The sequence below is a fragment of the Streptomyces sp. NPDC030893 genome, from assembly GCF_055571535.1.
Genome location: NZ_JBVIFC010000001.1, coordinates 739,706 through 794,806 on the forward strand (window position 1 = coordinate 739,706; position 55,101 = coordinate 794,806).

The following is a 55,101-nucleotide window of genomic DNA, read 5'->3' on the forward strand; positions in this document are numbered from 1 at the left end:
CGGTCGCCGCCCCGTGCTGCGCCCGGCACTTTCGTGCTGCGGGCACCCCTTCGCGCGGCCAGCGTCTTCGCGCCGCGGGCACCGCCTCGCGCTCCCGGGCGTCCCTCACGGCCGGGGAGCGCGGGGGAGGGCCCCCGGCAGCGCGCCGGGGGCCCTCCGTTGTCCCTCCGTCCACCAGAGGTGCCTGCGGGCTCCGCTCGTGCTCCCAGGCGTGATCACGGCCGTGGAGCGTGGAGAGGGCGGACCCCCGACTGCGGGCCGGAGGTCCTCGTCGTCCGTCCGTCGGAGGCGCCTGGCGGGTACCGCCTCGGGCTCTCGCGTGTCCAGCGCGGCCGGGGAGCGCGGGGGAGGGCCTCCGGCTGCGCGCCGGGGGGCCTCCCCGCGTTGTTCGGCTGTCCGCCGGAGGCGTTACGCGTCGCCGCCCGCCGCCCCCGGGTCCGCCGCGGCGACGTCCAGCAGCTGGTACCGGTCGATCGCCTGCTTCAGTACCGAGCGGTCGAGGTGACCCTCGCGGGCCAGCTCCGTCAGGACCGCCACCACGATCGACTGCGCGTCGATGTGGAAGAACCGCCGGGCCGCCCCGCGCGTGTCCGCGAAGCCGAAACCGTCCGCGCCCAGCGACTGGTACGTCCCCGGCACCCAGCGCGCGATCTGGTCCGGCACCGACCGCATCCAGTCGGACACCGCCACCACCGGCCCCCGCGCCGCCGCGAGCTTGCGCGTCACGTACGGGGTCCGCTGCTCCTCCTCCGGGTGCAGCAGGTTGTGCCGCTCGCAGTCCACGGCCTCGCGCCGCAGCTCGTTCCAGGAGGTCGCCGACCAGACGTCCGCCTTGACGTCCCACTCCTCGGCGAGGATCTTCTGCGCCTCGATCGCCCACGGCAGCGCGACCCCGGACGCCAGGATCTGCGCCGGAAGCGAGCCCGCCGGGCCCTCGCTGAAGCGGTAGAGGCCCTTGACGATGCCTTCCGCGTCGACGTTCTCCGGCTCGGCGGGGTGCTGGATCGGCTCGTTGTAGACGGTCAGGTAGTAGAAGACGTCCTCGCCGTGCGGATGCCGCTCGTCCGAGCCGTACATCCGGCGCAGCCCGTCCCGCACGATGTGCGCGATCTCGTAGCCGAACGCCGGGTCGTACGCGACGCACGCGGGGTTGGTGGAGGCCAGCAGCTGCGAGTGGCCGTCCGCGTGCTGGAGACCCTCACCGGTCAGCGTCGTACGGCCCGCGGTCGCGCCCAGGACGAAACCGCGCGACAACTGGTCGGCCATCTGCCAGAACTGGTCGCCGGTGCGCTGGAAACCGAACATCGAGTAGAAGACGTACACCGGGATGAGCGGCTCGCCGTGCGTCGCGTACGCCGACCCCGCGGCGATCAGCGAGGCCGTACAGCCCGCCTCGGAGATGCCGTCGTGCAGCATCTGCCCGTTCGGCGCCTCCTTGTAGGCGAGCAGCAGCTCCCGGTCCACGGACTCGTACTGCTGCCCGAGCGGGTTGTAGATCTTCGCACTCGGGAAGAACGAGTCCATGCCGAAGGTGCGGTACTCGTCCGGCGCGATCAGGACGAACCGCTTGCCGATCTCCTTGTCCCGCATGAGGTCCTTCAGGAGCCGGACGAAGGCCATGGTCGTCGCGATGGACTGCTGACCGGAGCCCTTCTTCACGGTCGCGTACGTCTTGTCCCCGGGCAGTTCGAGCGGCTTCGACCGCACCACGCGCGTCGGCACGTAGCCGCCGAGCGATCTGCGGCGGTCGTGCATGTACTGCATCTCCTCCGTGTCCGGCCCCGGGTGGTAGTAGGGCGGCAGACCGGACTCCAGGTCCTTGTCGGCGATCGGCAGGTGCAGCCGGTCCCGGAAGTGCTTGAGGTCGTCGACCGTCAGCTTCTTCATCTGGTGCGTGGCGTTGCGCCCCTCGAAGTTCGGGCCCAGCGTCCAGCCCTTGACCGTCTTCGCGAGGATCACCGTCGGCTGGCCCTTGTGCTCCAGGGCCGCCTTGTACGCGGCGTAGATCTTGCGGTGGTCGTGCCCGCCGCGCCCCAGGTGCAGGATCTGGTCGTCGGTCATGCCCTCGACCATCGCGCGCAGCCGGTGGTCGTCGCCGAAGAAGTGGTCGCGGATGTAGGCGCCCGACTCGGTGGCGTACGTCTGGTACTGGCCGTCCGGCGTGGTGTTCATCCGGTTGACCAGCACACCGTCGCGGTCCTGGGCGAGCAGCGGGTCCCAGGTGCGGTCCCACACCAGCTTGATCACGTTCCAGCCGGCGCCGCGGAAGACCGACTCCAGCTCCTGGATGATCTTGCCGTTGCCGCGCACCGGGCCGTCGAGCCGCTGGAGGTTGCAGTTGACGACGAAGGTGAGGTTGTCGAGCCCCTCACGCGCGGCGATGGTCAGCTGGCCCAGCGACTCCGGCTCGTCCATCTCGCCGTCGCCGAGGAACGCCCACACGTGCGACTTGGAGGTGTCCGCGATCCCGCGCGCGTGCATGTAGCGGTTCATCCGCGCCTGGTAGATCGCGCCGATCGGGCCGAGCCCCATCGACACCGTCGGGAACTCCCAGAAGTCCGGCATCGAGCGCGGGTGCGGATACGACGACAGCGCGTAGGGAGCCGCGGACTTCTCCTGCCGGAACCCGTCCAGGTGCCGCTCGCTCAGCCGGTCCAGCAGATACGCGCGGGCGTAGATCCCGGGGGAGGCGTGCCCCTGGAAGAAGACCTGGTCGCCGCCGTCGCCCTCGTCCTTGCCGCGGAAGAAATGGTTGAAGCCCACGTCGTAGAGCGACGCGGAAGACGCGAACGTGGCGATGTGACCGCCCACCCCGATGCCGGGCCGCTGCGCGCGCGAGACCATCACGGCCGCGTTCCACCGGGTCGCGTTGAGGATCTTGCGCTCGATCTCCTCGTTGCCCGGGAAGAACGGCTCGGCACGGGTCGGGATCGTGTTGACGTAGTCCGTACTGCGCATCTCGGGGACGGCCACGCGCTTGGCGCGGGCACGCTCGATCAGCCGCAGCATCAGATAGCGGGCCCGCTCCCGGCCGCGCTCGTCGACGGCGGCGTCGAGGGAGTCGAGCCACTCCTGGGTTTCCTCGGGATCGAAGTCAGGAACCTGACTCGGAAGGCCGCCAATGATGATCGGGTTGCGATCGGATGCGGAAGCCACGCTGTTCCTTACCTGTCAGAGGGCCGTGAAAGGGCCGCCGTTTCGCTGCTGCGGCCCGGTGTGCGCCGCTCCCCATGGTCCACCTCGGGGCCGCCGGCGTCATCTCTACCGGGAGGTAATCCGCGGGCGCGGCCAGTACGGTGTGCATGGGGCTCGTCCCATCGAGTCTTCGTACACATAGACGGTTCCCAAAGGGCCAAACGGGGCACATGGGTGTGGTGCGTGTCACAACGGGCCATGATGGTGTGCCTGGAGTTGCGGTGACCCGGCCCGGATCGTCACCGTTTTGGCGGTCTGTACGGCCGGGTACTTGCGCGATCCGTCCCGCCCGTGTGGACTACGGCCAATGCTTCGCGCACGCGCGTGGCTGAGATATTCCCAAGACATGATCAGGAGGCAACCCGTGAGCGCGACCGCGGACCACGCGGAGGAGCGGACGAACCCTGCCGCCAGGCTGGGGTTCCAGCCCGGGCAGGTGGTCCAGGAGATCGGCTACGACGACGACGTCGACCAGGAGCTCCGCGAGGCCATCGAGGGCGTCATCGAGAGCGACCTTGTCGACGAGGACTACGACGACGTGGCCGACGCCGTTGTGTTGTGGTTCCGCGACGACGACGGCGACCTGACGGATGCGCTGGTGGATGCCACCACGTACATCGAAGAGGGCGGCGCGATCCTGCTCCTCACGCCGAAGACCGGCCGTTCGGGCTACGTCGAGCCGAGCGACATCTCGGAGGCCGCCACCACGGCCGGCCTGACGGCGTCGAAGAGCGTCAGTGTCGGCAAGGACTGGAGCGGCAGCCGGCTGGCCACCCCGAAGGCCGCCAAGTCGAAGCGGTGAATCGTCCCCGGACGGGCCGGCCGCGTCACGCGGCGGCCCGTCCGTCGGCCTGTCGTACTCCCTGCGTAGGGTGGTCGGAGCGAACCACCCCGAAGGGATGATCCAGACGATGGCGATCCAGGTCGGCGACAAGGCCCCCGATTTCGAACTCAAGGACAACCACGGGGCCACCGTGCGGCTGTCCGACTTCCGGGGCGAGAAGAACGTGGTGGTGCTCTTCTACCCGTTCGCCTTCACCGGTGTGTGCACCGGCGAGCTGTGCGAGGTCCGGGACAATCTGCCGCGGTTCTCCGACCGCGACACCGCGGTGCTCGCCGTCTCCAACGACTCCATCCACACCCTGCGCGTCTTCGGCGAGCAGGAGGGCCTGGAGTACCCCCTGCTCAGCGACTTCTGGCCGCACGGCGACGTCTCGCGCGCCTACGGCGTCTTCGACGAGGACAAGGGGTGCGCGGTGCGCGGCACCTTCATCATCGACAAGGAGGGCGTCGTGCGCTGGACCGTCGTCAACGGCCTGCCGGACGCCCGGGACCTGAGCGAGTACCTGAAAGCGCTCGACACCCTGTGATCGTTCCTCATCAGGGCCTGCGAGCCCCGGGAACCCCTCACTAGGATCGACTCGTTGATCCGACATCCGACGCACGACGGGGCACCCCGCCCCTGGACATCAATGGAGGACTCGTGGGAGTCAGCCTCAGCAAGGGCGGCAACGTATCGCTGAGCAAGGAGGCGCCGGGCCTGACCGCGGTCATCATCGGACTGGGGTGGGACGTCCGTACGACGACCGGCACCGACTTCGACCTGGACGCCAGCGCCCTGCTGCTGAACAACTCGGGCAAGGTCGGCACCGACGCCAACTTCGTCTTCTTCAACAACCTCAAGAGCCCGGACGGCTCGGTCGAGCACACCGGTGACAACCTCACCGGTGAGGGCGAGGGCGACGACGAGCAGATCAAGGTCAACCTGGCCGGCGTCCCGGCGGACATCGAGAAGATCGTCTTCCCGGTCTCCATCTACGACGCCGAGAACCGCCAGCAGTCCTTCGGCCAGGTGCGCAACGCGTTCATCCGCGTCGTCAACCAGGCCGGCGGCGCCGAGATCGCCCGCTACGACCTGTCGGAGGACGCCTCCACCGAGACCGCCATGGTCTTCGGTGAGCTGTACCGGCACGGCGCGGAGTGGAAGTTCCGCGCCATCGGCCAGGGCTACGCCTCGGGCCTGCGCGGCATCGCGCAGGACTTCGGGGTCAACGTCTGACACGAACCGCCCCGGGCGGGAACGCCCGGGGCGCGTCCGCCCGGCGCCGCGCGGTCGGCGTGCGGCGTTTGGCGGTGTCCCCCGCGGGGGAGCGCAGGACCATCTGAGGAACACCGACCGGAGGGGGACCAGCATCATGGGCGTCACGCTTGCCAAGGGAGGGAACGTCTCCCTGTCCAAGGCCGCACCGAACCTCACCCAGGTGATGATCGGACTCGGCTGGGACGCGCGCTCCACCACCGGAGCCGACTTCGACCTCGACGCCAGCGCGCTGATCTGCAGCGACGGCCGGATCATGGGCGACGAGTGGTTCGTCTTCTACAACCAGCTCACCAGCCCGGACGGCTCGGTGGAGCACACCGGTGACAACCTCACCGGTGAGGGCGACGGCGACGACGAGTCGCTGCTGGTCGACCTCTCCCGGGTGCCGGTCCGGTGCGACAAGATCATCTTTCCGGTCTCCATCCACATGGCCGACGAGCGCGGCCAGACCTTCGGCCAGGTCAGCAACGCCTTCATCCGCGTGGTGAACCAGGCCGACGGCCAGGAACTGGCCCGCTACGACCTGAGCGAGGACGCCTCCACCGAAACCGCGATGATCTTCGGCGAGCTCTACCGCTATCAGGGGGAGTGGAAGTTCCGCGCAGTCGGACAGGGGTACGCGTCGGGGCTTCGCGGCATCGCTCTAGACTTCGGCGTCAACGTTTCGTAAAGCCGGCACGGCGCGGGGGAGACCCGTACACACATTCTGGGGTAGCCAGTGGTTCTGAAAACCTTCGGCTGGTCGTTCGCGGTCACCGCGCTCGGTCTGGTCGCGGCGTTCCTCTTCGGGGGGTGGACCGCCTTCGGCATCGTGGCGATCCTCTCCATCCTGGAGATTTCGCTGTCCTTCGACAACGCGGTGGTCAACGCCGGAATCCTGAAGAAGATGAATGCCTTCTGGCAGAAGATCTTCCTCACCATCGGCATCCTGATCGCCGTCTTCGGCATGCGGCTGGTCTTCCCCGTCGTCATTGTCGCCGTCAGCGCCCAGCTCGGCCCGATCGAGGCCGTCGACCTCGCGCTCAGCGACAAGGACCGTTACCAGGAACTCGTCACCGACGCCCACCCGGCGATCGCCGCGTTCGGTGGCATGTTCCTCCTCATGATCTTCCTGGACTTCATCTTCGAGGAGCGGGAGATCAAGTGGCTCGGCTGGCTGGAGCGCCCGCTGGCCAAGCTCGGCAAGGTCGACATGCTGTCGGTCTGCATCGCGCTGATCATCCTGATGATCTCGGCCCTGGCCTTCGCCGGCCAGGCCCACCAGCACGGCGGCACACACATCGACAAGACGGACACGGTCCTTCTCTCCGGTGTGGCCGGCCTGATCACCTACCTGATCGTGGGCGGTCTCTCCGGCTTCTTCGAGGGCAAGCTCGAAGAGGAGGAGGAACGCGAACACGAGGCGGAGGAGCGGGCCGCGCGGGAGGGCAAGCCGCGTACGGCCCTCGCCGTCGGCGGCAAGGCCGCGTTCTTCATGTTCCTCTACCTCGAGGTGCTGGACGCGTCCTTCTCCTTCGACGGTGTGATCGGCGCCTTCGCCATCACCAACGACATCGTCCTGATGGCGCTCGGCCTCGGCATCGGCGCCATGTACGTCCGTTCGCTCACGGTCTACCTGGTCCGCCAGGGCACCCTGGACGACTACGTGTACCTGGAGCACGGCGCGCACTACGCGATCGGCGCCCTGGCGATGATCCTGCTCGTCACCATCAGGTTCGAGATCAACGAGATCATCACCGGCCTCGTCGGGGTGGTCCTGATCGGCGCCTCCTTCTGGTCGTCGGTGCGCCGCAACCAGGCGATCGCGGCGGCCGCGGCGAAGGAACCCGTGAAGACCGAGGTCACCTCCGGGGTGTGACAGCCTCCCGGACGAGGAACGCTCTCGACGACGGGGCGGCCACCGAGGACCAGTCCTCGAGGCCGCCCCGTCGGCCGTCGGCACAGGAGGGTGCCCGGCGGCGGGCGGCGGGGGTTCGACAAGCGGAATGGGGGCGGGAATGGGTTTACTGGACGGACTGTGGGGCGGACGCGAGAGCGCCTTCGACTCGGGCAACGCGGCCACCAACGCCATCGAGCTGACCAAGCGGCACGGTCAGGTGTCGCTCACCAAGCAGGGCGCGGCCACCGGCCATCTGCGGATCAACCTGAGCTGGCGGATGCGCACCTCCGACTTCGGCGGCCCCCAGCGGGAGAGCCTGCTGCGCCATCCCTTCAAGGCGCTCAAACCGCCGGAGGTCATCGGCCACAGCCAGTCCATGGTCAACGTCGACCTCGACCTGGGCTGTCTCTACGAACTCCAGGACGGCACCAAGGGCGTCGTCCAGCCCCTCGGCGGCTTCCTCGGCGAGATCAACGCGCCGCCGTACGTCAAGCTCAGCGGCGACGACCGGTTCGGCTCCGCCTCCGGCGAGACGATCTACGTCAACCTCGACCACCGCGAGAACATCAAGCGCCTGCTGGTCTTCGCCTACATCTACGACCAGACCCCCGCCTTCGACCGCACCCAGGCCGTCGTCACGCTGTTCCCCAGCAACGGCCCGCGGGTCGAGATCAGCCTCGACGAACGCCATCCGCAGGCCCGCTCCTGCGCGGTGGTGATGATCGAGAACGTCAAGGACGAGATCATCGTCCGCCGCGAGGTGCGGTTCGTCTACGGCTTCCAGGCGGAGCTGGACCGGCTCTACGGATGGGGACTGCAGTGGGGCAGGGGCTTCAAAACGAAGGCCGAGCGGTGACCGGACGGTGATTCCCGTGGCGCCCGTCGCCGGCTAACGCCCGATGAACTGAGGCCCCTGCGGCGGCAGCCGGAAGTCCGGGTCCGGGGAGACGGGGACCGGCGGCGGGAAACCGTACCCGGCCGGCGCACCGGCGGCGGCCGTGGCGGGCGCGGGCGGGTAGCCGTAGGCGGGCGGGTTCGCCGGGTGCGGATAGCCGTAGGCCGGCTGGGTGGCCGGGGGCTGCTGCGGCGGATAGCCGTACGAGGGCTGCGCGGGCACGCCCGCCGGCCGCTCCGGCGGCAGCGGCCGGGAGACCTCGGGGGCCGGGGGCACGAGCGGGGCCTGCGGCTGGGTCAGCGCCTCGGACGAGGGCCGGTCGGGGGGCCCGTCCGGCAGCTGCGTCGTGGCGGGCGGCTGCTGGACGGCGTCGTCCGCGCCGGGCTCCGGCGCTTCCTCCGACTCCTCCACCGAGATGCCGAAGTCGGTCGCCAGGCCCTCCAGCCCGTTGGAATAGCCCTCACCGAGCGCCCGGAACTTCCAGCCGTCCCCGCGCCGGTACAGCTCACCGCAGATCAGCGCGGTCTCCTGGCCGGTCTCCGGCTTGACGTCGAAATACGCCAGTGCCTCCCCCTCGGCGGCCTGGGCGTCGTACAGCAGGATGCGCAGCGCGCTCACCCGGTCGAAGGGGACGCCGTCCGCCGAGGCGACGAGCAGGATGCGGCCCACGCCGGGCTCGACGCCGGCGAGGTCTGTCTGGATCGTGTCGGTCAGACCCTCGGCGACGCGCTTCTTGCCGAGCCGCCACACCTTCCCGGAGGGGTGCCGGGGCTGGTTGTAGAAGACGAAGTCCTCGTCGGAGCGCACACGGTCGTCGAGGCCCAGGAGCAGCGCCGAGGCGTCGACGTCCGGTACCCCCTGCCCGGGCGACCAGCGCAGCACGGCGCGTACGGTGGTGACCTCGAGAGGGACGTTCGACCCCTTCAGCATCGCGTGCGTCATGTGGTCATCCTGCCCTCTACGTCCTGGTCACGACAATGCGGGGGGTTGGGCTCGACACTGCCGGGTTACCTGAAGTTCATGCCCGGCGGGAACCGTCGACATGGATATCTACGTACTATTACCGGCCACCTTCCGACATTCCACTGATTCCACGGACACCACGGGGGAGTTCAATGCGTCATTTCGGGCACATCGCCCCTGCGGTGCGGAAACGTCTCTTCTACCGGGAGCCCGGCGAGTTCACCCCCGAGTCCCCGGCCCGCACGCTCTCCGCCGCCCTCGGGGCCACGCTCTACAGCCCGGCGACCAGGCCCCGGCTCGCCGACGACATCGTCAAGCAGGGCGCCGGGGGAGTGGTCTCCATGGTGCTGTGCCTGGAGGACTCCATCGACGACGCCGACGTACCCGCCGGTGAGGAGAACCTCGTACGCCACCTCGCCGACCTGGCCGGACGGCCCGGGACCGATCTGCCGCTGCTGTTCATCCGCGTCCGCGCCCCCGAGCAGATCCCCGACCTCACCCGCAGGCTCGGCGCCTCCGTCCGGCTGCTGTCCGGATTCGTCCTGCCCAAGTTCACCGCCGAACGCGGCCTGCCGTTCCTCGAGGCGCTCACCTCCGCCGAGGCGGAGAGCGGCCACCGGCTGTTCGCCATGCCCGTCCTGGAATCCCCCGAGCTGCTCTACCGCGAGTCCCGCGTGGAGACCCTGGAGGGCATCTTCCGCGCGATCGACAAGTACCGCGACCGCGTGCTGGCCCTGCGCCTCGGCGTGACCGACTTCTGCTCCTCCTACGGGCTGCGCCGTGGCCCCGACATGACGGCGTACGACATCCAGGTCGTCGCCTCCGTCATCTCCGACGTGGTCAACATGCTGGGCCGCGCCGACGGCACCGGATTCACCGTGACCGGCCCCGTCTGGGAGTACTTCCGCGTCCAGGAACGCATGTTCAAACCGCTGCTGCGGCAGAGCCCCTTCCACGAGGTCCAGGCCGTCGCACTGCGGCAGAAGCTCATCGAGCACGCCATGGACGGCCTGCTCCGCGAGATCTCCCTCGACCGGGCCAACGGCCTCCTCGGCAAGACCTGCATCCACCCCTCCCACGTGCTGCCCGTCCACGCGCTGTCCGTCGTCAGCCACGAGGAGTACAGCGACGCCCGGGACATCCTCCGGCCGGAACGCGGCGGCGGGGGTGTGCTCAGGTCGGCCTACACCAACAAGATGAACGAAGTGAAACCGCACCGCGCCTGGGCCGAGCGGACCCTGCTGCGCGCCGAGGTCTTCGGCGTGGCGAACGAGGACATCGGCTTCGTGGAACTGCTCGCGGCGGGACTGGCGGACTGACGGGGATGGAGAAGGCAGTGAACACATGGTCCGGCAGCTGGGTCACACGCCGGCTCGGGGTCGAGCTGACCGGCGACGACGCCCTGCCCGGCCTGGTGGGCCTGGCCCTGCGCCGCAACCCCAAGCGGGCCCACCTGCTCGTGTCCAACGTCCTCGGCAAGCACGTACCCCAGTCGCCGTCCGTCGTGTACGGCCACGGTGTCGCGCTCGGGCGCAGGGTGCGGGAGCTGCTGGGCGAGTCGGCGTCGGACGCGGTCGTGCTGGGTTACGCCGAGACCGCCACCGGGCTGGGGCACTCCGTCGCCGACGGCCTGGGCGTGGCCCCCTACCTGCACTCCACGCGCCGGCCGGTCGCGGGGACGGCCACGGCGGGGGGCTTCGAGGAGTCCCACTCCCACGCCACGTCCCACCTGCTGCTCCCGGAGGACCCCGCCCTGCTGGCCGGGGACGGGCCGCTGGTCCTCGTGGACGACGAGTTCTCCACGGGCAACACGGTGCTGAACACCGTCCGGGACCTGCACGCGCGGTATCCGCGGACGCGGTACGTCGTCGTCGCCCTGGTGGACATGCGGTCGCCCGCGGACGCCGGACGGCTGGAGGAGTTCGCCCGCGAGATCGGTGCGCGGGTGGACCTGGTGACGACCGCGTCGGGCACGGTGCGGTTGCCCGACGGCGTCCTGGAGAAGGGACAGGCACTGGTGGCGCGGTACGAGGCCGCCGCGGCCGGCGGGGGCGATCGGCCGGCTGCGGCGCCGTCGGGGCCGGTCGCGCAGTTCCCCGCGCCCCTGGGGGCAGATGCGGGTGCCGCTCGTTTGGAAGGTGAGGGTGTTGTGGGGGCGGCCGGCGGGGATGATCGGCCGGGTGCGCAGTTCCCCGCGCCCCTGGAGGGGGATGCGGGTACCGCTCGCTTGGAAGGTGACGCTCGGGCTCACACCCTAGGGGCGCGGGGAACTGCGCGATCAGCCACCGGCGGCCCGCAGCCGAACGACAAGCCGACGCCCGTCACCCGCGTGGACCTCCGTTGGCCGTCCCGCCTCCCCGACGGGGGACGTCACGGCTTCACCCCCTCGCACCGAGCCCGCCTCGAACACGCACTCCCCGACATGGCGGCCCGCCTCGCCGAGGCCCTCCCCGCCACAGCGCACCGCGTCCTGATCCTCGGCTTCGAAGAACTGATGTACGCCCCCCTGCGCCTCGCCGGCGAGCTGGAGCGGACCACCGGCACCGACGTGCGCTTCTCCACCACCACCCGCTCCCCCGTCCTCGCCGTCGACGACCCCGGCTACGCCATACGCACCCGCCTGGTCTTCCCCGCCCACGACGACCCCGCCGACGGCCCCGGCGACCGCTACGCCTACAACGTCGCCGGCGCCGGCTTCGACGCCGTCGTCGCCGTGGTCGACTCGGCCGCCGACACCCCCGCCCTGCACGCGCCCGACGGCCTGCTCGCCCGGCTCGCCGCGCACACCCCGCACGTCCTCCTCGCGGTCGTACCGTCGTACGTACCCGCTGCCCAGGACAGACCCCAGGACGCCCGACCGGACGCCCGACCGGACGCCCCCGAAAGGCCCGCAACCATGCTGCCCGAGCCCCTCAGAGGCCCCGCCTTCTCCTCGTACGCGCCCGAGGAGGTCGGCTGGCTGCTCCAGGACCTCTCGGACGTGACGCTGGAGGCGCCGACCGAGGAGCGCGAGGAGGCCATCCAGAGCGGCGGCGCCCACTACGCGGAGTCGCTGCCCGTGGAGTACCAGCCCAGCGAGCAGTACCAGGAGCTGTTCCACGCGGCCCTGGAGGAGTCGGCGGCCCGCCTCGCCCACGCGGTCGGCGTGGTCACCGAGACCGTCCTCGCCGAGCGGTCACCCCGACCCGTGCTGGTCTCCCTGGCCCGCGCCGGCACCCCCGTCGGCATCCTGATGCGCCGCTGGGCGCAGCACCGCCACCAGCTCGACCTGCCGCACTACGCCGTCTCCATCGTGCGCGGCCGGGGCATCGACGCCAACGCGCTGCGCTGGCTGGCCGCCCACCACGACCCCCGGGACGTCGTGTTCGTCGACGGCTGGACCGGCAAGGGCGCCATCACCCGCGAACTCGCCCAGGCGATCGAGGAGTTCGAGAAGGCCGAGGGGGTCACCGGATTCGACCCGGAGATCGCGGTCCTCGCCGACCCCGGCTCCTGCGTCCGTACCTACGGCACCCGCGAGGACTACCTGATCCCCTCCGCCTGCCTCAACTCGACCGTCTCCGGCCTGATCTCACGCACCGTGCTCCGCGCCGACCTGGTCGGCCCGGACGACTTCCACGGCGCCAAGTTCTACCGCGAACTCGCCGCCGCGGACCTGTCGGTGACCTTCCTGGACGCCGTCTCCGCCCGCTTCCCCGAGGTCACGGACGCGGCCTGCGCGCAGGCCAAGGAACTGCTCGCCGCCGACCGCACCCCCACCTGGGAGGGCTGGGCCGCGGTCGAGCGGATCAGCGAGGAGTACGGCATCCACGACGTCAACCTCGTCAAGCCCGGCGTCGGCGAGACCACCCGGGTGCTGCTGCGCCGGGTGCCCTGGAAGATACTGGCCCGGGCGGGAGCGGGCAGCGACCTCGACCACGTCCGCCTGCTCGCCGAACAGCGGGGCGTCCCCGTCGAGGAGGTCGACCGACTCCCGTACACCTGCGTGGGGTTGATCCACCCCCGCTACACCCGGGGCGCGACCGGCGCCGACGGCAGGGCGGTGACCCGCTGATGTCCGTCCTCGTCGCCAGCGACCTCGACCGCACCCTCATCTACTCCGCCGCCGCCCTCGCCCTCACCATGCCCGACGCCCGGGCGCCCCGCCTGCTGTGCGTGGAGGTCCACGAGAGCAAGCCGCTGTCGTACATGACGGAGACGGCGGCCCAACTCCTCACCGACCTCGGCGACGAGGCCGTGTTCGTCCCGACCACGACCCGCACGCGCAAGCAGTACCAGCGCATCAACCTCCCCGGCCCGCAGCCCACTTACGCGATCTGCACCAACGGCGGCCACATCCTCGTCGACGGTGAGCCGGACCGGGACTGGCACGCCCGGGTGCTCGCCCGGCTGGCCGACGAGTGCGCCCCGCTGGCCGAGGTGCAGGAGCACCTGCTGCGGACCGCCGACCCGGTGTGGGTGCGCAAGCACCGCGTCGCGGAGGACCTGTTCGCCTACCTGGTCGTCGAGCGTGAGCTGCTGCGCGAGGAGTGGGTGAAGGAACTCGCGGTGTGGGCGGAGAACCGCGGCTGGACGGTGTCCCTCCAAGGCCGCAAGATCTACGCCGTGCCGAAGCCGCTCACCAAGAGCGCCGCCGTGCGCGAGGTCGCCCGCCGCACCGGCGCCGACCTCACCCTCGCCGCCGGCGACTCCCTCCTCGACGCCGACCTGCTCCTCGCCGCCGACCGGGGCTGGCGCCCCGGCCACGGCGAACTCGCCGACGCCGACTGGACGGCCCCCGCGATCAGGTCCCTGCCCGAGCGCGGCGTCCTGGCCGGTGAACGCATCCTCCGAGAGTTCCTCCAAACGGTCCGCACCCCGAGGTGACCCGACAGCCCCGGGGCGCGGGGAGCCACCCGCGCGGCAGGGCATCCCGCCTCCGGTGACACCTCCCGCCGTGCAGCGCGGCGTCCCGCTCGTGCGGTGGCCGGTGCTGTCCGTGCGGTGGGGCGCCCCCTGCGTGCGGTGGGGCGTCCCGTCTGTGCGGTGCGTGTCCACCCTTGTCGTGACGGTCCAACCGTGCGGTGGCGGGTGCTGCCCGTGTGACGAGGAGCCCCCGTGCGGTGGCGGGTGCTGCCTGCGCGATGGCGCGTCCCGCGCGAGTGCTGCCCGCGCGGCGAGGCGCCCGTGCGGTGGGGCGCGCTCCGTGGTGGGGGGTTTTGCCCGCGTGGGTGCCGGTGCTCAGCCGTCGCGGCGGTGGCCCGTGAGTTCGTGCGGGTCCGGGATGCGGAGGCGGCGGGTGGGGTGGTCCACCTCCGCGGGGGGTGAGGGGGGTGTCGGCCCTGTGTCGTCCTGCCCGGCGCGCCGCCGGCGTCCCGCGCCCGGTCGCCGCATCCGCAGGACCACGAACACCAGCACTGCCAGCGCGGCCGCTCCCAGGGCCACCTTCGAGTACGCCGAGGCCACGGCCGTGACCTGCTCCCAGTTGTCGCCCAGCACATAGCCCGCGAGCACGAACGCGGTGTTCCAGATCGCGCTGCCCAGCGTGGTCAGGCCGAGGAACACCGGGAGCCGCATGCGTTCCACACCGGCCGGTACGGAGATGAGGCTGCGGAAGATCGGGATCATCCGGCCGAAGAACACGGCCTTGGTCCCGTGCCGCAGGAACCACGCCTCCGTCTTCTCGATGTCGGAGACCTTCACCAGCGGCAGCTTGCCCGCTATCGCCACGGTCCGCTCCCGGCCCAGCAGCGCGCCCACCCCGTACAGGGCGAGCGCGCCGACGACGGAGCCGAGGGTGGTCCACAGCAGCACCTCGAACAGGCCCATCCGCCCGCCGCTCGCGGCGAACCCCGCCAGCGGCAGGATCACCTCGCTGGGCAGGGGCGGGAAGAGGTTCTCCAGCGCGATAGCGAGGCCCGCTCCGGGGGCGCCCATGGCGTCCATGAGGTCGTTGACCCACTGCGGTCCGGCACCCGGGTCCCCGGCCGCCGTGGTGATGAGCGCTGCGCTGGCTGTCATGCATCCACGCTAGGAACGCGAAGCTGAAGGGAGCCTGAAGGCGGCCCGTCAGCCGCAGCAGCCACCGCCGCAGCAGCCGCCACCGCCGCCTCCCGCGGGAGGGGCGGGCGCTCCGGCGGAGGCGGTACCGCCCACCGCGACCGTGGAGAGGAGCTTCACCGTGTCGTCGTGGCCCGCGGGGCAGTCCGCGGGGGCGGAGGACTCCGCCATGGGGCGGCTCAGTTCGAAGGTGTCGCCGCAGGTCCGGCAGCGGTACTCGTAGCGAGGCATGGGCACAGGTTAACCGGGCCGGCCGCCGCCGTGCCGGTCAGTGGGCGCCGCCGCCCCGCTCCTCGCGGATCTGCGCCACCACGCGGCTCACCGTCGCCCGTACCGTCTCCGTCTCCGTGAGGAAGTGCCAGTAGTCGGGGTGGCGCCCCTCCAGACCGGTGATCGCCCGCTCCAGCCGGGCCACGGCGTCGTCGAGGGGGCGGGCGTGGCGCGGATCGGGGGTGTTGCGGCCGGCCATGGCGAGCCGCTGGGCGTCCCGGATGGCGAAGCGGGTGCGTTCGATCTCCTGCTCGGGGTCCTTCTGCACGGCGTTCAGCCGGTGCAGGCGGTCACCGGCGGCCGACACGGCCTCGTCGGTGGTGTTCAGCAGCGCCCGCGCGGTCGACAGCAGCGCCGTCGCGTCCGCCCACCGCTGCTGCTCGCGGGCGGTCCTGGCCTCGGCGAGCCTGCTCTCCGCCTGCGCCACGTTCTCCGCGGCGACCTCGGGGACCTGCTGCAGGTCCTGCCAGCAGGCGGCGGTGAAGCGGCGGCGCAGCTCGCTGAGTACCGGCTCGACCTGCTCGGAGCGGGTGGTGAGAGCCTGGGCGCGGGTGCGCAGGGAGACCAGCCGGCGGTCGATCTCGGCGGCCCGTTCCGGCAGCCGTTCGGCTTCCACGCGGACGGCCTCGGCCTCGCGCGTGACGCGTTCGGCCCGCTCCAGGGTCTGCGGCACGCCGTGCTGCCCGGCGCCCTGGTTGAGCTTGGTCAGTTCCGGGGAGAGCGTGGCGAGGCGGGCGGCGAGGTCGTCGGCCCGCAGCCCGGAGCCGCGCGCGGCGTCGAGGGCGTTCGAGGCGGCGAGCAGCGCCTGCCGGGCGCGCTCGACGGAGGGCGCGAGCCGGGCCAGCTGGGTCTCGGCCTTCCCGAGCAGCGGGCCGAGCCCGTCGGCGAACCGGTCCAGCTGCTGCTTGACCCGCCCCAGCTCCTCCTTGGCGGCGGTCAGCTCCGCGCGGGCCCGCGTGGCCGCCGACGCCTCCAGATCGTCCCGGTCCAGGTCGTGGGCGTCGACGGCGTCGATGTACCGGTGGCTGGCCTCGTCGATGCGCCGGCCGAGCGCCTCGAAGTCGGAGACGACACGGCGGGCGGCGGGGGAGGAGTCGACGGCGGTGATCGTCTCTATGGAGATCCGCAGGTCACGCTGGGCGGTGTCGAGGTCGTAGAACGCGGCCGCCGCCGCGTCCTTCGCGGCCTGCGCCTCCGCCCGCTGGTTCTCGGCCCGCCCGCCGAACCAGCGCCGGGTTCCGCCGCCGGCGAACGCGGCGGGCAGCACCAGCACCGCGGCCAGCGGCAGCGCCACGAGTGCGAGCGCGTCCCGCAGCGGGCCGGGGGCCCGGTGCCCCGGGGGGAGAGCGGACGCGGTGCGGCGCATGCGCGGCACACGCGGCACACGCGGCTCCGACGGCGAGTACGGCTGCGCTGGTGTCGCCGTCACATCCCTCTCCCGTACTGTCGTTCGCCCTGCCGGTGCCATTCTCCCACCGGTGGAGGACGAACACACGGGCCCGTCAGTTCGCTGTACGCACAGTGAGATTCCCGTCGCCGGTGCGGGCGGTCACCCGGTGGGAGCTGGAGTCGTCGCGCGGCACCGACACGTTCTCGCCGCCGTCACCGGTCCGGGTGTCCACGCGGTAGGCGGCCCGGGGCAGTTCGATGGTCAGCGAACCGTCGTCACTGCGGGACTCCACCAGGTCCGGTACGACGCCGAGTTCGAGGTGGGTCGAGCCGTCGCCGCTGTGGGTGCGCACCGTACGGGAGGAGACCTCCGCGCGCAGGGAACCGTCGCCGGTGCGCAGCTCCAGGGGTCCGGTGGAGTCGGTGACGTGCACCGAACCGTCCGTCGTGCGGATGCTCAGCGCGTCACGGAAGCCCTTGGCCCGCACGCTGCCGTCCCTCTCCTGGACCTTCACGGTCACCCCGCGGGGCACCTCGACGCGGTGCCTGGCGTCGCAGTCGACGATGAGCCCCGAGCACTTCTGGCGCAGCACCAGCCGGTCGCCGTCCATGGACCAGGTGATCTTCGCGTCCGAGCCCATGACGACCTTGCCCCGGAACCAGCGGGTGACCTCGATCCGGTCCGAGGGGCGGCCGTCCACGGCGACGATCTCGAGGTCGGACTCGTCGGAGTCGACGGTGAGGGTGGTGCCCGGCAGTTCGAACGAGCGGCGGTCGGGGGCGTCGTCGGCGGCGGCCGAGGACGAGCACGCGCTCAGGCCCGCGACGAGCACCGCGGCGGCCCCGGCGAGGGCGAGCGGACGCATCCGCGCGGTACGGGGGGTGCGGGGCGCGGTGCCGGGCACGGTGCGGGGCGCGGTGCGGGTCATGACGGTGTCTCTCCCTGGGGCGGACGGCGGCGCCCGACAGCCGTGTTCGAGCGCTCTTCGACCGTACGGACGCGGGGCCCGGCGGGGGATCCGGGCCGCTACCGGATCCGCGGTGGGGATATCCCCCGGGACGGCCCGGGAAAGGCAGCCGTGCGGCCCTGCGGCCCGGTGCGATACGGGTGTGCCGGACCCTGTCCCCGGCCATGTAGGCTGTCCACTCGACCTGGGCATGCGGCCCGGGCCTCGGGTGCGTAGCTCAGGGGTAGAGCGCCTGCCTTACAAGCAGGATGTCGGCGGTTCGAAACCGTCCGCGCCCACCGTGACCGACGGCCTCCGGAGATTCTCCGGGGGCCGTCGGCCGTCGTGTCCTACGAGGAATCCCCCGGGTGCTACGAGGACTCCTCGTCCGTGTCTTCCGTGTGGGCGTGCTTCAGGTGGGCGCGGGCCTGGATCCGGTCGGAGCCGGTGATCGCGTCCCAGTAGCGGTGGGTGCTGACGAACACCGCGAGCTCGTGCTCCCGCCTTCTGAGCTTCTCCACCTCGGCCTGTTCGTCCTCGGTCCAGCCCGGAGAGGCGGGGCGCTCGATCTTGCGCCAGCCGTTGTCGTCACTGAACCCGTCGAGGGGTTCGACCGACCAGGGGAGCCGCTTCAGCAGGGCCGACAACTCGGCCCTGACCTGGTGCAGTTCCTCCTGACCGGCGAGGAGGTCACTCGGAAAGTCATAGGTCGCAGCCACAGTCCAATGATACGCCTGTTCGATTTTGGGTGGCGAGTTGCCGGGGGGTTCTGCAGCCGGGATTCACCCCTTCGTGGTCGTGGCGGTGACGGTGGCCCGGGCGGTGGCCGTGGGCGGGCCCCGCGCGTCAGACTGGGGGCATGTGCCGGAGTATCAAGACCCTGCGTCCGCCCGTACTGCCCGAGGAGGCCACGGAGGAGGAGATCAGGGCCGCGGCCCTGCAGTACGTCAGGAAGGTGTCCGGGTTCCGGGCGCCGGCCGCGCACAATCGCGAGGTGTTCGAACGGGCGGTCGATGCGGTTGCCGGGGCTACGGCGGAGTTGCTGGAGGGGTTGGAGGTACGGGGCGCTGCGCGGCAGGGGGCGGCGGGCTAGGTTCCCGGGCCCGGAGCCTGGAGCCCCGGCGGGGTGAGTGGTCCGGGGGTGGTTGCCGGCCAGGGGGGTGTTGCGCAGCCCGGCGTTTGCGGGGTGCCTCCCCCGCTCCCGGTTTCGCTCGAGCGGGAGGTGCCCCCACCGCCCACCCGTGCCGCCCTGGGGGTACCCCCTCTGGGGGAGACACGGCTGCCCGCGGCTGCGGCGTGCGACTGCCGGCAGTTGCGCGGCGCGGGCGCACGCAGTGGCAGGGGTGGGGTGGCCCGTCGGGCGCCTGTGGGTGGGGTTGCCCGGGGTGGCCTAGGAAGCCTTCGAAGGCTGGGGGTGGGGGCTGCGGCGCATCAGGTAGCCCGCGCCCGCGCCCGCCACGAACAGCGCCCCGACCGAGACCGCCGTCGCCAGCCAGGTCGCGCCCAGCCAGTGGGCGCCGAAGTAGCCGAGGGCCACGCTGTAGCCGGCCCAGGACAGGCCCGCCAGTGCGGACCAGGGCAGGAAGTCGCGGGCGCGGTGCCGCGCGGCACCGGCGCCGAGGGAGACCACCGAACGGCCGGCCGGGGCGAACCGGGCGAGGACGACCAGCGCGCCGCCGCCCCGTGCCAGCGCCGCGCCGAGACGTTCCTGCGCCCTGCTCAGCCGCCGGGAGCGGGCGATGGCCCGGTCCAGACGGGGGCCGCCGCGCCAGGCGAGGCGGTACGCCACCAGGTCGCCGAGGACGGAGGCGGTGGCCGCGCAGAGCGTCAGCGCCAGGATGTCGGGCACATCGGTCGCCGTACCGGCCGCCGCGGCCGTGGCCGCCGTGATCACCAGAACCCCGCTGGGCAGGACCGGCAGGAACACGTCGAGCAGGACCGACAGGGCCACCACCGCATAGATCCACGGGCTGCCGACCAGCGACCCCAGACTCTCCACCCGAACTCCCCGTAGCGCCCCCGTGGGCCGGCTCCGGCCGGGCTGTCGCGGAGGGGGCGGCAGGAGTGGCAGAAGTGTGGCCGATGACAGCCATACAGCGTACGCCCGGTAAGTGACAGAAGGGTCACGGGGGGTTCGGGGCCCCCGTACGACGGGGCGCCCTCCCCGGCGGGTGCGGGGAGGGCGCCGTACGGTCGGTCAGGCCGCCACCGGGGTCTGCTCCGCCGTGCGCCGGTCGTCCGGGGACGCGGAGCGCCGGGAGAGCAGGCGGTCCAGGCCGAAGGCGCCGGAGCCGGTGAAGACCAGCAGGAACATGGCCCAGCAGTACATGGCCGCGCCCTCCCCGTGGTTCTCTATGGGCCACAGGGCGTCGGGCTGGTGGACCTTGAAGTACGCGTACGCCATCGCGCCGGACGAGATGAACGCCGCCGCCCGGGTGCCGAGGCCGAGCAGGACGAGACCGCCGCCGACGAGTTCGATCAGGGCGGCGTACCAGCCCGGCCAGATGCCGGTCTCGACTGTGCCGCCGTTGCCGTCCACGCCGCCGAGCAGGCCCAGCAGGGACACCGCGCCGTGGCAGGCGAAGAGCAGGCCGACGACCATGCGGAACAGGCCCAGCGCATAGGGCTGGGCGGTGTTGAGACGTCCGGTCATGTGGGGGTTCTCCTTCGGTCGGGCCCGGCCCCCGGGACGGGGTCGGGCCGGGGCGGAACCGAGTCGGATTCCCACGTTAGGAGCGCCTAACTCTTACTTGCAAGTTCAACATTCGGCCAGGGGTTCACGCCGTTTCCGCTGCTCGCGCGCCTGCCGTCGCACGTCAGTACGGCCCCCGTCCCGCCCCCGCGATCATCGGCGTGACCGAATCCGCACCCTGCTGCACAGGCGCCTCACAGCTTCCTCCGCGCTCACTCGCCGAGCCGGGTCTCCGACACCGCCCTGAGCCGTGCCCCGGTCCCCGCCCGCTGCGCGTGCTCCAGCCGCAGCACCGCCGTACGCCCGTGTGCCGTCAGTGTCATGAGCTGGTTGCCGAACCAGGGTCCGCCCGTCCTGCGCCAGCCCACCGCCGGCCGGCCCAGACCGCCGTGCCGCGCGAACACCCGCCCGAGCCCCCGGGCGACGGCGCTCCACCCGAAACGGAAACCGAGCCTCAGTGACAGCGGAATGGAGTTGTGCACCGGGGAGCAGGTCAGCTGCACCACCCGGGCGTCCGGCACCGCGCGCCCCGGCCAGCTCGGCTCGGCGACATAGGCGTGGTGGACGTCCCCGGAGAGCACGCACACCGTCGCCGGCGCCCCCGGCCCCGTACCGGCCTCGGCGATCAGCTCCGCCAGCTCGTCGAACGACTCCGGGAAGGCCGACCAGTGCTCCAGATCCGCCGCGCGCCGCAGCTTCTCCCCGAGCCGCGCCCAGCGCGGGCCCTTGTCGCCCCGGCACAGCACGGAGCACCACGCCTCGACGTCGTGCACCAGATGGGGCAGCAGCCACGGCAGGGACGTACCGATCAGCAGATGGTCGTACGAGCCGCGCCCGTCGAGGACCTGGTCGCGCAGCCAGGCGGCCTCGGCCGCATCGAGCATGGAGCGCCGGCCCTCCTCCAGGACGCGGGCCGCGCGGCTGTCCACCATCACCATCCGCACCCGGCCGAAGTCCCGCCGGTAGCTCCAGCGCACGGCGGTCGCGTCGGCCTCGGCGTCGGAGGCGAAGGCGCGCAGCGGATCGGTGCCGTCGGGGCGCTCCCGCACCGCCGCGTACAGCGGGTCGGCCTCCAGGTCGGCGGGGGAGAGGTTGCCCAGGTGCTGGTACACCCAGTACGACATCAGACCGCTGAGCACCCGCTCCCGCCACCACGACGTGGCGCGCATGTCCTCGACCCAGGAGGCCGAGGTGTTCCAGTCGTCGATCACGTCGTGGTCGTCGAAGATCATGCAGCTGGGCACGGTGGACAGCAGCCAGCGCACCTGGGGGTCGAGCCAGGACTCGTAGTAGAGGTGGGTGTACTCCTCGTAGTCGGCGACCTGGATGCCCGGCGGGTCCTTCAGGTCGCGGCGGGCGGCGAGCCACTTCTGCGTGGCGTCGGAGGTCTCGTCCGCGTACACCTGGTCGCCGAGCAGCAGCAGGACGTCCGGCCGTTCCCCGGCCGGGTCGGCGGCGATGCGCCTGGCCAGGGCGTCGAGCGCGTCGGGGCCGACCGGATCGGGCTCCCCGGTGGGCGGGGAGGCCCAGCGGCAGGAGCCGAAGGCGACACGCGTACGGTCCTCCGGGCCCGGGGTCGCGATCACCGAGGGCGGGAACGACGGGAAGGGGTCCTGGGGCAGCGGCCACACCCGGGCGCCGTCGAGGAACACCTCGTACGGGGTGGCCGTGCCCGGGGTGAGGCCGGTGACCCGGACCAGCGCGTAGTGGTGACCGGCGACCTGGAAGGTGCCCTCCTTCCCGCCGGGCCCGTCGGGACAGCGCACCTCGACGGTGCCCGGGCGCCCGGTCTCCACCCAGACGGTCGCGGACGAGCCGTCGACGTACCTCAGCAGTGGTCCGAGCCGCAGTCCGGCCATGGTGACCCCTTCCTCCGTCGCCCCGTACGGTACGCAGCGACCCGGGCCGCCGGGGAGATTCGTGCACCCGGCAGTCGCCGGGGCGCGCGCAGGCGGCCGGGGTCTCAGCAGTTCGCGAGGTACCCCTGAAGCGCGGACTTCTCGGACGCGTCGACCGACAGGTCGTAGTGGTACTTCACCTGTACCCAGGCGCGGACGTAGGTGCAGCGGTAGGCCGAGCGCGACGGCATCCAGGTGGCGGGGTCCTGGTCGCCCTTGGACTGGTTGACGTTGTCGGTGACGGCGAGGAGCTGCGGGCGGGTGCGGTCGTTGGCGAAGGCCTGACGCCGCGCGGTGGTCCAGGACCCGGCACCGGAGTCCCAGGCCTCGGCGAGCGGCACGAGGTGTTATCCGCACCTTGTTTGCGATGCCGCTGACATCTGTGACGTGACGTGGTGGGCCGTGTCCTTCCTGTGAGCGGTGCGTTATCCGGTGCAGCGGTGAGGTGCCGCTGACAGCGATGACGGACGGGGTGGCGGTGGCAAGTACGCAGCGAGTGGTCACCGGTGAAGGCGTGACGTGGACGGTCGTCGGCGAGGACTACCGTGTAGCGGAGCCGGTCGAGCAGTACCTGGAGTACCTGAGATCGAGGGACTGCTCACCCAACACCCTCAAGAGTTACGCGCGGGGCCTAGCCCTGTGGTGGACGTTTCTGGAGCGTCGGGCGCAGGCGTGGGACGCGATCGGAGTGACTGAACTCGGCACCTTTGTAGGGCAGCTGCGTCGCGGGAGCGTGGCTGAGGACGTGGTGCCGCTCCATGAGGGCGTGAAGGCGGCCGACGCGACCGTGGCGAGCCGCGCTCGGGCCGTCATGGGGTTCTACCGCTATCACGCGGCTCGCGGGGTCGAGGTCGCGGGACGGCTGTACGAGACGGTGAAGGCCCGGCCGGGAAGCTACCTGCCGTTCCTGGAACACGTGGCGCGCAGGGCCGGACGCCGTTCGAGCGTGGTCAAGATCCGTGTCCGTGCGAAACCGGTGCAGGTACTGCTGCCCGACCAGATGGCAGCGCTCCGTGAGTCGGAGGCGACCTGGGACTCGACGGACGCGGTCTGGTCGGGTGAGCTGCGATACCGCCTGCTATGGACCCTGCTGGAGGAGACCGGGCTGCGGCTCGGCGAGGCCCTTGGCCTGCGGCACCGCGATTGGAAGACCGGCACGGGTACGACCGCGCAGGTCGAGGTCGTCCACCGTGAGGACCACCCGCACGGCCTGCGGGCCAAGAGCGGTCACCGCCGCGTCTTCGTCGGCTCGGTTCTGGACCGCCTTTACGGCGACTGGGTCTGGGCACTGTGCGAGGCCGGTGCAGACGTCGAGCTGGACGACTGGGACGACGCGTACATCTTCTGCAACCTGCACCGCGGACGTCGGTTCGCGCCGCTCAGGGCGGAGAGCGTCTACAAGCACCTGGCCGCGCGGAAGCAGCACGTCCCCGGCCTGCCGCCGGGCATGACCCCGCACTGGTACCGGCACACCCACGCCACGGGCCTGCTGCTGTCCGGAGTGCCGATGCACGTGGTCAGCCGCAGGCTCGGCCACGCGGACATCCAGACCACGATCAACACGTACGCCCATGTGACCGAGGACGCGGAGCTCCGGGCGTGCGCGGATTGGCAGGAGATCACGAAGGCGTGGGGAGCTGACAGTGAGCGTTGAGCGGAAGACCGTCACATCATTGCCCGAACAGAGGGCGCAGGCTCCAAGGGTTCGTGAGCGCAATCGCCGGGACAAACGGGACCCGCGGCTGCCGATCGCTGAGCTTTTCAGCGAGGAGCGGGCGAGGCGGCTCTGGGAGAGCCTGCCTGAGGAGCACCGGCGGGATCACTTCGACTCCGCGAACATGCCCGAGGACTACCGTCAGGCGTTCATCGTCCGGACGATCGACAAGAGCCGGGGCTGGTACACCCAGTCCCTCAGCCTCCGAGGACTCCCGGAGCCGATGACCTGGGAAATGGCCTGGTTCATCGACCAACAAGTCGCCGACGGATACAGCATCAACACCAATCGCCTGGGTGAGCTGCGGCGGGGTCTTGTTCTTGCGGTTGAGCACGGCAGTTCCGTGGCACGGACAGCGCGGTCGCTGACGGCTCTGACGCACGAGGAATGGGGGCGAGAGGTCAGGGGAGCGCTGATGCGCACCCACACTTCAGCCAACCCCCATCTACCGGGATGGGTCGAGAACGGCCTGAAGCACGTGCAAGACCGTCTTGCCCACGCCTACCACGACGGGGAGTGGTGGCGGTTGAACGTCTGGAACCCCGCTCTGGACCGGCGCATCCCGCAACGGGAGCACGAGCCCAATGGCCGCACGGTGGCCAACTTCAGCCAGCTCACGACAGGCTGGTTCCGGGAAGCCGCAAAGTGGTGGCTGTCCGTCCAGTTGTCGACCGAGCGGTACGTGTGGTCGTCGGTGAAGAGCAGGCTGGATCACCTGAAGTGGTTCCAGTGGTACATCGACGAAGCAGGCTGCGCCGGTCCTCAACTCGTCGACTCACCGGAGAAGCTTCGGCCCTGGCTGCTCGGGTTTGTGACCTCACTCAACAGTCACACCGCGATGACCGGCCCGAACAAGGGTGGCAGGCTGGCGAAGAACAGCCGACGGGGCCCGCTGGTGACCATCGAGGCGTTCTACCGGTGGATCTACGACAACCGTGCCGAGGCGGTCTCGGTTCTCGGTGACCGGCGCTGGGCCGGACTTGGCCTGGAGCACACGGTGCTGTTCCGCTTGGAAGACAAGCCGCGACTCACCAACCAGCTCCCGGACGACATGGCCCTGGAGGACGAGGTGATCAGTACGATCGCGGCGGGTTCCGGGGTACTCGCGGCCTCCAAGGCCGAGGGAGGCCTTGATGACCGGCAGGCTTTTCATGCGTTGATGCTGCTCATCCGAACGGGCCGGCGCATGAACGAGGTCCTGATGATGGACTTCGAACCGCTGCTGCCGCTGCTGACCACGGGGAAACAGAAGGACAAGGAGCCGGACGGTTTCGTGGCCCGGCTCGCCTATCAGCAGACGAAGATCATCGGTGGCGAGCCGCCGACGATCCCTGTCGACCAGGAGATCGTCGACATCATCCGTCTCCAGCAGAAGTGGGCCCGTGAGTTCATCGCCGCGCAGGGCTCCCCAGAGGGCACGGAACCGCCGTATCTGTTCCTGCAGACCAAGAACAACCGGCTCGGGAAGAGGCCCTATGCTTCGGCGACGTTTCACAGTCGCCTTGGCGTACTGACCGAGAAGCTGGCGATCACCGACAGTGTCGGCCGCCCTGTCAAGATCTCGAAGACCCACACCTTCCGGCACACCCGGGCGACCGACCTGATCAACGCCGGGGTCCCGATCCACGTCGTCATGCGCTACCTGGGTCATGTCACACCGGCCATGACCATGCACTATGCCAAGACCCTGGCTGTGACGGCCGAGCGCGAGTTCCTCCGCTACAAGAAGGTGACGGCCGACGGCCGGACCGCCGAGGTGAACCCCAGCGACCTCTACGACCTCCTCCACCTGGACCAGCGGGCCGACCGAGTGCTGCCCAACGGCTGGTGCATGCTGCCGCCCCGGCAGGTCTGCTCCAAGGGCAACGCCTGCCTCACCTGCGACAAGTTCGTCACCGACGCCAGCCACCGCGACGAACTCCAGCACCAGCTCCAGCAGTCCGAAGCGCTGATCGCGCGCCGCCAGACCCAGTTCACCGCCCGGCACGGGGAGCCGATGGGTGAGGACAACATCTGGCTCGCCGGCCGCCTCGCCGAGACCCGCGCGCTGACCAAGGTCCTCGTCGCCCTGGACCAGGTCAGCGTCCACGAGGACGGCCACCTCCGGGCGGTTCGCGGGGCAGGCGCTGCCGATCGCCCCGAACCGTAGCCCGCTGCCCGACAACAGGAGCCGACCACATGACGCCGCTGCCCAAGCACCTTCGCCAGGCCACCCGCGCCCGTACCCAGGAAGCTGAGAAGCGGGCGCGCACTGCCCTCGCCGAGCTGGCCAGGGCGGGCAAGCCGATCAGCTTCACCGCCGTGGCCCGCCAGGCCGGGGTGAGTACGGACTTCCTCTACAGGAGCCCGGAACTTCGGACGCAGATCGAGCGGCACCGAGCCAAGACCGGACCGGTTCCGGCGGGGCCTGCGAATCCGCCGGGCGACTCCTCGACCTCCGCCGCGGTGAGGGCACTGAGCGCCCGCCTCACGCGGCAGCAGGAGGCTCACCGTGAAGAGGTGGCGAGACTCCGCCAGGCCCTCGAAATCGCGCAAGGTGAGAACCTCGACCTGCGTAGGCGCCTGGCCCGCTACGAGGCCGACTGAGGCAGCAGAAAACGGCGTGTCCTTTTGACCAGCCCTCTCATAGGCTCACGGCGTGAGCGACCGAATACAGAAGATCGTGATGCGACTGCCCGACCTGAAGAGCGTGACCGAGGTGTGGGACATGGCCGAGCGCAGGCTCGGCCAAGGTGATGTCGCGTTCGTGGCCGATCTCGGCATCGCCCTGGCCGACCGATACGGTTCCTCCGCCGGTCAGGTCTGGCAGTACCGCAGTGTTTTCGACCGTCTTCTCCGCCTGCTGACCACGACCTCGGGTCAGGAGCAGGTCGAGCAGACGTTGCGGCTCGTGGCGGCCGCCTCGCCCGGCAATCGGAAGCTGGCTCGTTACGCGGCTTCACTGCTCGCCGATGGCCAGACTCCGCAGGACCTGTCCTTCGTCTTCGCAGGCGGCAGCTCACGTGCCGCCGCCTCGGAGGAGCTTCGGGCCTGTCTCGTGCACGAATTGGCGCTCAGAGGCGTCACGGTCGCGGAGTCGCCGGCGACCGAGGCGTGGGCGACGTCACCGCACTGGCGCCACCATCCGCTCGCCTGGCTGCCGTTGGAACTGCTCGCGATCGAGGAGACGCCGCCCCTCCCGAGTTACTCAGTGGGCGGGGGCAGCTATTCGATGCCTTACGGGCCGCAGGACGGCCCTGGTGTCACGCTGGGCCGCATTACACACCTGCCGCAAGTGACCAATACAACGACGGAAAAGTTCAGCGAGGCCGCTGCTGCAGCGGTGGCCAACTGGGCCGAGGAGTCCAACGGCCACAGCGAGGCCGGAACGTACGACCTGGCGGAGCCGGTCGAGACGGAGGCCCTTCCTGACCTGTTGGTGACGCTGGGCCTGCAGTGTCTGAACGGGGTAGGTCCGCGCAAACGCCTCGCCCTGTCCTCCTGCCGACCGGAGCACGCCTGGCGCATGCTTTTCGCGGCGGCATCGACAGGCGGCGCATACAACAACGGCGTCTACGGCGCTTATGGGCGACTGGCCGCCTGGCGTTCCCTCGCCGCCTTGTCCGGAGCATCCACGGCAGCACCGGTCAACGAAGTGGAACGAAATGCTCAGGCGTGCGACTGGTACAGCTTCGGGGCCGCCACGAAGTGGTTCGAGTGTGTGGCGTGGGACATAGGGCTGGTATCTGTCGCCCCAGGAGCTCGGCGCATCGCTGTGCTGGCAGCCACGGACACGGATTGATCCGGCTGAGGAGCTTGGACCGCCCGCCGCGATCGCGCTTATGACCCGCCGTCTGACCCGGCCCCCGGAGCCAGTCGAACACCGCCGTGCGTCGCCCCCAACCTCCTGAGGGCTGCTCGACGGCGAGTGTCGATTCTCCTGTTCACCGCATGAGGACGGTGACGTCGCGGTCGGCGAAGATTTCAAGGAGAACCTGGAACTCGGCGGCAGCGTCGCCGCGCGTCGTGGGATGACCGTTCAGGTCTGTAATCACGGCATTCGAGTCCAGCCATTCCAGGGTGAACGGGGCCTTGACGCCGAAGCCTCCGCGCAGGCAGTCGTCCACGGCAGCGAGGTTCCATCCGAAGTACCCGCCGGGGCCGTTGACGGCTTCTCCCAGCGCGCAGTAAAAGCTGTTGATATCGGTAACCTGCCGACCGTCCAAGGTGACCACCCGCCCTGATGAGGCATCTTCGGGGTGTCCGCGACGCTGGTACTTGCGGGACCACAGCGCGACGGACAACCATGCCTTCTGGCCTACCGCGTCGAGGTCCTCCCACATGCCCTTGCGGTCGAGATTCCCTGTTCGGAGGAGGTCCCAGATCTCCGCAACCCCAGGGAGAAGTTCATCGCACCACAGCCGTACTTCGACATCGAACAGGTCATCGCCGTGCCGTGACGGCCTCGCAGCCGTCGCCGTCACCCCGCTGACGAAGTAGGAACCCATTTCGATGCCTTCAACATCGAGGAGTGCCAGGTGGGCCCCGCCTGCCCTCGCTCTCCTGCTCCCCAGATGGTCGAGGCTGGTCAGGAACTTCCCCTGCGGCGAGCACCCCAGCAGTTCAACCTGCCGTAGACCGTCTTCCTGAGGTTCGAACAGCCCGTTGGCGTCCCGCACGAACCCCCAGAATTCGTCATCGTCCTCGTCACTGGTCAAGGCGTACCTGCAGCCCTTGCCAGCCCCACGCGCTGAGTCCATGACACCTCCTGCGCAGGGAGCCTACAGATGGCTACACCAAGGGCAGCGGAATACCGGGCGGCCAGCCTATGAAGACGATCACGTCAACGCTCCACCGCCGCAGTAGGTCGCCGGGATGAAAGACAGGTTCCGAAGTCATCTGCCGTGCTCTGTGTCCCGATGAACTCGGTGGTGCTCGCCGAAAGGGAGGTCGCAGTCACGAACACACCTGGCATGCATGCGGCAACTCATACGCCGATCCATTTTGTAGTCGGCAGTTGTCGGCGGCATCGCGCTGACGATTGGACCTGCAGTGACAGTTACTTATTTCGTCACGGCTACGGATACGAGGTGGTCGATGTCGACGTCGGAGGCGGCGGACCAGGTGGCGCCGTCGTAGGGGGAGTACCAGCTGCCGCTGGTGGCCGCGCAGGAGGAGTCGGTGACGACATTGGTGCCGTCGCGCTTGAGGATCGTCTCGCGGGTGTTGCAGGTGCCGCTGACGGTGATCCAGTGCGGGAACAGGTCGCGGTCGTAGCCGGCGCGGTTCTCGGTGCGCACGTCCAGGGCGGAGAGGTAGCCGCGGGCGGTGGCGGCGCTGACCGGGGTGGGGAGGGCGGCGGAGGCGGCCGGGGCGTTGAACAGTCCGACGGAGGCTATGAGTCCGGCGAGCGCCGTGGCTGTGCCGAGCCGTCGACGCGCGTAGACCTTCGAGAACTTCGACATGCGGACTCCCTTGTGGAGTGGGGGCGTTGGCGTGCGGGCAGGGGAATGCTCGCCGTGTCGCGTTGCCGGGAGGGGTGGATCCGGTAAGAAGCTAATGACACGGGCATGACACGTCTATGGTTGAGGTGTGAAGTTTCCGCGTACGACGTCCGGCGCGGGCCTCGCGTACGATGGACGGCGCAGAAGGGGAGTAGCTCTTCGCCGGACCGTCGACATACTGCTCAGCCCGCCTGAGCCGGCGCCCGGAGGCGGACCTCGCGATGCGGGGCCCGTCGGCGAGACCTTCGGCAAGCAGTGCACACCCGTGCCCCTCGGTGCGGGTGCCGTGTGTGCTGCCGTGCCGAGGTGTCCCGTGGAATCGCACAGCACTCTCGGCGGGGCGGCCCCGACCGATTGAGGAACCGTTGATCAGCCTGACCGTGACGGCCGTCGTCTTCGGCGTCGTCTTCCTCGCCGAACTGCCGGACAAGACCGCGCTCGCCGGCCTCGTCCTCGGCACCCGCTACCGCGCCTCGTACGTCTTCGCCGGTGTCGCCGCCGCCTTCGCGGTGCACGTCACGCTCGCCGTGGCGGCCGGCAGCGTCCTCACGCTGCTGCCGCAGCAGCTCGTGCACGCCGTCACCGGTGTGCTGTTCCTGGGCGGCGCGGCGATGCTGCTGCTCAAGAAGGACGAGGGCGAGGAGGAGATCCGCAAGCCGGAGGACCAGAGCTTCTGGAAGGTCTCCGGGGCGGGGTTCATGCTGATCCTCGTCGCCGAGTTCGGCGATCTGACGCAGATCATGACGGCCAACCTCGCCGCCCGCTACGACGACCCGCTCTCCGTCGGCCTGGGCGCGGTGCTCGCGCTGTGGGCGGTGGCGGGGCTCGGCATCGTCGGCGGAAAGGCGCTGATGAAGCGGGTTCCGCTGAAGCTGATCACGCGGATCGCGGCGCTGCTGATGCTGGGGCTCGGCGTGTGGAGCCTGTGGGAGGCGGTCACCGGCTGACGTCCGCGGGACCCCTGCGGGATCTCTGCGGGATCCCTGCGGGGGCCACGGCGGGCTGAAGTGTGGGTGAACGCTCGGCGAAGGCGGTGGCGGGAGCCGGGACGATTTTGTACCGTGGATGAACAAAGTGGCTCCCGCCCGTTTTCCCTGACCGGCGGGCGGGGCCGCCTTGGCCCCTCGACCGGGGCCCACGACAAGCCCCTCCCCGCGCCCTGGAGCTGCCGATGACGGCCACCGCCGTACTCACCGCCCGCGCCCTCCTGCTGGACATGGACGGCACCCTCGTCAACTCCGACGCCTCCGTGGAGCGCGTCTGGCGGCGCTGGGCCGACCGCAACGGGCTCGACGGCGACGAGGTCATGAAGGTCGTCCACGGCCGCCAGGGCTACGCCTCCATGGCCCTGCTGCTGCCGGACCGCCCCATGGAGCAGAACCACGCCGACAACGCCCGCATGCTCGCCGAGGAGACCGCCGACACCGAGGGCGTCGTCCCGATACCGGGCGCCCGCGACTTCCTCGCCTCCCTCGAGGGGCTGCCGCACGCCCTCGTGACCTCCGCCGACGTCCCCCTGTCCACGGCGCGGATGGCCGCCGCCGGGCTGGAACAGCCCGACGTCCGGGTGACGGCGGAGTCCGTCGGGGCGAGCAAGCCCGACCCGGAGGGCTTCCTGAAGGGCGCGGCCGAACTGGGCGTCGCCCCGGCCGACTGCGTGGTCTTCGAGGACTCCGGCGCCGGTATCGCGGCGGGCCGCGCGGCCGGCATGCGCGTCGTGGGCGTCGGCCCCCGCGCCGGCTTCCACGCCCCGGACGTGGTCGTACGCGACCTGACGCAGGTACGCGTGGAGGCGGCCGCGGACGGCACGATCCGCCTGCACATCACGGACTGATCGACCCCACCCCGACGAGCCGGCAGCCCCGCAGCCCGGCTCCCCGCCGTTCCTGCCGTACGGGGGCGCCTTGCGCGCTCGCGCTGGGGTGGCGGTTTCCGGGGCCCGCTGTCTCGGCCGCCCTGCGCGGGTCCCGTACTCGCGTCCGTGCGGGTCGGGTCCGCGTGCTGGGTGCGTGCCGTCTTGCCGTACGGGGGCGGCATGCCCCCGCACCCGCGCTGGGCGGTTTCCGGCGGGGGTCCCTGTGGGGTTCTGCCCGCTTCGGGGCGCGACGTTACGGCTGTCGGGTTTCCGATTCCAGGTGGGAGCGGGTTCGGGGGCCGTAGGTGCCCAGTTCGTCGTGGACTCCGCGGGACCACTGGTAGTTGCGCAGGGCTTCCTCGACGCGGCGGTTGAACTGGCCGTGGATGTCGTCGTTGTACAGGTACAGCTGGCGCAGGCGCAGCTGGAGTTCGGTGACCTCCGGGCCGCGGTCGCCGCGGCGCAGCACCGGGCCGGTGTCGTCGCCCTCGTCCTCGCCCGGGGCCTCGGGCTCGACCGCGGACGGCGGGGAGCTCGTCGGGGTCGGGGCGGGTTCGGACGACGCGGAGGCGGTCGGCGAGGCGCTGGACGCCGACGGTGACGGCGAGGCCGACGCGCTCGCGCTCGCGGACGCGGAGGCCGAGGGGGAGGCGGACGTCGTCGGCGAGGCGGAGGACGTGCTCGCCGTCGGCTCCGTGGACGGCGCGTCGGACGACGGGTCCGGGACGCTCGCCCGCACCTCCTCCGGGGCCGCGCCGTTTCGGGACGGCGTCTCGTAGGAGAACATCCCGCTCGCCCACCCCGCCGCGCCCACCACGGCGACGACGGCCCCGGCGACCGCGAACAGCATCCCGGGGCGCCGCCGGCGCGGCGGAGCCCCGTCCTCGCCGTCCCCGCCCTCGCCGTCGGCCGCGGCGGGCACGCGCGCGATCGGCTGTGTCGCGTCGAACAGGTCCAGGTCCGTGTCGCTCGGCCGTGTCGTCGCCGGCCCGAGGGGCGTCGGCAGCACGGACGTCGCCTCCGTCCCGCCGGGCGCCGCGGCCTCCGGCGGGACGGCGCGCAACGGCATCGTCTCGTCGGGCGCCCCCGAGGACGCGCCGGGCCCGCCCGTGGACGTCGGTCCGGTGTCCGGGGGAGCGGCCGTCCCCGGCTGCTCCCGCGCCCCGTCCGGCGTACCGCGCGCGCTCTTGCCGTCCAGTTCGACATACGGGCGTATCCGCAGCGGATCGAAGTCCTCCGCCGCCGCGGCCTCCGCCGTACGCGCGTCGCGCAGGGCGTCGGAGGCACGCAGCGTGCAGGCGCAGGAAGGCGTGTTGTCCCTGTTCCTGGGCGCACCGCATTCCGGGCACGGGTTTCCGTTCGGCTGTTCCACGTGTCGTCCCTCCCCTCGCGAACTCCAAGGATTATGCAGATCTTCTTCACAGCCCGGCCCGCGCGCCCCCGGAATGCGACCTTCCGGCAGGACTCAACAGGCCATAACGGGTCACACCGATCACGATGGGTGGGGGAAACGGGAACCTGGAACCTGTGAAGGTCTGGAGGTCTTCATGGCCGACGACGCGCACGGTACGGCGCCGAGGACGAGCGACGCGCAGCCCGCGCCCCGCGCCGGACAGCCGGCCTCCGGCAGCGGCGGCGGCAGCAGCGGCAGCGGCGGTGGGGGCGACCGCGGGGGCGGCCGGGAACAGGTGTCCGGCAACGTCATGTTCTCGATCGGCGCCCTGCTCCTCGGCCTGCTGCTCGCCGCCCTCGACCAGACCATCGTCTCCACCGCCCTGCCCACCATCGTCAGCGACCTCGGCGGACTGGAGCACCTCTCCTGGGTGGTCACCGCCTATCTGCTGGCCTCCACCGCCGCGACCCCCCTGTGGGGCAAGCTCGGCGACCAGTACGGGCGCAAACGCCTCTTCCAGCTCGCCATCGTGATCTTCCTGGTGGGTTCCGCGCTGTGCGGTGCCGCGCAGAACATGCCCCAGCTGATCGGGTTCCGCGCGCTCCAGGGACTGGGCGGCGGCGGACTCATCGTGCTGTCGATGGCGATCGTCGGCGACCTCGTGCCGCCCCGCGAGCGCGGCCGTTACCAGGGCCTGTTCGGGGCCGTGTTCGGCGCGACCAGCGTGCTCGGGCCGCTCCTCGGCGGCGTGCTCACCCAGCACTGGAGCTGGCGCTGGGTGTTCTACATCAACGTGCCCGTCGGGATCGTCGCGCTCGCCGTGATCGCGGCGGTGCTGCACATCCCGCGCAGGTCGAGCAAGCACGTCATCGACTACCTCGGCACCTTCCTCATCGCCTCCGTCGCCACCTGCCTGGTGCTGGTCGCCTCCCTCGGCGGCACCACCTGGGCCTGGGCGTCACCGCAGATCATCGGGCTCGCCGTGCTCGGCGCCGTCCTCATCGTCGCCTTCGTCGCCGTGGAACGCCGGGCCGCCGAGCCCGTACTGCCGCTGAAGCTGTTCCACGTGCGCACCTTCACGCTCGCCGCCGTGATCAGCTTCATCGTCGGCTTCGCCATGTTCGGCGCGCTGACGTATCTGCCGACCTTCCTCCAGGTGGTCCACGGCGTCACCCCCACCATGTCCGGCGTGCACATGCTGCCGATGGTGGCCGGCATGCTGCTGTCGTCCACCGGCTCCGGGCAGATCGTCAGCCGCACCGGCCGCTGGAAGGTCTTCCCGATCACCGGCACCGGCGTCACCGCCGTCGGACTGCTGCTGCTCCACCAGCTCGACACGCAGAGCTCCACGGCGCTGATGAGCGCGTTCTTCTTCGTGTTCGGCCTCGGACTCGGCCTGGTGATGCAGGTCCTCGTGCTGATCGTGCAGAACGCCGTCTCCTACGAGGACCTCGGCGTCGCCACCTCCGGCGCGACGTTCTTCCGCTCCATCGGCGCCTCGTTCGGCGTCGCCATCTTCGGCGCGATCTTCGCGAGCCGCCTCCGCGACGAACTCACGGCCGCCTTCCGGGGCGCGGACCTCCCGCCCGGGATGTCCCCCGGCACGCTGGAGGCCGACCCGCGCGGCATCGCCGGGCTGCCGCCGTCCCTGCGCCTGCCGGCCCTGAACGCCTACTCCAACGCCATCACCGACGTCTTCCTGTACGCCGTACCCGTGGCCCTCGTGGGCTTCGTACTGGCCTGGTTCCTCAAGGAGGACCGGCTGCGCGCCTCCGTCACCGCGCCGGACGTGACCGAGACGCTCGCCAGCAACCCGGTGGAGCGGTCCTCCTACGACGAGGTGTACCGCGCGCTGTCGGTGCTCGGCACGCGCGAGGGCCGGCGCGAGATCTACCGGAGGATCACCGACCGCGCGGGCTACGACCTGCTGCCCGCGGCGAGCTGGCTGCTGCTGCGGATGCGCAGGCACGGCTCGGTCGAACCGGCCCGGCTCGCCGAGCGCAACCCCGTCCCGCTGGACGTCGTCCTGGAGGCCACCCGGCAGGTCGAGATCCGGCACCTCGCCGTGCGCCGGGGCGTCGACATGGTGCTCACCGACGAGGGCCGCGAGGTGAGCGAACGGCTGGCGCGGGCCCGCGAGGAGTCCCTGGCCGAGCTGCTCGGCGACTGGTGGGATCCGGACCGCCCGACCGACCTGGTGCAGCTGGTCCACGAGCTGAACGACGAGCTGTGCGGCTCCCGCGGCGAACGCCCGCACGGCGAACGCGCGGTGACCCCGGCGCGCTGACCCCGGCGCGGTGACCCCGGCGCCCTGACGCCGGTCAGCCGAGACTCCGGGCGAACCAGTGCTCGGCGTGCGGCGCGGCGTTGTGCGGCGCGGTCTCCGCGTACCCCAGCCGGGTGTACAGGGCCCGTGCCTCCACCAGGTCCGCGCGCGTGTCGAGGACCATCCGGGTCGCGCCCGCCGCACGCGCCGCGTCCTCGGCCGCCCGCACCAGCGGCGCCGCCCCGCCCCTGCCCCGCATCCCCTCGTACAGGAACACCCGGGTCAGCTCGGCCGTCGCGCCGTCCAGCAGCCGGAACCCCGCGCTCCCGGCCGGCTCACCCGCGTACCGCGCGACCAGCAGACCCCCGCGCGGCGGTACGAGACCGCCCTCCGCCCCGGCCGCGATCTCCCGCTCCAGCTCCGCCGGATCGGTCCGGCGCCCCTCGTGCAGCAGGTACCAGCGGTCACTGACCTCCGCGTCATACGCGCGCCACAGCGCCGCGGCGGCGGGGGAGTCGTACGGTTCCGGGGCGACGGTCCAGGCCATGGCGGGCATTGTCGACGGTCCGCACGGCGGTCGCGCAAGCGAATATGCCCGGGCGGCCTCTGTGTCGCGCAGTTTGTGCGCGGAGCAACGGGCAACCCGGAAGACGAACCGGCTCGAGAGGAGTGCCGGCCCGGACGAGAACCCGGAAGGCATCCATGTCCACTGGCCTGATCATCGCCTTGATCGTGATCGTCGCGGTCGTCGCCGCCGTCGCGGCCGTGCTGACCCTGCGTGCCCGCGGCCCCCGGCACGGCGCGGGCCTGAAGCGGCGCTTCGGGCCCGAGTACGAGCGTGCCGTCGCCCGGCACGACGGGGACGCCAAGGCCGCCGAGCGGGAGCTCGCCGAGCGCGTGGAGCGCCACGGCGGCCTGCGCGTACGGCCGTTGGAACCCGCCGAGCGCGAACAGTACGAGGCGCGCTGGACGACCGCCCAGGAGCGGTTCGTCGAGTCGCCGCGCGACGCCGTCGCCGAGGCGGACCGGCTGATCGCCGAACTCGCCGCCGCCCGCGGCTACCCCGCCGACGGCCACTACGAGGACCAGCTCTCCGCGCTGTCCGTGCACCACGCCCACCACGTCGACGGCTACCGGCGCGTGCACCGCGTGGCGCAGGCGCGCGCCAACGGCGCGCACGACGGCGGCGCGGGCACCGAGGAGATGCGCGAGGCCATGGTCGAGGCCCGCGCCCTGTTCGGGGAACTGGTCCGCCCGTCCCGGCACGAAGGCGGACGCCACCGCCCCCACGGCGGACGGCACGGCGCCGACGGCGACCGTACGGCCCCGGCCGCCCGGCGCGGCCACCACACACCGTCCCTGCTCCACCGGCGCCAGGCGAAGGAGAGCTGAACGACATGACCGACGTGACCCGACGCCCCGGAGACACCCCCCTCACCGAGGGCACCCCGCCCGACCGGGGCACCCCGCGCACCGCCCCCGACACCGGCAGGGGCGCCGACGGCCCGTCCGGGAAGCCCTTCTCCCCGGCGGAGACCGGCACCCGCACCCCCACCCACCACGGCGGCGAGGACGGCACCGGCGCGCACCACCGCCTCCTCCCGCACGACGACACCGACCAGCTCGCCGCGCAGTTGCAGCACGCCGTGGCCGGGTTCGTCGACGCGCCGCGTGATGCCGTACAGGAGGCCGACCACGTACTGCGGGAGCTGGCCGAGCGCTTCGCGGACGCCGTGACCGAGCGCCGGCGCACCCTGCGGCGGTCCTGGGAGACCGCCGGGACCGCGGCCCCCGGCGACGGGCAGGCCGCCGCGGCGACCGACACCGAGCAACTGCGGCTCGCCCTGCGGGACTACCGCGAGCTGGCGGAACGGCTGCTACACGTCTGAGCCGGGTGCCCGCCCGCCCGCCGCCGCCCGGCGCTCCCGCCACTGCCGTACGACGTCCTCGACGTCGTACGGCTTCTTGCCGAGCGGGGGGCCGGGCGGCGGTTTGAACATCATGTCGCTGATCCTGGCGTTGATCTCCGTGAGGATCTTCCGGACGATCCGCTCCGACGGGGCCGCGAGGGCGGCCTCCAGCGCGTCCTCGGCCTCCTTGCGCAGGGCCAGCGCCGGCGGCAGCACCGAGAACCCCTCGCGGGCCATCTTCCGCTTGACCCACCACAGTTCGTCGTAGGTGCTCTCGACCTCAGGGGGGAGCGGCTTGCCCACCCCCGCGAGCTCCTCGAACTCCCCGCGCGCTTCCACATCGCGGATCTGCTTGTCGACCCTCCCCCACTCTCAACTTCGTTCGAGCGGGGGGACCCCCACCTCGAAGTCGACACCCGGTGGCTTTCGCTCGGTCATGAGTTCATTGTGCCGGACGCCACGCAGCCGGGCGTTTTATCATTCGGCGGCGGCGGGCCGAACCGGCCCCGCGGGACGTCTCAGGAGGAGCACAGGTGCTCGAACTCACCATGGCCGCGGTGTCCGCGGCGGAAGCGGGTGCCACGGCCGGCATGCTCATGGCCGACGCGCCCAGCGAGCCGGGCGCCCTGCTGCGGGTCGGCCGCGACACATCGCTGTGCCGGCTCTCCACGCCGGACGACTGGCTGTTCGTCTCGCGCGTCCACCTGGAGTTCGCCTGCGCGCAGGACGGCACCTGGCAGCTGACCTGGCTGCGCGGCTCCCTGCCCGAGCCGTCCTCCGAAGTGCGGATCACCCTCGGGGAGTACGCCCAGCCGCTCGCGTACGGCGGCACCGTCGCGCTGCCGAGGGGCGGCAGCGGCGAGGTCGTCATCCAGGACCGCACCGCCCCACGCAGCGTCAACGTCGGCTTCTACCACGAGATCTAGGCGGCGGCGCCGCTCACGCCAGGACGCGGGCCAGGGCGAAGCCGTCGTAGCCCTTGGTGCCGACCGTCTGGATCGCCGTGGCCGTCAGCCGGGGGTGGTTGCCCATCATGTCGAGGGCGGCGCGGGTGCCCGCCACGTCCGGATCGGTGTTGTCCGGGTCGGCCACCCGGCCGCCCCGGGCCACGTTGTCCAGCACGATCAGGCTGCCCGCGCTGGTCAGCCTGAGCGCCCACTCCATGTAGTGCGGATTGTTCGCCTTGTCCGCGTCGATGAAGACCAGGTCGAACGGGGGCGGGTTCTCGTCGGCCAGCCGGGGCAGCGAGTCCAGCGCCGCGCCCACCCGCACCTCGACCTGCTTGTCGAGGCCCGCGCGGGCGATGTTGCGGACGGCGACCTCCGCGTGCCGGGGGTCGTACTCCAGGGAGATCAGCCGCCCGTCGGCCGGGAGGGCGCGGCCCAGCCAGATGGTGCTGTAGCCGCCGAGCGTGCCGATCTCCAGGATGCTGCGGGCGCCCTGCACCTGGGCGAGCAGCTGGAGCAGCTTGCCCGCCAGGGGCGAGACGGAGATCCGCGGCAGACCGGCGGCGTCGCTGTCGCGCAGGGCGGCCGCCAGTGCGTCGTCGGGCGCGTCGGTCAGGAGACGGTCGGCGAAGTAGTCGTCCACCTTGTGCCAGAGCTGCGGCTCGCTCATCCACCTGTACCTTCCGTACGGCTGCTTAGTCTCTCTAACTAAGTGCGCTCCCGAAGATACGCCGTCCGTCCGCCCGCGTCAGGCCTTTTCCGGGTGTGTCCGGGGCTCCAGCGAGGGCGGCGACCCGGGCAGCGGGCGGCCTGCCGACTCGGTCATCCGCCACACCGCGAAACCGCCGATGACGGCCGCCGCCATCATGTAGTAGGCGGGCATCATCACATCGCCGGTCGCGCCGATCAGGGCCGTGACCACCAGCGGGGTCGTGCCTCCGAACAGGGACACCGAGACGTTGAAGCCGATCGACAGGGAGCCGTAGCGCACCCGGGTGGGGAACAGCGCGGGCAGCGCGGACGGCATGGCCGCGGTGAAGCAGACGAGGAGCAGACCGAGCGCGCCCAGCCCGGCGGCGACCGCGAGCAGACCGCCGTCGCGGATCAGCAGCAGCGCCGGCACGGACAGCACCAGGAACCCGGCGCAGCCGGCCGCGATCACCGGCCGGCGCCCGATCCGGTCGGTCAGCAGGCCCACGAACGGCTGGGCGGCCATCATCAGCACCATCACCCCGAGCACCACGACCAGGCCGTGCGTCGCGTCGTAGCCCAGCTCGCCGGTGAGGTAGCTCGGCATGTACGACAGCAGCATGTAGTCGGTGACGTTGAAGACCAGCACCAGGCCCACGCAGAGCAGCAGCGCGCGCCACTGCCCGGTGACCATCTCCCGCAGCGGCACCTTCGGCCGCTCGTGCCCGGCCTCGGCGGCCTCGGCGGCGAACGCCGGGGTCTCCTCCAGGCGCATCCGCAGATACAGGCCGATGATGCCCATCGGGCCCGCGATCAGGAACGGGATCCGCCAGCCCCACGACAGCAGGTCCTCCGACGACAGCAGCGCGGTCATCAGCGTGACCAGGCCGGCACCGCCGAGGTACCCGGCGAGCGTGCCGAACTCCAGCCAGCTGCCGAGGAAGCCGCGCCGCCTGTCGGGCGCGTACTCGGCGATGAAGGTGGCGGCGCCGGCGTACTCGCCGCCGGTGGAGAAGCCCTGCACCAGGCGGGCCGCCAGCAGCAGGACCGGGGCGCCGACGCCGATCGCGGCGTAGGACGGGATGAGGCCGATGGCGAAGGTGCCCGCCGCCATCATGATCATCGTGAGGGCGAGGACCTTCTGGCGTCCCACCCGGTCGCCGAGCGGACCGAAGACCAGACCGCCGAGCGGGCGGACCAGGAAGGCCGCGGCGAAGGCGCCGAACGTGGACAGCAGTTGGGCGGTGGGATCGCCCGACGGGAAGAAGACCTTCCCCAGGGTGACCGCGATGTAGCTGTAGACACCGAAGTCGAACCATTCCATGGCGTTGCCCAGCGCGGCCGCCTTCACGGCACGCCGGACGAGCGCCGGGTCGGTGACGGTGGGGGCGGACGTCCGCGCGGAACCGGCCTTCTCCGGGGACGGAGAACCGGTGGAACCAGGGGCGACGGGGTGAGTGGCGACCGGGGCAGTCGACAAAACTTCGCTCGCCTACCTTTCGAGGGGGACAGGGACGGGTCCGCGCGGCGGCGCTGTCGGGCGGGCCGAAGAAAGCGACGATAGGCGCCGTCTGCCCCTCTACGGGCGGTATGCGGATAGCTGCATACTGCACACGAATGCCCTGTGTGCAGGGCCGCAGCCCCGCCCCGGACCGCCTCTTCCGCCCGCGCGCTGTGACCCTTCTCGCGTCGCCCGGGGGTCACGGCGCCCCGCGCGAACCCTCGTCAACCGGACAAAGCGAGAGGGCCGTCGAGTGAGCGGCGGGTTTCCCGCGTCTCTGCCCAGGGGCGCCGCGGGCCGCATAGGGTGCGCAGAGCGAACCCCCACGCACGGGACGCGAGGGGAGAAACGGGGCGGGAGGGCGACGGGGCGTGGCGAACGCGGAGCACGGTGGGCGACCGGCGGAGGCACTCGGGGCGACGACCGTCGACGGCGCCCGGTCACGGCTGCGCGCCGCGCGCCTGGCACTGTGGCTGCTCGCCGCCGTCCTCGCCGTACGCCAGGTCGCCGCCGTCCTCACCACTCCCAGCGGGGAACGGCTGACGGCCCTGGAGACCTGGGTGGGCCCCGACGGCGTGCTGCACGTCAGCGGCTCCCTCTACGACTCCACCCAGTACACCGGCACCCCCTTCAGCGGGCTCGTCCTCAAACCCCTCACCCGCACCGCCGAACAGGCCCTCGGCTGGGGCTGGACCTTCGGCACCCTGCTGCTGGTCGTCGCCCTCGGCCTGGTCGCCGCCCGCGCGCTGCCCCAGCCGGTCGGCCGCCGCACCGCCCTCCTCGCCGCGCCCGTCGCCATCAGCCTGCTCATGCTGTCCCTGCCGGTGCGCGACACCCTCTGGCTCGGCCAGACCAGCATCATCCCGGTGCTGCTCGTCCTGCTGGGCTGCTTCGCGGCCCGCGGCCGGACCGCCGGCGGCGCCCTCATCGGCGTCGCGGCGGCCCTCCAGCCGACCCTGCTCCTCTTCGCCCCGCTGCTGTGGTTCACCGGCCGCCGCCGGGCCGCGACCGCCACCGGCGTCACCTTCGCCGCCACCACCGCGCTCGCCTGGGCCGCGATGCCCCGGGACTCCCACACCTACTGGGTGCACCACCTCGCGGGCACCGGCCTCGGCGGCCCCGCCGACGACCTCGCCAACCAGTCCCTGCACGGCGCCCTGCTCCGCCTCGGCCTCCAGGGCCCCCCGGAGATCGCCCTCTTCCTCCTCCTCGGCGCCGCCGTCGTCACCCTCGCCCTGCGCCGCGCCGTCCACTACGCCCACGACGGCCAGCTGCTGCTCGCGGTCGCCCTCACCGGCTGCGCCGCCATAGCGGTCGCCCCGACCGCCTGGCAGCACCAGCTGCTCTGGGTGCTCCTCACCGCCGTCGGCCGGGTCGGCAAGCGCGCCCGCGACCGGATGGTGTGGCCCGTCTCCGTCGTCCTGGTGATGACCCTGCCGGCCAGGATGATGCTGCCGGACATGGCGTTCCTGCACCCCGTGCGCGACAACGTCGTCCTCATCGCCGCCCTGGCCGCCGCGACGGCGGTTCCCTTCCTCTCCCGCGGCTCGGCGTACTTCCGCACACCGGTCCCCACCGAGTACGCCCCGCCCGTCCCGGCCCGCTTCGCGTGCGTCCCCCTGCTGCCGTTCCTGCGCCGGGTGCTGATCCGCCCGAACCTCCTGCTCGAACTCCTGCTGATCCGCGTCACCTACGCCGCGTACGCCCAGGTCCGCCTCGCCGCGAACGGCGGCAGCAACTCGGCGGGCCGCGCCCGCGCAGAGGAACACGGACAGCAGATCCTCGACCTCGAACGCCTGCTCCGCATCGACATCGAGCACGCCGTCAACCACGCCGTGGTGAAGATCGGCTGGCTGCGCGAGTTCTTCGACTTCTACTACACGTCGTTCCACTTCCTCGTCCCGCTGGCCGTGCTCGGCCTGCTCCTGTGGCACCGCCCCGTCGACTACCGCTGGGCCCGCTCGGCCCTCGGCTTCACCACGATCCTCGCCCTCGTCGGCTTCTGGCTCTATCCGCTGGCCCCGCCCCGCCTCATGCCGGACCTCGGCTATATCGACACGGTCCACGGCGTCCAGGACTTCTCCCAGCCCGACTACGGCACCCTCACCCATCTCACCAACCAGTACGCGGCCATGCCGTCCCTGCACTTCGGCTGGTCCCTGTGGTGCGGACTGGTCGTCGCGATCATCGCGCCGAGGATGTGGATGAAGGCCCTGGGCCTCCTCCACCCCCTCTTCACGGCCGCCGCGATCGTCGCCACCGGCAACCACTGGATCCTGGACGCGGCCGGCGGCGCGGTCGTCGTCGGCGCCGGCTTCGGCCTGACGTACCTGCTCCAGGGCCCGCGCGCCCGTACGACGACGGCCGCCGCCGAACTCGGCAGCGAGCCGCCGACACCGGCGAAGGACCGCACTCCGGGCTGACCCGGTACTCGACGGGTGCGGACCCACGGGGGAGTTCGTCACCCGGCCACGGCTGCGGTGTCGGTCGGCTGAAGTACCCTTCCCGCCACCGCACACCGACCGTGAGGAACAAGAGAATTGACCGGCCTGTCCGCTTTCCCGCTGCCCTTTCACACGTCCCGTTCCATAGCGTCCGCGACACCCCGAACGCTGCGGGAACTCGAGATGATGCGGTGCAGCTCGCACATCCGGGCGAAGCCGGGGTGGTTCGACAAGATGGACGATGCCGGCATCGTCGCCAGGTGGACCCGGGAAGCGGTCGCCCAGGGCCTCACCGAGGCGCAGGTTCGCCATGTGCTCGCCGAACTCCGGCACTACGCCGCGCTGCGGGACGGGAGAACCGGCGTCGAGGTGTCCGCCGTCGACGGGGTGTGGCAGTCGGACACGCTGATCGACGACGAGCTCGGGTCCCGGCTGCGCGCCGCGGTCCGGGTTCTGGAGCAGGTCCCCGAAGCGGAGCGGGACTGGCATCCCGGATCCGGAGGCCAGGTGCTGGACCTGGTGCACCCCTCGCTGTTCTGCCTGGTGAGGGAGGTGAGCGGGGCGCCCGAGCGGGCTTGGCGCAACCCGACGAACGAGTACTCGAAGTACGAGTTCTCGGAGAGGTTCCAGTGGCTGCCCACGGACGTCGACGTCAGTGACGACGGCGGTGTCGCCTTCCGTTCGTACGTCAACAACGTCCACCCCGAGACGCATCACGAACTGGCCTCCGTCCTGCCGGACCTGTTCGCCCGCTTCCGCCCGCTGCTGGAGAACGTGCTCACCGATCTGCGCCATCCGCGGCCCCCGCGGATCGAGGCCGATCCCTACGGTTGGTACGACGGGGACGACTCGGAGCCGGAGGACCCGGACGAGTCCTCCTTCAGCGACGACGAGGCCTACGAAGAGGCCCTCGAAGCATGGGAGGAGGCCCATGAGAACTGGTGGGCGAACCGCCGCCCGGTCGTCCCGGACGCCCCGGACTTCACCCCGCCCGAGTCGCCCGGCGCCTCCGACCGGGTCGACCTGCGCGGCCGCCGCCTCCAGGTCATCGTCAAGCTCGCCACCATCCACCTCACCCCGGACCGGCCCGAGTACCCAGGGGGTTCCTGGCATGTCGAGGGGATGCTGAACGAGCGGATCGTCTCGACCGGCATCTACTACTGGGACAGTGAGAACATCACCGAGAGCCGGCTGAGTTTCCGGGCGGCACTCGCCGACCCGCGGTACCAGCAGAACGACGACACCGGCATGCGTGAGGTCTACGGCCTGAAGAACGAGGACGCGCTGAACCAGGTGCTGGGATCGGCGTCGACCCCGGCGGGCCGCTGCCTGGCGTTCCCGAACATCCTGCAGCACCGCGTCGGCTCGTTCCGCCTCGCGGACCCCACCCGCCCGGGACACCGCAAGATTCTCGCGTTCTTCCTCGTCGACCCCTCGGAGAAGATCGTCTCGACCTCCGATGTGCCACCGCAGCAACCCTGGTCCGACACCTCGACCATGACACTGGAACAGGCCCAGGAGTACCGCGAGGAACTCATGCGGGAACGCAAGTTCTTCGTCGACGAACACAACGAGCAGATCTACGAGCGGGAGTTCTCCCTCTGCGAGCACTGAGGCGGGAAGACGAAGGCGGCGGCCCCGGGGATCGTGGGGTCGCCGCCTTCGGTATGGGGGGATGTGGGGGTGGATCAGTACCAGTTGTTGGCCTGCCAGAAGGACCAGGCGTCGCAGGCGCTGCCGTAGCGGTCCTTCATGTAGTCCAGGCCCCACTTGATCTGGGTGGCGGGGTTGGTCTTCCAGTCGGAGCCGGCCGAGGCCATCTTCGTGGCGGGCAGGGCCTGGACCAGACCGTACGCGCCGCTGGAGGCGTTCGTGGCGGTGGGGTTCCAGCCGCTCTCGTGCTGGACGATCTTCGAGAAGCACTGGAACTCGGCCGAGTTGCCGATCATCTTCTTCGCGGTCGCCTGGGCCGAGGTGGCCGTGCCCGTGGTCGCGGCCTGGGCGGGCGCGGCGGCGATCAGGGTGCCGCAGGTGGCGGCGACCAGGGCGGCGCCGGCCAGGGTCTTCTTCGGGGCGGCGACGGTGCGGAGGAAGGAAGCGGCGGACACAGGCGGCCTTTCGGTCGGGAGCGGGGCGGTCGCCTCGTGCGGTGCCGGATGCCGGTGTGCGGCGGGGGCATGCGTCGGCGCCGCGACCCCGTGGGGGGTGTCGGCGCCTGGCGACCGCTCCACAGAAGCAAATCCCGGGATTGCCCGCAAAGGTCCCGTTTACTACCGAAGGTCGGAGGGGTCGGTTCGAGTGGTGGGTGCGCCTTGTGCCCCTTCGGCCGGTTTCTACGGTTCCGGGTCGTATGTGATGCGGGTCATGTGGGGTGGTTCACCGCCTCGGGCACGGGGTGTGCGTACGGGGCTACCGAGGGGTGTCCTCGAAGGTGACCGGGGCCTCGAAAGCCGCCCGGCGGGTGGCCCGGCGGAGGGCCTTGAGGAGGGGGGTGCCCACGGCCAGGGTCAGGGCGATCGTGACCAGGGCCCGGCCCAGGTCCCAGCCGAGCGAGGTGGCCAGGCAGTACGCCAGGAAGCGGGCCAGGTTGGCGGGGAGCGGGGCGTCGGGGTCGAAGGAGATGTTCGAGGCCAGGGCCGACATGAAGGGCCAGCCCGCCATGTTCATCACCGTGCCGTAGGCGAAGGCGGCCACGAAGCCGTACGCGGCGAGCATCCAGACCTCCGCCCGGCCGCGCAGCCGGTCGGGGCCCGGCAGGAAGCCCGCGCCCATCGTGAACCAGCCCATCGCCAGCATCTGGAACGGAAGCCAGGGCCCCACACCCCCCGTGAGCAGGGCGGAGGCGAACATCGTCACCGAGCCGAGGACGAAGCCGAAACCGGGGCCGAGGACTCTGCCGCTGAGGACCATCAGGAAGAACATGGGTTCCAGGCCGGCCGTCCCCGCGCCGATGGGGCGCAGGGCCGCGCCCGTCGCCGCCAGGACGCCGAGCATCGCCACGGCCTTCGGGCCCAGGCCCGACTCCGAGATCGTCGCCGCCACGACCGCGACCAGCAGGACCAGCAGGCCCGCGAAGAGCCACGGCGCGTCCTGGGCGTGCGCGTTCAGCGTCGAGGTGGGCGGGGCGAGGAACGGCCAGCCGAAGCCGGCCACGCCCACCGCGCTGACCAGGGCGAGCGCCAGCCAGGAGCGCGGGCCCAGGCGGATGGCCCGGGCCTGGCGGTCCGGCCGGTGCGTGAGCGTCATCGCAGTGCCTCCCGGACCTGGGCGACCGTGAGCCAGCGCTGCGGGGCGAGGATCTTCGCCACCTGCGGGGCGAACGACGGGGACGCCACGACCACCTCCGCCGACGGGCCGTCCGCGATCACCTCGCCCTCGGCGAGCAGGACCACCCGGTGGGCGAGCTCCGCCGCCAGTTCCACGTCGTGCGTCGCCATGACGATGGCGTGCCCCTCGGCGGCCAGCTCGCGCAGGATCGCCACCAGGCGCGCCTTCGCCGCGTAGTCCAGGCCCCGGGTCGGCTCGTCGAGGAGGAGCAGGGGAGGGCGGGCGGTGAGGACGACCGCCAGGGCGAGGGTGAGCCGCTGGCCCTCGGAGAGGTCACGGGGGTGGATGTTGTCGGCCACCGAGGGGAGGAGCTCGGTGAGAAGAGCACGGCAGGTGCCCGGGGGCGCCTCCGCGTCCCGGTCGGCGGCGGCGCACTCCGCCGCGACCGTGTCCGCGTAGAGCAGGTCGCGGGGTTCCTGCGGGACCAGTCCGACCCGGCGGACCAGGTCGCGGGGGCGGGTGCGGTGCGGGATCGCGTCACCGGCGCGGACCGAGCCCGACGACGGGGCGACCAGGCCCACCAGCGCGCCCAGCAGCGTCGACTTCCCCGCGCCGTTGCGGCCCATGAGGGCGATCGTCTCACCGGGGCCGACCGTCAGGTCGACGCCGCGCAGGGCCTGGACGCGGTCGCGGCGCACGGCGAGGGAGCGGACCTCGGCCACGGGGGCCGGGCCGCTGCGGTCGTCCGGCTTCGCCCGCTTGAACAGGCGTTTCCCGGGCGCGCGGGGCGGGGGCGCGGTGTCGGTGCGCGGGGGCTGCCGGTCGGCCAGGCGGGCGCGCAGCGGGGCCGCCTGGCGGCGGGCGTCGCGGACCGTCAGCGGGAGCGGGGACCAGCCGGCCAGGCGGCCCAGGCCGACCACCGGGGGGTGGACGGGGGAGAGCGCCATCACCTCCGACGGGGTGCCGAGCCACGGGCGCTCGCCGGGGCCCGGCAGCAGGGCCACCTGGTCGGCGTACTGGATGACGCGTTCCAGGCGGTGCTCGGCCATGAGGACCGTGGTGCCCAGGTCGTGGACGAGACGCTGGAGGACCGCCAGGACCTCCTCGGCCGCCGCGGGATCGAGCGCGGACGTCGGCTCGTCGAGGACCAGCACCCGGGGGTGCGGGGTGAGGACCGAGCCGATGGCCACGCGCTGCTGCTGGCCGCCGGAGAGGGTGGCGATGGGCCGGTCGCGCAGGTCGGCGAGGCCCAGGAGGTCCAGGGTCTCCTCGACCCTGCGGCGCATCACGCCGGGGGCCAGGCCCAGCGACTCCATGCCGTAGGCGAGTTCGTCCTCCACCGTGTCCGTCACGAAGTGGGAGAGCGGGTCCTGGCCCACCGTGCCCACCACGTCGGCGAGTTCACGCGGTTTGTGGGTGCGGGTGTCGCGGCCCGCGACCGTGACCCTGCCGTGCAGGGTGCCCCCGGTGAAGTGCGGGACCAGACCGCTCACCGCGCCCAGTACCGTCGACTTGCCGACGCCGGACGGGCCGACGAGCAGCACCAGTTCGCCCTCGGGCACCTCGAAGTCGACGCCGTGCACGGCCGGTTGCGCCGTTCCGTCGTACGTCACCGACACGTTCTCGAAGCGGATCACGTCGTCGGCTCCTTGCGGGTGTCCGTGGCCGCCTCGGGGGCGGGGGTGAGGAAGGCGGGCAGCAGGCCGATCAGCACGGCCGCCGCCGGCCACAGGGGGAGGGTGGGCGCGACGAGCGGCACCACACCCGGGTTCAGGGCCGCCGGGTCGCGGGAGGCGGCGAGGACGAGGAGCGCCGCCACGGCGACCCCGGACGCGGTGACCAGCCAGGCCCGGGCGTCCCAGGCGTCCGGGCGGTAGCGGGTGCGCACGGTGCGCCGGCCGCCGAGCCGGAGCCCCGCGAGGGCGGCGGCCAGACCGGCGAGGAGGACGGGGACGCCGTACGTGCCGCCTTCGGCGGTGAGCAGCCCGTACGTTCCCGCGCAGACACCGAGCAGGCCGCCGAGGGTGAGGGCGGCGGTGGTGCGCCGGACGGCGGGCGGGACGTCGGCGGTACGGCCGTATCCGCGCGCGTCCATCGCGGCGGCCAGGGCGACCGAACGCTCCAACGCGCCCTCCAGGACCGGCAGTCCCACGTGCAGGAGTCCCCGTACGCCCCTGTCGGGACGGCCGCGCAGCCGGCGGGCGGCGCGCAGGCGCCGCACGTCGGCGATGAGGTGGGGGGCGAAGGTCAGGGCGACGACCACGGCCACCCCCATCTCGTACAGGGCACCCGGCAGGGACTTCAGGAGGCGCGAGGGGTTGGCGAGGGCGTTCGCGGCGCCCACGCAGATGAGGAGGGTGGCCAGGCGGAGGGCGTCGTACAGGGCGAAGGTGAGGGCCTCGGCGGTGACCTTGCCGCCCAGGCGGATGCCCTGCGCCCAGTCGGGGAGGGGGACTTCGGGGAGGTGCACGATCACGTGCGTGCCGGGGATGGGGGAGCCGAGGACCACCGCGAAGGCGAGGCGGATGAGGAGGACCGCGGCGGCGAGCTTGACGAAGGCGCCGTAGGAGCGGGACCAGGGGGTGTGGGGGCGGCGGGTCGCCACGACGTAGGCGGAGACGGTGATGAGCAGGGCGAGCAGCAGGGGATTGGTGGTGCGGGTCGCGGCGGTGCCCAGCGCCAGCGCCCAGAGCCACCAGGCGCCGGGGTGGAGGGACGCGCGGGGGCGCCGGGGCGCGGCGGGGAGTGCCGCGCGGCCCGGCGTCCGCGGGGTGCGCCCCCGTTGGGGGAGGCGCGGTCGCGAGTCCTCAGGCACGGCGGCGTACCTGCCAGACCGCTGCCGCCGCGAGGACGGCCACGACGGCGATTCCGGCTATCAGGCCCAGCGACGGGCCGGAGCCCTCGTCCGTCTCCTGCTCCGCGGGCGCGGGCGCCTGGTCCGCCGCGACCTGTTCGCCGCAGCCCTTCTCCGGGTAGCCCGCGATCGCGCAGAGCAGGGCGCCCGCGTCGTAGCGGAGGGGCTTGGCGACCGAGGCCAGCGCCTCCGCCGTGGTGGCGTCCTCCGGGACCTGCGCGCAGGCCGTGCGGCCCGCCGGCGGGGTCTCGCCGGACGGCGCGTCGGCGGGGGTGCCGAAGTCGATGACCAGCGCCACGCGCTTGGCGCCGTCCCGCGCCGGGGTGCCGGCGCAGATGGCGGTGAAGTCGGCGGTGCCCCGGGGCTTCGCCGCGTCGCCGGAGTCCTCGCTGACGGAGAAGCGGAAGCCCTGGACGTCACCGTCCGCGGGGCGGGCGAGGGACGGGCCCTGGGTGGCGTACGTCCATGCCGTGCCGTCCTGTTCCCAGAAGGACCAGTAGCGGTAGCCGGCGGCCTGGGCCTGGCCCGCCCCCGCCAGCAGGGGCAGGAGCGCGGCCAGGAACAGGACGGTGAACCGGCGGATCACGGCTGCTTCCTCGCGCGGGCGCGGAGCAGGAAGCCGCCGACGGCGACAGCGGCGGCCAGGCAGACACCGACGATCCACCAGAGGGCGGAGCCCGGACCGGAGTCGTCCTTCTTCTCCTCGGCCTTCTTCTCCTCGCCGGTCTTCCCGCCGGTCTTCCCGCCGGTCTTCTCGGGGGCGGCGGGGCCCGTCGCCGAGAGCCGCTCCACCAGGTCCGTGCCGCCGAAGGCACGCGGGTCCGCGCCCGTCGCGTGGGCCGCGAAGATGAGCTGGGCGTAGGCGGCGGGACCGCTCTGGGCGGCCCAGTCGGCGGCGTTCTTCTCCAGCCACGCCAGGGAGGTGCCGGCCTGCGCCGTGGCGCCCTGCGCGGCGAGCGCGACGACCGCGTCGGCGGTGTTGCCGTAGTCGGGCTGGTCCTCGGCGCCGGGCAGGGAGGAGACGAGGTGACCGCCCTCGGCGAGAGCGGCCGTGAGGTACGCGGCGCCGTTGGCGGCGGCCTGCTCGGGGCTGCCGGCCTTCTCGCACCCGGTCTTCCCCTGTCCGCCCCCGCCCGGCCCGGCGGCCATGCCCGCGCCGAGCGAGCCGAGCACGCCCGCCGCCGTCGCGTCGCCGTTGGCGGTCAACTCGCCCTTCTTGTCCGGCTGGAAGGCGAACGCGCCCGCGCCGTCGCCCTCGCAGGGCAGCGCCAGCCCCAGCAGGGCGTCGTAGGGGGACTTGCCGTCCTTCTTCACCTCGGCGGGCTTCTCCCCGGCGGCCGCGAGGGCGCCGACGACGACGGAGGTGGAGTTGGTGTCGCTGGCGCCGCCCGCCAGGTAGCCCCAGCCGCCGTCCTCGTTCTGCACGGACTTCAGCCAGCCGACCGCCTTGTCCGTGACCGCGTCGTGGCCGCCGAGCGCGGCGAGCGCCTGGACAGCGGCGGAGGTCTGGTTGGTGTCGACCGTCGTGCCGGCGTCGCACGCCTGCGCTATGTCGGCACGGTACGGCGCGAAGGAGCCGTCGGAGCACTGCTGGCCGGTCAGCCAGTCGACGGCGGCCTTCGGCGGCTCGACGCCCGCCGTGTGCTGCGCGAGCAGGGCGAGCGACTGGCGCCAGACGCCGTCGTACTGGGGGTCGCTGTCGCCGTACAGGGCGGAGGGGAGCGCCGGCTGGGACGGCGACGGGGACGGGGACGAATCGGCGGCGGCCGGTGCGGCGGCGCCGATCACGGCGACGGCGGCGAGAACCGCTGCGCTGCGACGGACGATCATGATGGGCGGGGCCTCTCCCTGAAGAGGGCCGGGCAGCGCGGGACACCCCGGCGGCTCGGCTCCGTATACCTCGACGGTGCCCGTGCGCCGGCGGGCTGCCGGGCACGTGAGCCGGTCACGATCCGTGCGGGGCAGTCCGGCTCACCGTCTCGCGGACGGTTCACGGTTGCGGGTCAGCGCCGGAATTGCACCGGCTTCCCCCCGTACGGGTGTGATGACGACGCCGCCACTCTACCCGCCCGTAAAGGTGAGGTCAGGGGCGGCCGTGAGCGGTGGGAACGGGGCGGGGCCGCGGGGTGAGCGAGGTCACCCGGCGGTGCCTCCGCCGTCTCCGCGGGGGCCGGCGGGGCCGGGGGAGGTCAGGTCGATCAGCCGGCACGCCGTCTCGATGTCCGTGCCGACCTGTTCGATGGAGGCGCGCCCCGACAGCCAGGTGATCAGCGCCGAGTACCAGGTGTGCTCGATGACCCGGACCGCCGCGAGCTGGTCCGGCGTCGGGTCGGTGAGCCCCATGGCGTCCAGGATGATCAGCGTGGTCTGCCGGGTGACCCGGTCGACCTCCGGACTCGCGCCGCGGTCCGCGAAGGTCAGGGCGCGCACCATCGCGTCGGCGAGCTGCGGCTCGCGCTGGAGCGCCCGGAAGGCCCGCATCAGGGTCTCCGCGACCTGCTCGCCGGCGGTCGCGCCGGCCGGGGGCTTCTTCCGCAGCGTCGCGTGCATGTGCTCCAACTGGTCCCGCATCATGGCGACCAGCAGATGGATCTTGGACGGGAAGTAGCGGTACAGCGTGCCCAGGGCCACCTGGGAGGACTCCGCGACCTCCCGCATCTGCACCGCGTCGAAGCCGCCCCGGCCGGCCAGCCGCGCGCACGCCTGAAGGATGCGCCGCCGCCGCGCCTCCTGCCGCTCGGTGAGGGGAGAGGCCGCGTCCGGCCGCGCCGCTGACGCGGCCTTCCCCGCGACGACCGCGTCAGCCGCCTGGGCCGCCTCGGCCGCCTCGGTCCTTCTGGCTTCCGCGGGCATGGGTCCCGTCCGTGACAGTCGGTGAGGGTCGATGATCGGACAGCATGGCACGCCGTCCGTCGTGGCGTGAATCACCCGCTCCGCCGCTCCCACCGTCCCTACCTGCCGGTAGATTCGGATCCTCCGGACGATCAACTCTGAAACTTGTTCTAGATCAGCGTCCCGGCGTAATGTCGCGGGACCGTGCAGGGAGAAGGGGGCCCAGAGTGACCGCTGAGGCCAGTCAGGCCGGGCCCTCGGCGGGCCCCGCATCCGACGGCTTGCGACCGCTCCGGATCGCACTCCTCACCTATAAGGGAAACCCGTTCTGCGGCGGCCAGGGCGTCTACGTCCGCCACCTCTCCCGCGAACTGGCCCGCCTCGGACACCGCGTCGAGGTCATCGGCGCCCAGCCCTACGCCGTGCTCGACGAGGGCTACGACGGACTGGGCCTCACCGAGCTGCCCAGCCTCGACCTCTACCGCCAGCCGGACCCCTTCCGCACCCCGAAGCGCGACGAGTACCGCGACTGGATCGACGCGCTCGAGGTCGGCACGATGTGGACCGGCGGCTTCCCCGAGCCGCTGACGTTCTCCCTGCGTGCCCGCCGCCATCTGCGCGCCCGGCGCGGCGAGTTCGACGTCGTCCACGACAACCAGACCCTCGGCTACGGCCTGCTCGGCGACGTCGGCGCGCCCCTGGTGACGACCATCCACCACCCCATCACCGTCGACCGGCGGCTCGAACTGGACGCCGCCGCGAACTGGCAGCGGCGCTTCTCGGTGCGCCGCTGGTACGCGTTCACCCGCATGCAGAAGCGGGTGGCGCGCCGGCTGCCGTCCGTGCTCACCGTCTCCGGCACCTCCCGCCAGGAGATCATCGAGGACCTCGGCGTACGGCGGGACCGTATCCACGTCGTCCACATCGGCGCCGACACCGACCTGTTCTCGCCCGACCCGTCGGTGGCGGTCGTGCCGGGCCGGATCGTGACCACCTCCAGCGCGGACGTGCCGCTGAAGGGGCTGGTCTTCCTCGTCGAGGCGCTGGCGAAGGTGCGTGCCGAGCAGCCCGACGCCCACCTCGTCGTCGTCGGCAAGCGGCCCACGGAGGGGCCGGTCGCCCGCGCCATGGAGCGCTACGGCCTCGAGGGCGCCGTCGAGTTCGTCAAGGGCATCTCGGACGCCGAACTCGTCGACCTGGTGCGGTCGGCGCAGGTCGCGTGCGTGCCGTCGCTGTACGAGGGCTTCTCCCTGCCCGCCGCCGAGGCCATGGCCACGGGCACCCCGCTGGTCGCCACGACCGGCGGCGCGATTCCCGAGGTCGCCGGCCGCGACGGGGAGACCTGTCTGGCCGTACCGCCCGGTGACGCGGCGGCGCTGGCCGCCGCGCTGACCCGGCTGCTCGGCGACGCGGAGCTGCGCGCCCGGCTCGGGGCGGCCGGACGCGAGCGGGTGCTGCGGCAGTTCACCTGGGCACGCGCGGCCGAGGGCACGGTGGCCCGCTACCGCGAGGCGATGGCGGCGGCGGTGACGCCCGGCACGGGCCGGGACACCACCGGAGCCGCCCGCGCGACGCGGCCGGCCGCGCGCCGCCCCGCCCCGGCCGACCCGGACGTCCTCCCCGAGACCCTCACGGACACGGGCGCCGTGTCCGTGACCGCAGCCGACACCTCCGACCGCGAAAGCAGGGCCACGTGCTGACCGTCGACTTCTCCCGGTTCCCGCTCGCCCCGGGCGACCGTGTCCTGGACCTCGGCTGCGGGGCCGGCCGGCACGCCTTCGAGTGCTACCGGCGCGGTGCGCAGGTCGTGGCGCTGGACCAGAACGCCGAGGAGATCCGCGAGGTCGCCAAGTGGTTCGCGGCGATGAAGGAGGCCGGGGAGGCGCCCGCCGGGGCCACCGCCACCGCCATGGAGGGTGACGCCCTCGCCCTGCCGTTCCCGGACGAGTCCTTCGACGTCGTCATCATCTCCGAGGTGATGGAGCACATCCCCGACGACAAGGGCGTGCTCGCCGAGATGGTGCGCGTGCTCAGGCCCGGCGGCCGGATCGCGGTCACCGTGCCGCGCTACGGGCCCGAGAAGGTCTGCTGGACCCTGTCCGACGCCTACCACGAGGTCGAGGGCGGCCACATCCGCATCTACAAGGCGGACGAACTGCTGGCGAAGATCCGCGAGGCGGGCCTGCGCCCGTACGGCACCCATCACGCGCACGCGCTGCACTCGCCGTACTGGTGGCTGAAGTGCGCGTTCGGCGTGGACAACGACAAGGCGCTGCCGGTGCGGGCGTACCACAAGCTGCTGGTCTGGGACATCATGAAGAAGCCGCTGGCCACCCGGGTCGCCGAGCGCGCGCTCAACCCGGTGATCGGCAAGAGCTTCGTGGCGTACGCGACCAAGCCGCATCTGCCGCGCGCCGCGATCGAGGCGGACGCCACGTGACGGCCTCCAGCACTCCCAGGACTCCCCGGACCCCTCGGACTTCCGGAGTTCCCGGGACTCCTCCCGCCTTCCGGGCCGAACACCTCGTCCTGGACGGTGTCCTGACGGCCGACGAGGCCGCCGCGACCGTCGCCGGGATGCTCGCCGTGCAGCGGGAGGACGGTGCGATCCCGTGGTTCCGGGGGCACCACCTCGACCCCTGGGACCACGTCGAGGCCGCGATGGCGCTGGACACGGCCGGTGAGTACGAGGCCGCCGAGCGGGCCTATCTGTGGCTGGCCCGGCACCAGTTGGAGGACGGCTCCTGGTACGCGGCGTACGCCGACGGCGACCCGCTCGACATCACCGACCGGGGCCGGGAGACCAACTTCGTCGCCTACATCGCGGTCGGGGTGTGGCACCACTACCTCTCCACCGGCGACGACACCTTCCTGGACCGCATGTGGCCCACCGTGTGCGCGGCCGTGGAGTTCGTCCTGCGGCTGCAGCAGCCCGGCGGGCAGATCGGCTGGCGGCGCGACGACGACGGCACGCCCACGGCGGACGCGCTGCTCACCGGCTCCTCCTCCGTCCACCACGCGCTGCGCTGCGCCCTCGCCATCGCCGAACAGCGCGAGGAGCCGCAGCCCGACTGGGAGTTGGCGGCGGGTGCGCTGCGGCACGCGATCCGGCACCACCCGGAGCGGTTCCTGGACAAGGACCGCTACTCCATGGACTGGTACTACCCGGTGCTCGGCGGCGCGCTCACCGGCGCGGAGGCCAAGGCGCGTATCGAGGAGGGCTGGGAGCGTTTCGTCGTGCCCGGACTCGGCGTGCGCTGCGTGGTGCCCAACCCGTGGGTGACCGGCGGCGAGTCGGCCGAACTCGCCCTGGCGCTCTGGGCGATGGGTGAGTCCGACCGTGCGCTGGAGGTGCTCCAGTCGATCCGGCACCTGCGCGATCCGGAGACCGGCCTGTACTGGACCGGGTACGTCTTCGACGACGACGCCGTCTGGCCGCGCGAGCTGACGACCTGGACGGCCGGCTCACTCCTGCTGGCCGTCGCCGCCCTCGGCGGCCACGAACCGACCTGCGCGGTCTTCGGCGGCGAGCACCTGCCCAGGGGCCTGACCCCGGACTGCTGCACCCTCGACTGACCCCCGGATCACGTGAGCGTGCTGCGGGGGTCAGTGGCGGCGGAGGCGGCCGGCGATGGTGTGGCCGATGAACAGGTAGACGACGGCGGCGAGTCCGTACC

General features: G+C 71.9%; 47 protein-coding genes, 1 tRNA gene, 3 pseudogenes and 1 riboswitch. Of the genes and pseudogenes, 26 read left to right on the forward strand and 25 right to left on the reverse strand.

Going from position 1 to position 55,101, the window contains the following annotated elements; translation table 11 throughout:
* Positions 1-408 precede the first annotated feature (408 nt).
* Positions 409-3,156 carry a pyruvate dehydrogenase (acetyl-transferring), homodimeric type gene (aceE, locus tag ACZ434_RS03250; protein WP_468451221.1) on the reverse strand — a complete coding sequence of 916 codons (2,748 nt, stop codon included), beginning with the start codon at positions 3,154-3,156 and terminating at the stop codon, positions 409-411.
* A 403-nt stretch (positions 3,157-3,559) separates the two neighbouring features.
* Here aceE and ACZ434_RS03255 point away from each other — a divergent pair, with 403 nt between their 5' ends.
* The 6 genes from ACZ434_RS03255 to ACZ434_RS03280 all read left to right on the forward strand — a co-directional run bounded on the left by ACZ434_RS03255 (position 3,560) and on the right by ACZ434_RS03280 (position 8,031).
* A complete protein-coding gene (locus ACZ434_RS03255) occupies positions 3,560-3,997 on the forward strand; it encodes a DUF3052 domain-containing protein (protein ID WP_167530103.1) in 438 nt (145 codons plus the stop codon).
* Positions 3,998-4,106: 109 nt separating this feature from the next.
* A complete protein-coding gene (locus ACZ434_RS03260) occupies positions 4,107-4,565 on the forward strand; it encodes a peroxiredoxin (protein WP_468451797.1) in 459 nt (152 codons plus the stop codon).
* Positions 4,566-4,678: 113 nt separating this feature from the next.
* Positions 4,679-5,254, forward strand: a complete 576-nt coding sequence (locus ACZ434_RS03265; RefSeq protein WP_468451223.1) for a TerD family protein — start codon at positions 4,679-4,681, stop codon at positions 5,252-5,254.
* A 136-nt stretch (positions 5,255-5,390) separates the two neighbouring features.
* Positions 5,391-5,966 carry a TerD family protein gene (locus ACZ434_RS03270; RefSeq protein ID WP_468451225.1) on the forward strand — a complete coding sequence of 192 codons (576 nt, stop codon included), beginning with the start codon at positions 5,391-5,393 and terminating at the stop codon, positions 5,964-5,966.
* Positions 5,967-6,014: 48 nt separating this feature from the next.
* Positions 6,015-7,154, forward strand: a complete 1,140-nt coding sequence (locus ACZ434_RS03275; protein ID WP_468451227.1) for a DUF475 domain-containing protein — start codon at positions 6,015-6,017, stop codon at positions 7,152-7,154.
* Positions 7,155-7,293: 139 nt separating this feature from the next.
* Positions 7,294-8,031: a TerD family protein gene (locus tag ACZ434_RS03280; RefSeq protein WP_468451229.1), complete on the forward strand. Its 738-nt coding sequence runs from the start codon at positions 7,294-7,296 to the stop codon at positions 8,029-8,031.
* 33 nt (positions 8,032-8,064) lie between these two features.
* Here ACZ434_RS03280 and ACZ434_RS03285 read toward each other — a convergent pair whose 3' ends face one another.
* Positions 8,065-9,012 (reverse strand): TerD family protein, encoded by a 948-nt coding sequence (locus tag ACZ434_RS03285; protein WP_468451231.1) that lies wholly within the window; start codon positions 9,010-9,012, stop codon positions 8,065-8,067.
* 173 nt (positions 9,013-9,185) lie between these two features.
* Here ACZ434_RS03285 and ACZ434_RS03290 point away from each other — a divergent pair, with 173 nt between their 5' ends.
* From ACZ434_RS03290 to ACZ434_RS03300, 3 genes are read left to right on the forward strand one after another with little or no spacing between them, the layout of a single operon-like run.
* Positions 9,186-10,352, forward strand: coding sequence for an HpcH/HpaI aldolase/citrate lyase family protein (locus ACZ434_RS03290; protein WP_468451233.1), 1,167 nt, complete (start codon positions 9,186-9,188; stop codon positions 10,350-10,352).
* 5 nt (positions 10,353-10,357) lie between these two features.
* Positions 10,358-13,087, forward strand: a complete 2,730-nt coding sequence (locus tag ACZ434_RS03295) for a phosphoribosyltransferase (RefSeq protein WP_468451235.1) — start codon at positions 10,358-10,360, stop codon at positions 13,085-13,087.
* The gene (locus ACZ434_RS03300; protein ID WP_468451237.1) at positions 13,087-13,899 is read left to right on the forward strand and encodes an HAD family hydrolase; all 813 of its coding nucleotides are present in this window, start codon (positions 13,087-13,089) and stop codon (positions 13,897-13,899) included. Before ACZ434_RS03295 ends, ACZ434_RS03300 begins: the two co-directional genes overlap by 1 nt.
* A 354-nt stretch (positions 13,900-14,253) precedes the next feature.
* Here ACZ434_RS03300 and ACZ434_RS03305 read toward each other — a convergent pair whose 3' ends face one another.
* The 4 genes from ACZ434_RS03305 to ACZ434_RS03320 all read right to left on the reverse strand — a co-directional run bounded on the left by ACZ434_RS03305 (position 14,254) and on the right by ACZ434_RS03320 (position 17,660).
* Positions 14,254-15,033 carry a DedA family protein gene (locus ACZ434_RS03305; RefSeq protein WP_468451239.1) on the reverse strand — a complete coding sequence of 260 codons (780 nt, stop codon included), beginning with the start codon at positions 15,031-15,033 and terminating at the stop codon, positions 14,254-14,256.
* Between the two features lie 48 nt (positions 15,034-15,081).
* Positions 15,082-15,303: an FmdB family zinc ribbon protein gene (locus ACZ434_RS03310; protein WP_468451241.1), complete on the reverse strand. Its 222-nt coding sequence runs from the start codon at positions 15,301-15,303 to the stop codon at positions 15,082-15,084.
* Positions 15,304-15,340: 37 nt separating this feature from the next.
* Entirely contained in the window at positions 15,341-16,771 is a 1,431-nt protein-coding gene (locus ACZ434_RS03315) for a hypothetical protein (RefSeq protein ID WP_468451243.1), read from the reverse strand.
* A 73-nt stretch (positions 16,772-16,844) separates the two neighbouring features.
* On the reverse strand, positions 16,845-17,660 hold the full coding sequence (locus ACZ434_RS03320; protein WP_468451245.1) for a DUF4097 family beta strand repeat-containing protein: 816 nt from the start codon (positions 17,658-17,660) through the stop codon (positions 16,845-16,847).
* A gap of 245 nt (positions 17,661-17,905) precedes the next feature.
* Here ACZ434_RS03320 and ACZ434_RS03325 point away from each other — a divergent pair.
* Positions 17,906-17,977, forward strand: a tRNA-Val gene (locus tag ACZ434_RS03325).
* Positions 17,978-18,049: 72 nt separating this feature from the next.
* Here the strand turns inward: ACZ434_RS03325 and ACZ434_RS03330 are convergent.
* Positions 18,050-18,397: a hypothetical protein gene (locus ACZ434_RS03330; RefSeq protein ID WP_468451247.1), complete on the reverse strand. Its 348-nt coding sequence runs from the start codon at positions 18,395-18,397 to the stop codon at positions 18,050-18,052.
* Between the two features lie 140 nt (positions 18,398-18,537).
* On the opposite strand from ACZ434_RS03330, the gene ACZ434_RS03335 reads away from it, so the two are divergent.
* Entirely contained in the window at positions 18,538-18,771 is a 234-nt protein-coding gene (locus ACZ434_RS03335; RefSeq protein ID WP_468451249.1) for a DUF2277 domain-containing protein, read from the forward strand.
* 297 nt (positions 18,772-19,068) lie between these two features.
* Here the strand turns inward: ACZ434_RS03335 and ACZ434_RS03340 are convergent, their stop codons facing one another.
* The 4 genes and pseudogenes from ACZ434_RS03340 to ACZ434_RS03355 form a co-directional block, all read right to left on the reverse strand.
* Entirely contained in the window at positions 19,069-19,677 is a 609-nt protein-coding gene (locus tag ACZ434_RS03340; protein WP_468451251.1) for a DedA family protein, read from the reverse strand.
* 198 nt (positions 19,678-19,875) lie between these two features.
* A complete protein-coding gene (locus ACZ434_RS03345; RefSeq protein ID WP_468451253.1) occupies positions 19,876-20,331 on the reverse strand; it encodes a DoxX family protein in 456 nt (151 codons plus the stop codon).
* A gap of 251 nt (positions 20,332-20,582) precedes the next feature.
* On the reverse strand, positions 20,583-22,229 hold the full coding sequence (locus tag ACZ434_RS03350; RefSeq protein ID WP_468451255.1) for an alkaline phosphatase D family protein: 1,647 nt from the start codon (positions 22,227-22,229) through the stop codon (positions 20,583-20,585).
* Positions 22,230-22,333: 104 nt separating this feature from the next.
* Positions 22,334-22,615, reverse strand: a pseudogene (locus tag ACZ434_RS03355) (GmrSD restriction endonuclease domain-containing protein); the annotation flags it as partial.
* 131 nt (positions 22,616-22,746) lie between these two features.
* Here ACZ434_RS03355 and ACZ434_RS03360 point away from each other — a divergent pair.
* The 4 genes from ACZ434_RS03360 to ACZ434_RS03375 are packed head-to-tail and all read left to right on the forward strand — an operon-like array spanning position 22,747 to position 27,763.
* Positions 22,747-23,922 (forward strand): tyrosine-type recombinase/integrase, encoded by a 1,176-nt coding sequence (locus tag ACZ434_RS03360; RefSeq protein WP_468451257.1) that lies wholly within the window; start codon positions 22,747-22,749, stop codon positions 23,920-23,922.
* Positions 23,912-26,131: a tyrosine-type recombinase/integrase gene (locus tag ACZ434_RS03365; protein WP_468451259.1), complete on the forward strand. Its 2,220-nt coding sequence runs from the start codon at positions 23,912-23,914 to the stop codon at positions 26,129-26,131. Before ACZ434_RS03360 ends, ACZ434_RS03365 begins: the two co-directional genes overlap by 11 nt.
* Positions 26,132-26,160: 29 nt before the next feature.
* Entirely contained in the window at positions 26,161-26,568 is a 408-nt protein-coding gene (locus tag ACZ434_RS03370; protein WP_468451261.1) for a DUF6262 family protein, read from the forward strand.
* A 52-nt stretch (positions 26,569-26,620) separates the two neighbouring features.
* On the forward strand, positions 26,621-27,763 hold the full coding sequence (locus ACZ434_RS03375; protein ID WP_468451263.1) for a DUF6183 family protein: 1,143 nt from the start codon (positions 26,621-26,623) through the stop codon (positions 27,761-27,763).
* 142 nt (positions 27,764-27,905) lie between these two features.
* Here ACZ434_RS03375 and ACZ434_RS03380 read toward each other — a convergent pair whose 3' ends face one another.
* Together ACZ434_RS03380 and ACZ434_RS03385 are read right to left on the reverse strand one after the other, a co-directional pair.
* Positions 27,906-28,679 (reverse strand): barstar family protein, encoded by a 774-nt coding sequence (locus ACZ434_RS03380; protein WP_468451265.1) that lies wholly within the window; start codon positions 28,677-28,679, stop codon positions 27,906-27,908.
* A gap of 357 nt (positions 28,680-29,036) precedes the next feature.
* A pseudogene (locus ACZ434_RS03385) lies at positions 29,037-29,426 on the reverse strand (hypothetical protein); the annotation flags it as partial.
* A 404-nt stretch (positions 29,427-29,830) separates the two neighbouring features.
* Here ACZ434_RS03385 and ACZ434_RS03390 point away from each other — a divergent pair.
* Both ACZ434_RS03390 and ACZ434_RS03395 read left to right on the forward strand, forming a co-directional pair.
* On the forward strand, positions 29,831-30,412 hold the full coding sequence (locus ACZ434_RS03390; RefSeq protein WP_468451267.1) for a TMEM165/GDT1 family protein: 582 nt from the start codon (positions 29,831-29,833) through the stop codon (positions 30,410-30,412).
* 224 nt (positions 30,413-30,636) lie between these two features.
* Positions 30,637-31,299 carry an HAD-IA family hydrolase gene (locus ACZ434_RS03395; RefSeq protein WP_468451269.1) on the forward strand — a complete coding sequence of 221 codons (663 nt, stop codon included), beginning with the start codon at positions 30,637-30,639 and terminating at the stop codon, positions 31,297-31,299.
* Between the two features lie 274 nt (positions 31,300-31,573).
* Here the strand turns inward: ACZ434_RS03395 and ACZ434_RS03400 are convergent, their stop codons facing one another.
* Positions 31,574-32,692, reverse strand: coding sequence for a peptidoglycan-binding domain-containing protein (locus ACZ434_RS03400; RefSeq protein WP_468451271.1), 1,119 nt, complete (start codon positions 32,690-32,692; stop codon positions 31,574-31,576).
* Between the two features lie 175 nt (positions 32,693-32,867).
* On the opposite strand from ACZ434_RS03400, the gene ACZ434_RS03405 reads away from it, so the two are divergent.
* Positions 32,868-35,000, forward strand: a complete 2,133-nt coding sequence (locus ACZ434_RS03405) for an MDR family MFS transporter (RefSeq protein ID WP_468451273.1) — start codon at positions 32,868-32,870, stop codon at positions 34,998-35,000.
* A gap of 34 nt (positions 35,001-35,034) precedes the next feature.
* On the opposite strand, the gene ACZ434_RS03410 is transcribed toward ACZ434_RS03405, so the two are convergent.
* Positions 35,035-35,526: a GNAT family N-acetyltransferase gene (locus tag ACZ434_RS03410; RefSeq protein WP_468451275.1), complete on the reverse strand. Its 492-nt coding sequence runs from the start codon at positions 35,524-35,526 to the stop codon at positions 35,035-35,037.
* Positions 35,527-35,681: 155 nt separating this feature from the next.
* Here ACZ434_RS03410 and ACZ434_RS03415 point away from each other — a divergent pair, with 155 nt between their 5' ends.
* Positions 35,682-36,371, forward strand: coding sequence for a hypothetical protein (locus tag ACZ434_RS03415; protein WP_468451277.1), 690 nt, complete (start codon positions 35,682-35,684; stop codon positions 36,369-36,371).
* A gap of 5 nt (positions 36,372-36,376) precedes the next feature.
* The gene (locus tag ACZ434_RS03420; RefSeq protein ID WP_468451279.1) at positions 36,377-36,868 is read left to right on the forward strand and encodes a hypothetical protein; all 492 of its coding nucleotides are present in this window, start codon (positions 36,377-36,379) and stop codon (positions 36,866-36,868) included.
* On the opposite strand, the pseudogene ACZ434_RS03425 reads toward ACZ434_RS03420, so the two are convergent.
* Positions 36,857-37,327 (reverse strand): annotated as a pseudogene (locus ACZ434_RS03425) (DnaJ family domain-containing protein). The gene ACZ434_RS03420 and the pseudogene ACZ434_RS03425 overlap by 12 nt on opposite strands.
* Positions 37,328-37,422: 95 nt before the next feature.
* On the opposite strand from ACZ434_RS03425, the gene ACZ434_RS03430 reads away from it, so the two are divergent.
* On the forward strand, positions 37,423-37,815 hold the full coding sequence (locus ACZ434_RS03430) for a hypothetical protein (protein WP_468451281.1): 393 nt from the start codon (positions 37,423-37,425) through the stop codon (positions 37,813-37,815).
* Positions 37,816-37,828: 13 nt separating this feature from the next.
* Here the strand turns inward: ACZ434_RS03430 and ACZ434_RS03435 are convergent, their stop codons facing one another.
* Both ACZ434_RS03435 and proP read right to left on the reverse strand, forming a co-directional pair.
* Entirely contained in the window at positions 37,829-38,506 is a 678-nt protein-coding gene (locus ACZ434_RS03435) for an O-methyltransferase (protein ID WP_468451283.1), read from the reverse strand.
* A 78-nt stretch (positions 38,507-38,584) separates the two neighbouring features.
* Complete coding sequence (gene proP, locus ACZ434_RS03440; protein WP_468451285.1) at positions 38,585-40,006, reverse strand: glycine betaine/L-proline transporter ProP; 1,422 nt, start codon at positions 40,004-40,006, stop codon at positions 38,585-38,587.
* Positions 40,007-40,398: 392 nt separating this feature from the next.
* Here proP and ACZ434_RS03445 point away from each other — a divergent pair, with 392 nt between their 5' ends.
* Complete coding sequence (locus ACZ434_RS03445) at positions 40,399-42,450, forward strand: bifunctional glycosyltransferase 87/phosphatase PAP2 family protein (RefSeq protein WP_468451287.1); 2,052 nt, start codon at positions 40,399-40,401, stop codon at positions 42,448-42,450.
* A 117-nt stretch (positions 42,451-42,567) separates the two neighbouring features.
* Positions 42,568-44,085 (forward strand): DUF4246 domain-containing protein, encoded by a 1,518-nt coding sequence (locus tag ACZ434_RS03450; protein ID WP_468451289.1) that lies wholly within the window; start codon positions 42,568-42,570, stop codon positions 44,083-44,085.
* Positions 44,086-44,159: 74 nt separating this feature from the next.
* Here ACZ434_RS03450 and ACZ434_RS03455 read toward each other — a convergent pair whose 3' ends face one another.
* The 7 genes from ACZ434_RS03455 to ACZ434_RS03485 form a co-directional block, all read right to left on the reverse strand.
* The gene (locus tag ACZ434_RS03455) at positions 44,160-44,579 is read right to left on the reverse strand and encodes an aggregation-promoting factor C-terminal-like domain-containing protein (protein WP_468451291.1); all 420 of its coding nucleotides are present in this window, start codon (positions 44,577-44,579) and stop codon (positions 44,160-44,162) included.
* Between the two features lie 301 nt (positions 44,580-44,880).
* The gene (locus ACZ434_RS03460) at positions 44,881-45,717 is read right to left on the reverse strand and encodes an ECF transporter S component (RefSeq protein WP_468451293.1); all 837 of its coding nucleotides are present in this window, start codon (positions 45,715-45,717) and stop codon (positions 44,881-44,883) included.
* Positions 45,714-47,375 (reverse strand): ABC transporter ATP-binding protein, encoded by a 1,662-nt coding sequence (locus ACZ434_RS03465; protein WP_468451295.1) that lies wholly within the window; start codon positions 47,373-47,375, stop codon positions 45,714-45,716. The genes ACZ434_RS03460 and ACZ434_RS03465 overlap by 4 nt, the downstream gene beginning before the upstream one ends.
* Positions 47,372-48,421 (reverse strand): CbiQ family ECF transporter T component, encoded by a 1,050-nt coding sequence (locus ACZ434_RS03470; RefSeq protein ID WP_468451799.1) that lies wholly within the window; start codon positions 48,419-48,421, stop codon positions 47,372-47,374. The genes ACZ434_RS03465 and ACZ434_RS03470 overlap by 4 nt, the downstream gene beginning before the upstream one ends.
* A 124-nt stretch (positions 48,422-48,545) precedes the next feature.
* Positions 48,546-49,178, reverse strand: a complete 633-nt coding sequence (locus ACZ434_RS03475; RefSeq protein WP_468451297.1) for an SCO2322 family protein — start codon at positions 49,176-49,178, stop codon at positions 48,546-48,548.
* On the reverse strand, positions 49,175-50,422 hold the full coding sequence (locus ACZ434_RS03480) for a prenyltransferase/squalene oxidase repeat-containing protein (RefSeq protein ID WP_468451299.1): 1,248 nt from the start codon (positions 50,420-50,422) through the stop codon (positions 49,175-49,177). Before ACZ434_RS03480 ends, ACZ434_RS03475 begins: the two co-directional genes overlap by 4 nt.
* Before the next feature lie 117 nt (positions 50,423-50,539).
* Positions 50,540-50,676: riboswitch (cobalamin riboswitch) on the reverse strand.
* A 52-nt stretch (positions 50,677-50,728) separates the two neighbouring features.
* The gene (locus ACZ434_RS03485; protein ID WP_468451301.1) at positions 50,729-51,445 is read right to left on the reverse strand and encodes a TetR family transcriptional regulator; all 717 of its coding nucleotides are present in this window, start codon (positions 51,443-51,445) and stop codon (positions 50,729-50,731) included.
* A 206-nt stretch (positions 51,446-51,651) separates the two neighbouring features.
* Between ACZ434_RS03485 and ACZ434_RS03490 the strand changes: the two genes are divergently transcribed.
* The 3 genes from ACZ434_RS03490 to ACZ434_RS03500 are packed head-to-tail and all read left to right on the forward strand — an operon-like array spanning position 51,652 to position 55,000.
* Positions 51,652-53,124, forward strand: coding sequence for a glycosyltransferase family 4 protein (locus tag ACZ434_RS03490; RefSeq protein WP_468451303.1), 1,473 nt, complete (start codon positions 51,652-51,654; stop codon positions 53,122-53,124).
* The gene (locus ACZ434_RS03495) at positions 53,118-53,864 is read left to right on the forward strand and encodes a class I SAM-dependent methyltransferase (RefSeq protein WP_468451305.1); all 747 of its coding nucleotides are present in this window, start codon (positions 53,118-53,120) and stop codon (positions 53,862-53,864) included. Before ACZ434_RS03490 ends, ACZ434_RS03495 begins: the two co-directional genes overlap by 7 nt.
* Entirely contained in the window at positions 53,861-55,000 is a 1,140-nt protein-coding gene (locus ACZ434_RS03500) for a glucosidase family protein (protein ID WP_468451307.1), read from the forward strand. Before ACZ434_RS03495 ends, ACZ434_RS03500 begins: the two co-directional genes overlap by 4 nt.
* The last annotated feature ends 101 nt before the right edge of the window (positions 55,001-55,101 follow it).

Coding starts and splice junctions, on each gene's coding strand:
- ACZ434_RS03260 (WP_468451797.1), top strand. CDS start 4,107: ATGGCGATCCAGGTCGGCGACAAGGCCCCCGATTTCGAACTCAAGGAC.
- ACZ434_RS03270 (WP_468451225.1), top strand. CDS start 5,391: ATGGGCGTCACGCTTGCCAAGGGAGGGAACGTCTCCCTGTCCAAGGCC.
- ACZ434_RS03280 (WP_468451229.1), top strand. CDS start 7,294: ATGGGTTTACTGGACGGACTGTGGGGCGGACGCGAGAGCGCCTTCGAC.
- ACZ434_RS03285 (WP_468451231.1), bottom strand. CDS start 9,012: ATGACGCACGCGATGCTGAAGGGGTCGAACGTCCCTCTCGAGGTCACC.
- ACZ434_RS03290 (WP_468451233.1), top strand. CDS start 9,186: ATGCGTCATTTCGGGCACATCGCCCCTGCGGTGCGGAAACGTCTCTTC.
- ACZ434_RS03295 (WP_468451235.1), top strand. CDS start 10,358: ATGGAGAAGGCAGTGAACACATGGTCCGGCAGCTGGGTCACACGCCGG.
- ACZ434_RS03300 (WP_468451237.1), top strand. CDS start 13,087: ATGTCCGTCCTCGTCGCCAGCGACCTCGACCGCACCCTCATCTACTCC.
- ACZ434_RS03305 (WP_468451239.1), bottom strand. CDS start 15,033: ATGACAGCCAGCGCAGCGCTCATCACCACGGCGGCCGGGGACCCGGGT.
- ACZ434_RS03310 (WP_468451241.1), bottom strand. CDS start 15,303: ATGCCTCGCTACGAGTACCGCTGCCGGACCTGCGGCGACACCTTCGAA.
- ACZ434_RS03320 (WP_468451245.1), bottom strand. CDS start 17,660: ATGACCCGCACCGCGCCCCGCACCGTGCCCGGCACCGCGCCCCGCACC.
- ACZ434_RS03335 (WP_468451249.1), top strand. CDS start 18,538: ATGTGCCGGAGTATCAAGACCCTGCGTCCGCCCGTACTGCCCGAGGAG.
- ACZ434_RS03345 (WP_468451253.1), bottom strand. CDS start 20,331: ATGACCGGACGTCTCAACACCGCCCAGCCCTATGCGCTGGGCCTGTTC.
- ACZ434_RS03350 (WP_468451255.1), bottom strand. CDS start 22,229: ATGGCCGGACTGCGGCTCGGACCACTGCTGAGGTACGTCGACGGCTCG.
- ACZ434_RS03370 (WP_468451261.1), top strand. CDS start 26,161: ATGACGCCGCTGCCCAAGCACCTTCGCCAGGCCACCCGCGCCCGTACC.
- ACZ434_RS03395 (WP_468451269.1), top strand. CDS start 30,637: ATGACGGCCACCGCCGTACTCACCGCCCGCGCCCTCCTGCTGGACATG.
- ACZ434_RS03405 (WP_468451273.1), top strand. CDS start 32,868: ATGGCCGACGACGCGCACGGTACGGCGCCGAGGACGAGCGACGCGCAG.
- ACZ434_RS03410 (WP_468451275.1), bottom strand. CDS start 35,526: ATGGCCTGGACCGTCGCCCCGGAACCGTACGACTCCCCCGCCGCCGCG.
- ACZ434_RS03415 (WP_468451277.1), top strand. CDS start 35,682: ATGTCCACTGGCCTGATCATCGCCTTGATCGTGATCGTCGCGGTCGTC.
- ACZ434_RS03420 (WP_468451279.1), top strand. CDS start 36,377: ATGACCGACGTGACCCGACGCCCCGGAGACACCCCCCTCACCGAGGGC.
- ACZ434_RS03435 (WP_468451283.1), bottom strand. CDS start 38,506: ATGAGCGAGCCGCAGCTCTGGCACAAGGTGGACGACTACTTCGCCGAC.
- ACZ434_RS03460 (WP_468451293.1), bottom strand. CDS start 45,717: ATGACGCTCACGCACCGGCCGGACCGCCAGGCCCGGGCCATCCGCCTG.
- ACZ434_RS03480 (WP_468451299.1), bottom strand. CDS start 50,422: ATGATCGTCCGTCGCAGCGCAGCGGTTCTCGCCGCCGTCGCCGTGATC.
- ACZ434_RS03485 (WP_468451301.1), bottom strand. CDS start 51,445: ATGCCCGCGGAAGCCAGAAGGACCGAGGCGGCCGAGGCGGCCCAGGCG.